General features: G+C 37.9%; 41 protein-coding genes and 1 riboswitch (1 of these 42 only partly in view). Of the genes, 27 read left to right on the forward strand and 14 right to left on the reverse strand.

Annotated features, from left to right (window positions below; all coding sequences use genetic code 11):
• The 3 genes from M3600_RS14420 to M3600_RS14430 form a co-directional block, all read left to right on the forward strand.
• Window positions 1–168 carry the 3' end of a sugar phosphate isomerase/epimerase family protein gene (locus M3600_RS14420; protein ID WP_233318200.1) on the forward strand. It extends 774 nt beyond the left edge of the window, so only the last 168 of its 942 coding nucleotides appear in the window; its start codon lies beyond the left edge, outside the window; its stop codon occupies window positions 166–168.
• Between the two features lie 50 nt (window positions 169–218).
• Window positions 219–1424 carry a Gfo/Idh/MocA family protein gene (locus tag M3600_RS14425; protein ID WP_237943311.1) on the forward strand — a complete coding sequence of 402 codons (1206 nt, stop codon included), beginning with the start codon at window positions 219–221 and terminating at the stop codon, window positions 1422–1424.
• Window positions 1425–1573: 149 nt separating this feature from the next.
• Window positions 1574–3001, forward strand: a complete 1428-nt coding sequence (locus M3600_RS14430; RefSeq protein ID WP_285854795.1) for a sugar porter family MFS transporter — start codon at window positions 1574–1576, stop codon at window positions 2999–3001.
• Window positions 3002–3057: 56 nt separating this feature from the next.
• Here M3600_RS14430 and M3600_RS14435 read toward each other — a convergent pair whose 3' ends face one another.
• Complete coding sequence (locus M3600_RS14435) at window positions 3058–3249, reverse strand: hypothetical protein (RefSeq protein ID WP_233318195.1); 192 nt, start codon at window positions 3247–3249, stop codon at window positions 3058–3060.
• Window positions 3250–3581: 332 nt separating this feature from the next.
• Window positions 3582–3692, forward strand: a riboswitch (SAM riboswitch).
• A 93-nt stretch (window positions 3693–3785) separates the two neighbouring features.
• Between M3600_RS14435 and M3600_RS14440 the strand changes: the two genes are divergently transcribed.
• From M3600_RS14440 to M3600_RS14455, 4 genes are read left to right on the forward strand one after another with little or no spacing between them, the layout of a single operon-like run.
• Window positions 3786–4805: a methionine ABC transporter ATP-binding protein gene (locus M3600_RS14440; protein WP_233318194.1), complete on the forward strand. Its 1020-nt coding sequence runs from the start codon at window positions 3786–3788 to the stop codon at window positions 4803–4805.
• Entirely contained in the window at window positions 4802–5464 is a 663-nt protein-coding gene (locus tag M3600_RS14445) for a methionine ABC transporter permease (RefSeq protein WP_237943309.1), read from the forward strand. The genes M3600_RS14440 and M3600_RS14445 overlap by 4 nt, the downstream gene beginning before the upstream one ends.
• Before the next feature lie 25 nt (window positions 5465–5489).
• Window positions 5490–6347, forward strand: coding sequence for a MetQ/NlpA family ABC transporter substrate-binding protein (locus M3600_RS14450; RefSeq protein WP_233318190.1), 858 nt, complete (start codon window positions 5490–5492; stop codon window positions 6345–6347).
• An 11-nt stretch (window positions 6348–6358) separates the two neighbouring features.
• Window positions 6359–7558, forward strand: a complete 1200-nt coding sequence (locus tag M3600_RS14455) for a M20 family metallopeptidase (RefSeq protein WP_237943307.1) — start codon at window positions 6359–6361, stop codon at window positions 7556–7558.
• A gap of 206 nt (window positions 7559–7764) precedes the next feature.
• Here the strand turns inward: M3600_RS14455 and M3600_RS14460 are convergent, their stop codons facing one another.
• Window positions 7765–8643 carry a LysR family transcriptional regulator gene (locus M3600_RS14460; RefSeq protein WP_233318187.1) on the reverse strand — a complete coding sequence of 293 codons (879 nt, stop codon included), beginning with the start codon at window positions 8641–8643 and terminating at the stop codon, window positions 7765–7767.
• A gap of 122 nt (window positions 8644–8765) precedes the next feature.
• On the opposite strand from M3600_RS14460, the gene M3600_RS14465 reads away from it, so the two are divergent.
• Complete coding sequence (locus M3600_RS14465) at window positions 8766–9995, forward strand: MFS transporter (RefSeq protein WP_233318185.1); 1230 nt, start codon at window positions 8766–8768, stop codon at window positions 9993–9995.
• Between the two features lie 36 nt (window positions 9996–10031).
• Here M3600_RS14465 and M3600_RS14470 read toward each other — a convergent pair whose 3' ends face one another.
• Window positions 10032–11420 carry a catalase gene (locus M3600_RS14470; RefSeq protein ID WP_396953813.1) on the reverse strand — a complete coding sequence of 463 codons (1389 nt, stop codon included), beginning with the start codon at window positions 11418–11420 and terminating at the stop codon, window positions 10032–10034.
• Window positions 11421–11703: 283 nt separating this feature from the next.
• On the opposite strand from M3600_RS14470, the gene M3600_RS14475 reads away from it, so the two are divergent.
• Both M3600_RS14475 and M3600_RS14480 read left to right on the forward strand, forming a co-directional pair.
• Window positions 11704–13113, forward strand: a complete 1410-nt coding sequence (locus M3600_RS14475) for a GH1 family beta-glucosidase (protein WP_251646512.1) — start codon at window positions 11704–11706, stop codon at window positions 13111–13113.
• A gap of 151 nt (window positions 13114–13264) precedes the next feature.
• Window positions 13265–13972 (forward strand): GntR family transcriptional regulator, encoded by a 708-nt coding sequence (locus M3600_RS14480; RefSeq protein ID WP_233318181.1) that lies wholly within the window; start codon window positions 13265–13267, stop codon window positions 13970–13972.
• A 56-nt stretch (window positions 13973–14028) separates the two neighbouring features.
• Here M3600_RS14480 and M3600_RS14485 read toward each other — a convergent pair whose 3' ends face one another.
• The 5 genes from M3600_RS14485 to M3600_RS14505 form a co-directional block, all read right to left on the reverse strand.
• Window positions 14029–14724 carry an ABC transporter ATP-binding protein gene (locus M3600_RS14485; protein ID WP_233318179.1) on the reverse strand — a complete coding sequence of 232 codons (696 nt, stop codon included), beginning with the start codon at window positions 14722–14724 and terminating at the stop codon, window positions 14029–14031.
• Between the two features lie 24 nt (window positions 14725–14748).
• Window positions 14749–16203 carry an ABC transporter permease gene (locus tag M3600_RS14490; protein WP_251646514.1) on the reverse strand — a complete coding sequence of 485 codons (1455 nt, stop codon included), beginning with the start codon at window positions 16201–16203 and terminating at the stop codon, window positions 14749–14751.
• Between the two features lie 114 nt (window positions 16204–16317).
• Window positions 16318–17544 carry a sugar efflux transporter gene (locus M3600_RS14495; protein ID WP_251646516.1) on the reverse strand — a complete coding sequence of 409 codons (1227 nt, stop codon included), beginning with the start codon at window positions 17542–17544 and terminating at the stop codon, window positions 16318–16320.
• A gap of 44 nt (window positions 17545–17588) precedes the next feature.
• On the reverse strand, window positions 17589–18443 hold the full coding sequence (locus M3600_RS14500; protein WP_251646518.1) for a Cof-type HAD-IIB family hydrolase: 855 nt from the start codon (window positions 18441–18443) through the stop codon (window positions 17589–17591).
• Window positions 18444–18731: 288 nt separating this feature from the next.
• Window positions 18732–19277 carry a TetR/AcrR family transcriptional regulator gene (locus M3600_RS14505; RefSeq protein ID WP_233318172.1) on the reverse strand — a complete coding sequence of 182 codons (546 nt, stop codon included), beginning with the start codon at window positions 19275–19277 and terminating at the stop codon, window positions 18732–18734.
• Between the two features lie 589 nt (window positions 19278–19866).
• On the opposite strand from M3600_RS14505, the gene M3600_RS14510 reads away from it, so the two are divergent.
• The 9 genes from M3600_RS14510 (at window position 19867) to M3600_RS14550 (ending at window position 31229) form a co-directional block, all read left to right on the forward strand.
• Window positions 19867–21324 carry a spore germination protein gene (locus M3600_RS14510; protein ID WP_251646520.1) on the forward strand — a complete coding sequence of 486 codons (1458 nt, stop codon included), beginning with the start codon at window positions 19867–19869 and terminating at the stop codon, window positions 21322–21324.
• Window positions 21325–21339: 15 nt separating this feature from the next.
• A complete protein-coding gene (locus tag M3600_RS14515; protein WP_251646522.1) occupies window positions 21340–22524 on the forward strand; it encodes a Ger(x)C family spore germination protein in 1185 nt (394 codons plus the stop codon).
• A gap of 25 nt (window positions 22525–22549) precedes the next feature.
• Window positions 22550–23674, forward strand: coding sequence for a GerAB/ArcD/ProY family transporter (locus tag M3600_RS14520; protein ID WP_233318166.1), 1125 nt, complete (start codon window positions 22550–22552; stop codon window positions 23672–23674).
• Between the two features lie 99 nt (window positions 23675–23773).
• Window positions 23774–24157, forward strand: coding sequence for a VOC family protein (locus M3600_RS14525; protein WP_251646541.1), 384 nt, complete (start codon window positions 23774–23776; stop codon window positions 24155–24157).
• Between the two features lie 232 nt (window positions 24158–24389).
• The gene (locus M3600_RS14530) at window positions 24390–26819 is read left to right on the forward strand and encodes an EAL domain-containing protein (RefSeq protein WP_251646524.1); all 2430 of its coding nucleotides are present in this window, start codon (window positions 24390–24392) and stop codon (window positions 26817–26819) included.
• A gap of 277 nt (window positions 26820–27096) precedes the next feature.
• Window positions 27097–27720 carry a class I SAM-dependent methyltransferase gene (locus tag M3600_RS14535; RefSeq protein ID WP_251646525.1) on the forward strand — a complete coding sequence of 208 codons (624 nt, stop codon included), beginning with the start codon at window positions 27097–27099 and terminating at the stop codon, window positions 27718–27720.
• 248 nt (window positions 27721–27968) lie between these two features.
• The gene (locus M3600_RS14540; RefSeq protein ID WP_233318161.1) at window positions 27969–28529 is read left to right on the forward strand and encodes a TetR/AcrR family transcriptional regulator; all 561 of its coding nucleotides are present in this window, start codon (window positions 27969–27971) and stop codon (window positions 28527–28529) included.
• A 2-nt stretch (window positions 28530–28531) separates the two neighbouring features.
• Window positions 28532–29962, forward strand: coding sequence for a DHA2 family efflux MFS transporter permease subunit (locus M3600_RS14545; RefSeq protein WP_233318158.1), 1431 nt, complete (start codon window positions 28532–28534; stop codon window positions 29960–29962).
• An 853-nt stretch (window positions 29963–30815) separates the two neighbouring features.
• Window positions 30816–31229: a hypothetical protein gene (locus M3600_RS14550; RefSeq protein WP_251646526.1), complete on the forward strand. Its 414-nt coding sequence runs from the start codon at window positions 30816–30818 to the stop codon at window positions 31227–31229.
• A gap of 53 nt (window positions 31230–31282) precedes the next feature.
• On the opposite strand, the gene M3600_RS14555 is transcribed toward M3600_RS14550, so the two are convergent.
• Entirely contained in the window at window positions 31283–31900 is a 618-nt protein-coding gene (locus M3600_RS14555) for a GntR family transcriptional regulator (RefSeq protein ID WP_233318154.1), read from the reverse strand.
• Between the two features lie 231 nt (window positions 31901–32131).
• Between M3600_RS14555 and garR the strand changes: the two genes are divergently transcribed.
• The 5 genes from garR (at window position 32132) to M3600_RS14580 (ending at window position 37496) form a co-directional block, all read left to right on the forward strand.
• Window positions 32132–33031: a 2-hydroxy-3-oxopropionate reductase gene (gene garR / locus M3600_RS14560; RefSeq protein ID WP_233318152.1), complete on the forward strand. Its 900-nt coding sequence runs from the start codon at window positions 32132–32134 to the stop codon at window positions 33029–33031.
• 8 nt (window positions 33032–33039) lie between these two features.
• On the forward strand, window positions 33040–34467 hold the full coding sequence (locus M3600_RS14565) for a four-carbon acid sugar kinase family protein (RefSeq protein WP_396953815.1): 1428 nt from the start codon (window positions 33040–33042) through the stop codon (window positions 34465–34467).
• A gap of 66 nt (window positions 34468–34533) precedes the next feature.
• Window positions 34534–35856 (forward strand): gluconate:H+ symporter, encoded by a 1323-nt coding sequence (locus M3600_RS14570; RefSeq protein ID WP_251646528.1) that lies wholly within the window; start codon window positions 34534–34536, stop codon window positions 35854–35856.
• Between the two features lie 210 nt (window positions 35857–36066).
• Complete coding sequence (locus tag M3600_RS14575) at window positions 36067–36717, forward strand: HD-GYP domain-containing protein (RefSeq protein ID WP_251646529.1); 651 nt, start codon at window positions 36067–36069, stop codon at window positions 36715–36717.
• 239 nt (window positions 36718–36956) lie between these two features.
• Window positions 36957–37496, forward strand: a complete 540-nt coding sequence (locus tag M3600_RS14580) for a cysteine hydrolase family protein (protein ID WP_233318255.1) — start codon at window positions 36957–36959, stop codon at window positions 37494–37496.
• Window positions 37497–37514: 18 nt separating this feature from the next.
• On the opposite strand, the gene M3600_RS14585 is transcribed toward M3600_RS14580, so the two are convergent.
• Entirely contained in the window at window positions 37515–38276 is a 762-nt protein-coding gene (locus M3600_RS14585) for a CPBP family intramembrane glutamic endopeptidase (RefSeq protein ID WP_251646531.1), read from the reverse strand.
• Between the two features lie 269 nt (window positions 38277–38545).
• Here M3600_RS14585 and M3600_RS14590 point away from each other — a divergent pair, with 269 nt between their 5' ends.
• Window positions 38546–39568 carry an ROK family transcriptional regulator gene (locus M3600_RS14590; protein ID WP_233318142.1) on the forward strand — a complete coding sequence of 341 codons (1023 nt, stop codon included), beginning with the start codon at window positions 38546–38548 and terminating at the stop codon, window positions 39566–39568.
• A gap of 84 nt (window positions 39569–39652) precedes the next feature.
• Here M3600_RS14590 and M3600_RS14595 read toward each other — a convergent pair whose 3' ends face one another.
• Together M3600_RS14595 and nhaC are read right to left on the reverse strand one after the other, a co-directional pair.
• A complete protein-coding gene (locus tag M3600_RS14595; RefSeq protein ID WP_233318140.1) occupies window positions 39653–40129 on the reverse strand; it encodes a hypothetical protein in 477 nt (158 codons plus the stop codon).
• 111 nt (window positions 40130–40240) lie between these two features.
• Window positions 40241–41629: a Na+/H+ antiporter NhaC gene (gene nhaC, locus M3600_RS14600; protein WP_233318138.1), complete on the reverse strand. Its 1389-nt coding sequence runs from the start codon at window positions 41627–41629 to the stop codon at window positions 40241–40243.
• Window positions 41630–41937: 308 nt separating this feature from the next.
• Between nhaC and M3600_RS14605 the strand changes: the two genes are divergently transcribed.
• Window positions 41938–42624 (forward strand): DUF421 domain-containing protein, encoded by a 687-nt coding sequence (locus M3600_RS14605; RefSeq protein WP_237943276.1) that lies wholly within the window; start codon window positions 41938–41940, stop codon window positions 42622–42624.
• 38 nt (window positions 42625–42662) lie between these two features.
• On the opposite strand, the gene M3600_RS14610 is transcribed toward M3600_RS14605, so the two are convergent.
• Window positions 42663–43481, reverse strand: coding sequence for a mechanosensitive ion channel family protein (locus M3600_RS14610; protein ID WP_233318134.1), 819 nt, complete (start codon window positions 43479–43481; stop codon window positions 42663–42665).
• A gap of 170 nt (window positions 43482–43651) precedes the next feature.
• Here M3600_RS14610 and M3600_RS14615 point away from each other — a divergent pair, with 170 nt between their 5' ends.
• Complete coding sequence (locus M3600_RS14615; RefSeq protein WP_233318132.1) at window positions 43652–44626, forward strand: alpha/beta hydrolase; 975 nt, start codon at window positions 43652–43654, stop codon at window positions 44624–44626.
• A gap of 71 nt (window positions 44627–44697) precedes the next feature.
• Here the strand turns inward: M3600_RS14615 and M3600_RS14620 are convergent.
• Window positions 44698–44794: IS3 family transposase (locus M3600_RS14620; RefSeq protein ID WP_251646543.1), on the reverse strand; the 97-nt coding region annotated here is incomplete at its 5' end.

The raw sequence follows: 44794 nt of genomic DNA on the forward strand, positions 1-44794 counted from the left end.
GCTGTCGGCTGCGGGCAAGACTTGCAGTGGTGGAAAGAGTTTTTCTCTGTTGTGAAGATGATGGGATATGACGATGAAGTTTCTTTAGAAATGGAAGATTTGACGATGTCCGTAGAGGCTGGAATAAAAACATCAATTGATGCTCTGCAGCAAACGCTGAGTTTTTAATAATCATACCAATTTATATCTGAATATTCAAAATAAAGGAGTGGTTAAAAATGTTAAATGGGGAGAAAAAAATAGCAAGACCGATACGTTGGGCAATGGTAGGAGGAGGCCGACTTGGACAGGTTGGTTATAAGCATAGAATAGGTGCATTGAGGGACAATACGGCATTTGAATTGGTTGCTGGCGCCTTTGATATTGAGCCAGCAAGAGGGAAGGAGTTCGGCATAAATTTAGGGGTGGCGGGAAATCGCTGCTATCCTGATTATAAAACTATGTTTGAAGAGGAAGCCATGCGAGAGGATGGAATTGAGGCTGTTTCCATTGCCACCCCAAATGGAACACATTATGAAATATGCCGTGCTGCACTCGAAGCAGGGTTGCATGTTATTTGTGAAAAGCCGTTGTTTTTTTCATCAGCAGAGGGTGAAGAGATTAAGAGACTTGCAGAGAAAACAGGCAAAATTATCGGGGTGACATATGGCTTCTCTGGAAATCAAATGCTGCTGCAGATGCGAGCAATGATTGAACAAGGAAAAATCGGTGATATTCGAGTTGTTGATTTGCAGTATACACATGGTTTTAATTCAAATGATAAATCAGATAAAACGAGTGCTGCTCAAAAATGGCGTATTGATCCTAAGGTAGCAGGACCAAGCTTCGTTTTAGGAGATTTATCCACACATACGTATTATATGTCCCAGTTGATTATGCCCGACATGAAAATAAAAAGGCTGCTTTGTGATCGTCAAAGCTTTATTGAAAGCCGTGCTCCACTTGAGGATAATGCTTTTGTACTCATGCAGTACGAAAACGGAGCAGTTGGCAGGCTGTGGACATCCTCCATTAATGCCGGCTGTATGGATGGTCACAGAATCCGGATAGTAGGGACGAAGGCAAGCTTAGAATGGTGGGACAGCAAACCAAATGAATTGAGATATGAAGTTCAAGGAGAACCTATTCAGACTTTAATTCGAGCAATGCCTTACTTGGATGACGCTTGCAATGCTGATGAGAGATTAGGTGCACTCCATCAGGAAGGCTTATCAGAATCCTGGGCAAATATTTACTTGAAGTTCGCAATTGCCATAGATGCGAAAAACCGCAATGATGAAGAAACATTAAATAGTCTAGTGTATCCGGATATTGATGCTGGAATTGCAGGCATTCGCTGGATTGAAAATTGTGTTCGTTCTGCAGATAACGGTGCCGTTTGGGTAGAATATGAAAATCAACAAAAGCTTTCGTCCACACATTAATTGGGTTCTTAGGCAGGGGGGAGCAGTTAATCAGACTGCTTCCCAACAATCCCTATCAACAGCAGCAGGTTATAAATGTAAGCGCTTTATATAGTTTGGAGATAAACCTCTCAATCGTAATTCCAATATTGTATAAAGGAGTAATCAGTATGACAAATATAGAGATGTCTGAACAAATCGTTCAAGCAAAGCCTCCCAAGCAAAAAGATCCGAAAAAATTTCTGAAGCGCATAACAATTGTGTCTACATTTGGAGGACTTTTATTTGGATATGATACAGGGGTCATAAACGGGGCACTCCCCTTTATGGCAGACAAGGATCAATTAAATTTATCACCTTTTACAGAAGGGCTTGTAGCAAGCTCATTAGTATTAGGAGCAGCCTTTGGGTCCATTTTTGGCGGCCGCCTGGCAGATAAGAAGGGCCGTCGCAGGGTTATCTTATATCTTGCTGTGCTGTTTTTCTTTTCTGCAGCTGGCTGTGTTATCGCACCAAACACAGCTGTTATGGTTGGTTTCCGTTTTCTGCTCGGGCTAGCAGTCGGCGGGTCTTCTGTTGTAATTCCCTCTTACTTGGCTGAGATGGCTCCCTCTGACAGACGCGGAATGCTCGTTACCCAAAATGAATTAATGATCGTTACAGGTCAATTTTTAGCATATATATTTAATGCTCTAATTGGAAATATATTTGGAGATACAGGGCATGTATGGCGATATATGCTAGTTATTGCGACATTACCCGCAGTTGCCTTGTGGATTGGTGTGCTCATCCTGCCTGAAAGTCCTAGGTGGCTGGCTTCAAGGGGCAGATGGGCAGAAGCGCTAAAAATCCTTAACAAAATTCGGACAGAAAGCATTGCCGAGCAGGAAATGAAGGAGATAAAAGCAAATCTTTCTGCTGAACAGAAGCACAAAAAGCTGGGTTTTCGTGATTTAGGAACTCCATGGATTCGAAGAATTGTATGGATAGGAATTGTGCTTGGATCAGTTTCCCAGCTAGTCGGCATCAACTCTATCATGTATTACGGAACCCAAATTCTTGAAAATGCTGGGTTTGGCACTAAAACAGCTTTAATCGCCAATGTCGCAAATGGCTTGATCGCTGTGATTGCGGTTATCGTTGGCATGTCGCTGTTGAACAAAGTGAATAGAAGACCCATGCTGCTTACGGGCTTGATAGGCGTTACTGTTGCTCTCATTTCCATTGGAACTTCTGCACACTTCCTGGAGGGTTCAGCAATGCTCCCATACATCGTTTTATCAATGACAGTCTTATATTTAGCGTTTTTCCAAGGTGCAATTGCCCCATTAGTATGGCTTATCCTTGCGGAAATTTTCCCAATGCGGCTCCGTGGAATAGGGATGGGGCTGGCAGTGCTGTTCTTATGGCTTTGTAATTTTCTAGTAGGATTGTTCTTTCCTGTACTGCTTGCAGGTATTGGACTTTCTGCGACCTTCTTCTTATTTGCCTTGTTTGCCATTATAGGTGTGATTTTTGTAGCTAAAGCTGTGCCTGAGACAAGGGGACTTTCCTTGGAGGAAATTGAAGATAATTTTAAAAGCAAGGAATTTAGTTAATATAAAGAATCCCTGCTAAAGCAGGGATTCTTCACAATTACATATAGAAAAATAGTTTAATTGTCTGCTTCTTGTTGTTTGATCCAAGCATCAATATGGTCCAGATTAAATAGCATCGTATCCCCTATAAGCCGTTGATGGGGAATGGTTCTGGCCTTGATTAATCCGTTGACATCTTCCTCAGAAAGGGGATAGCTCACCGATTGCAGGTAAGCAATTAGATTTTGTATTCCAACTGCCTTTCTCAAAAAATCACCTCCCACAAATGCCTCCTTACTAATTCAAATAAAGAGACTTCAGTATGAGGTATTTTTTAAGACTCGGCTGCTAATTATATACCCAAAAAAATATTGTTGAAAACTTTTTTACCTTGGTAACAAGGGAGTTCTGACAACTGTCTAATAGACGAAGATACCTGCTAAATATAGATAATTTACAAATTTATTGAATGATATTTAGGAGAGAACTCAACATATGTTTTGCCTGTTCACTCTAACTTTTTATAAAAATCCGGTTGACATTATTTAAAATTAGCAATATAGTAAAACACATCTTAACTAACAAAAACCGAATATACCACTTCTTATCCAGAGAAACCGAGGGATCAGGCCCTATGACGTTTCGGCAACGGGTTTAATAAACACCGTGCTAACTCCTGCAAATGTGTGACAACACATTTGAAAGATGAGAATGAGGATTTATAATTAAAGCCCTCTTTTTTCTTCTGGATATAGGAAAAAAGAGGGCTTTTTGTTGTTGATTAATGCAAAGGAGAGTGAATAGATTGATTGAATTCAGTCAAGTGGCGAAAACATTTGTATTAGGCAAAAGGAAAGTGGAAGCAGTTAAAGATGTTTCCTTAACTATTCAGAAAGGAGAAATTTTCGGAATCATTGGTTTTAGCGGTGCGGGCAAAAGCACATTGCTGAGACTTGTAAATCAGTTGGAAAGCCCGTCTAATGGATCAATTAAAATTCAAGGGGAAGATTTATCAAGCTTCAGTGCAAAAGAAATACGCAAACTAAGAAGACGAATCGGCATGATTTTTCAAAACTTTAACTTGTTTACCTCTAGAACAGTAGCTGGTAACATTGCTTATCCTTTAAAGTTGGCAGGCAAGCCAAAGGCGGAAATAAAGGAAAGAGTCGATGAGCTGTTAAGATTCGTTGGGCTGACAGATAAAGCGAATGACTATCCGGAACAGCTTTCAGGTGGACAGAAGCAGCGGGTCGGCATTGCGAGGGCACTTGCTAATTCGCCGGATATCTTAATCTGTGATGAAGCTACTTCGGCATTGGATCCTGACACGACGGCAGACATTCTACGGCTTTTAAAAAAGGTAAATAAAGAGTTTGGAATCACCATTTTACTTATAACACATGAGATGAATGTCATCCAAACTATATGTGACAAGGTTGCTGTTATGGAAAACGGTGAGGTCATCGAAACTGGCAATGTGTTTGATACGTTTACAAATCCACAGCATCCGACAACAAAACGGTTTATCCAATCCGTTCAACAAGATCGTCCGTCTGATTCGCTGCTTCAGCAATGGAAACAGAGTGGCGGAAATAATCTTTATCGAGTTATTTTCAAAGGAGAACTAGCGAATACACCATTGCTTTCACAAATATCACGTAAGAACAATGTGGATGTCAATATTGTTTATGGCTCTGTTCAAGAACTGCAAGAGAAGTTTTTCGGCAATTTACTAGTTTCCTTCGAAGGGGAAGCAACAGCTATACATACAGTCGTTTCCGAATTAGAGAAGACTGTCACAATTGAGGAGGTGATTATAGAATGAAGGTCGATTGGACGACGTTTTGGCCACGAATTGTAGATTCGACAGGCGAAACCATTCTAATGGTCATTATGACTTTGATTTTTGGTTCAATTCTGGGTATTTTGATAGGTTTACTTTTATTTGTAACAAGAAAAGGAAATATTCTTGAAAATAAGCTTGTATTTCAGTTGCTGAATATACTCATTAACATTATCAGACCGATACCTTTCATTATTTTCCTAGTAGCAATAAGCCCGCTCACTCGGACAATAGTAGGAACAACAATCGGTACATGGGCAGCAATTTTCCCGATGACGATTGCCGCTGCATTCGGTATAGCTAGGGTAGTTGAAAACAATCTTATCAGCATTGATCCTGGTGTCATTGAGGCAGCGAAGGCAATGGGTGCAAGCCCGCTGCAAATCATCTTCACTGTGTTAATACCAGAAGCGTTAGGACCGCTGATTCTCGGTTTAACCTTTGTGACCATCAGTTTAATAGATTTTTCCGCTATGGCAGGAACTGTTGGCGGCGGGGGATTAGGATATGTTGCCATGACGTACGGCTATCAGAGATTTGATGGCAGTGTCATGCTGGTAACAGTTATCATCCTGATTCTGCTCGTTCAGGTTGCACAATGGATTGGAAATACATTATCTAGAAAAATTATGCGCAGATAAATAAAAAAGAAGAGGGGAAAAGAACATGAAAAAATTAGTGAAACTTTTTGTTGTATTACTTGCTGTGTGGGCACTTGCAGCATGCGGAAATGAGTCAGCTTCAGGAGATTCGAAAACAGTTAAAGTAAAAATCGGGGTAACAGGCACAGATGGTGAGGTATGGCCGTTAGTTAAAGAAAAGGCGGAAAAAGAAGGGATAGAAATAGAACTAGTTGAGTTCTCAGATTATACGCTTCCGAACCAGGCGCTTGCTAACAAGGAAATTGATATCAACTCATTTCAGCATATTGCTTTCCTAAGCCAGTTCGCAAAAGAAAATAATGCTGATTTAGTACCGATTGGTGCTACAGTCATCGCTCCAATGGGAATTTACTCTGAAAAAATTAAAGATGTTAGTGAACTAAAAAAAGGTGATAAGATTGCGATCCCTGATGATCCATCAAATCAGGCTCGTGCATTAAAGCTGCTTGAATCTGCAGGATTAATCAAACTTTCAGATGACTTCGGACTGTTTGGTGACCCAACTAAAATTGTGGAAAATCCGAAAGACCTTGATATTTACCCAGTTGTGGCACAACAGACTCCACGTGTCTTACCAGATGTGGCAGCATCTGTAATTAATAACGGTGTAGCTGGCCAGGCTGGATTCGATCCGGTCAAGGATCCAATTTATTTAGAAAATGCGGATGACGAAAGTGTTCTTCCATATGTAAATGTGTTTGCAGCACGTGCAGAAGATGCTGATAATGAAACATTCCAGCGCATAGTCGAGATTTATCATGAAGAAGACGTGATAAAAGCGGTCGAAGCAGATACAAACGGCGGCTCCATTGTAGTCGACACACCGAAAGAAGACTTAGTGAAACAATTTAAAGGATTGTAGGAGGAGATAAAATGGGCAAAGTGTACAATGGCTTAGACGTGATTAATCATTCTGTTGACAGCAATAAGGATCTTTATGTAGAAACCAGTCAAGCGATTCATTCAAGACCGGAAATCGGCAATCAAGAGTTTTTTGCAAGTAAAACCTTAGTAAATTTATTGGAAGAGGCGGGTTTTGCAGTAGACACAGGAGTGGCTGGCCATGAAACTTCCTTTTACGCAGTAAAGGACAGTGGGGTGTCTGGTCCGACAGTTGCTTTCCTTGCAGAATATGATGCACTACCAGGTCTTGGCCATGCTTGCGGTCATAACATTATTGGAACAACTAGTGTTGCCGCAGGAATTGCACTTGCCGAAACACTGTCAGAAACAGGCGGCCGTGTCCTTGTTCTCGGAACACCGGCAGAAGAAGGCGGACCAAATGGAAGTGCTAAAGGCAGCTTTGTGAAACATGGCTATTTAAAGGATGTCGATGTTGCCTTAATGCTCCATCCTGCTGGGAAAACTTCCTTGACGAGTGAAACACTTGCTGTTGATCCTCTAGATTTTCATTTTTACGGAAAAGCCGCACATGCTGCAGGCTCACCTGAAAAAGGCATTAATGCGCTTGATGCTGTCATCCAGTTATTCACAGGCATTAACGCATTAAGGCAGCAGCTAACTTCTGATGTGCGGATACATGGAATTATTACACATGGCGGCGATGCTCCTAATATTATTCCTGAGTATGCATCTGCACGCTTCTTTATCCGCGCTGAATCGTGGAAAAAAACGGAAGAGGTTGCCGTGAAAGTTCGTGCCATTGCAGATGGCGCTGCATTAGCAACAGGTGCGACTGTAAAAGTGGAAAGATTCCAAAATGAGGTAAAGGATTTTGTCATTAATTCTGTATTAGATGATATTCTTAAAACGGAGCTAGAAGCGGTTGGCGAAGTTGTTTCTGTGGAAAAATCAACAGGCAAAGGTTCAACCGATGCTGGAAACATCAGTTATGAAGTTCCGACTGCTCACGGACATATTAAAATAGGGCCAGATGATTTGATTGCACACACAAATGAATTCAGAGAAGCGGCTCGTTCTAGTATTGGCAATGAAGCCATTACTAAAGGAGCAAAGGCACTTGCTGCAACAGGTTATCGTTTGCTGAAGGACTCTGTGCTGCTTCATCAAGTCAATAAAGCTTTTAACACAGCAAAACAAGCGAAAAATTAATAACATCAATATGTAATCTTGTTAGGAAAGACAAAAGCTCTGGGCATTTGCCGTTTCTTAAAAATCTATTATTCATATAATCATATTGAGGATATCGTCCATTCTCGTTTCAAGAAGCTTTCAATAGCGCTTGGATCCATCATCATATTATTATTTCTTTAGGTGCTCCCTATTTTGGAGCACCCTTTTTGTATATTTTATAAATATTATGTTGAAAAGAAATCGAAAATAAAATTTTTAAATTGGATGGAAGCAGGGGAAAGATATCGCCCATCTACCCAGGCTAAAGCAATAATTCGTTCGTAATCAGGAGGATCAATCGGTATTTTCACCAAGTGATTCAGGCTGGTGTCTTTCATATCAGGAAGGATGGATATCCCCAGTCCTGCTGCGACTAAGCCGGCAATCGTGTCTGGTTCATCTCCCTCAAAAGCTATTAATGGTTGAATTCCCGCTTCCTTAAACATTGCCTCTGTCAAGATTCGCATAGCGTACCCCTTTTTTAGCAGGATGAATGGTTCATTTATTAGCTGAACTAATCTTATACTGTTAGACTGTGCAAGATTATGTGCCTTTGGTACGTAAACGAATAGCTGCTCACTAAAAAGCTTGGACCATGCAATAGGAGTGTGTATTTCAACAGGACTTATTAGACAAAAATCTAGTTCTCCTTTTTGCATATCTTCTAATAAGGAGTGCGAAGGGTTTTGCTTTAAAGCTATATTAATAGCAGGAAACTCACTGCGAAAAGCAGCGATTAAATCAGGAATTAAATTAGTGCTTAATGTGTGCAGAAAGCCAAAGGAAACAGTTCCTCTGCCAGGTTCAAGTAATTCGTGTATCTCTCTTTTTCCGAGTTCAAACTCCAGCATCATGGAGTCAACGTGCTTTAAGAACAGCCTGCCGTATTTGTTAAGCTTGATGGAACGGCCTTGCCGTTCAAATAGCGGTGCCCCTATTTCTTCTTCAAATCGTGCGATGGAGCGACTTAATGCCGGCTGTGTAATAGAGAGTGCTTCAGCAGCTTTTGTGACATGCTCCATTTGGGCGAGGGTTCGGAAGTATTCAAATTGTTGCCATTCCATTATTACAACTCCTTCTCTTATTACATATATGCATCGAAAATATGATTATTATGAATTATACATCATTATTAGCAGGTGTTAACATGAAGAGGAAAAAGTATAGAGGGAGTTGTACAAAAGAGATGGCTTACATAAATTATGGAACACCTTTATTTCGTAAAACTAGCATTGCGTTTTTTGCTGCAGGATTCAACACATTTGCCATTCTGTATTGTGTACAGCCATTAATGCAGGAATTTTCATCAGAATTTAAGTTGTCTGCTACTATGGCAAGTTTGGCTCTGTCTGTAGCAACTATTTGCTTAGCCGTAAGCATGCTCCTATTTGGATCATTATCAGAAGTATGGGGGCGAAAACCGGTTATGGTTGCCTCCATGCTGGTTGCCTCCATTTTATGTTTGCTGACTGCGTTCAGCGCCAATTATTACTATTTGCTTTTCTTACGGGCATTAACGGGAATTGTTTTGGCTGGAGTGCCTTCAGTGGCGATGGCATATCTTGGTGAGGAAATGGAATCCAAAAGTCTAGGAAAAGCGATGGGATTGTATATTAGCGGTAACGCCGTTGGTGCAATGGGAGGAAGAATTATTTCAGGTATTCTAAGTGAATTTTTCAGCTGGCATGCTGCAATCGGCGGCATAGGGGTAATAAGCATTGCTGCTACTCTTTCTTTTGCCTTAACTCTGCAGCCTTCTCGAAATTTTCAAGCGCGTAAGCTTAACATGAACGTTTTAGGCAGGTCTCTAATAAACCACTTAAAGGATCCAGGACTGCTTTGTTTATATGGTCTTGGTTTTTTATTGCTTGGAAGCAATGTAGCGCTGTTTAACTATATTGCCTATGTGCTCACAAGTAAGCCATATTCTTTGCAGCAAGGTGTAGTCAGCTGGATTTTTCTATTATTTATTATTGGCATGTTCAGTTCGATATGGATTGGCAGGCTTGTGGACCGCTACGGACGACATTATATCTTAATTGCGAATCTCTTTCTAATTATAATAGGAGCTTTGTTGACACTGCATGTGGGCTTTTGGGTCTGGAAGATAATGGGCTTAGCACTGACTACTTTTGGTTTTTTCGGTGGCCATTCGATAGCGAGCGGCTGGGTCAGCCAGAGAGCAGCTGCTAACAAAGCCCAAGCTTCTTCTTTGTATTTGTTTCTGTACTATACAGGTTCAAGCATGGGTGGAACACTTGGCGGAGTTTTATGGTCTCACCTTGGCTGGAGCGGTATCGTTATCATGGTTATTGCGTTTACTTTTATCGGCATTGTGCTCGCAGCAGCCCTTCTCAAAATCACTGGATTCACGAAACCTGCAGCCAAGTCGAAACAGCTGCATATTTTCAAATAAAGGGTGCTAGACTGGCTGCACCCTAGTCGTGTCAGTTTATTGATTGCTTTCAATTTGCTTTAGCACCCTTCCACCTAATGTTGATGAGGCATTATATAAATATTGCAGAACAGTGCTTCTAGTTTCATCCGAAACTCCTGCAAGATCATTTGCAAGATTTTGGACTAGATGGTCTTGCTGGATAGGTGGAAGGGTATGAAAATAGTGTCCAGCCTGTGTGAAATCATCTTGCTTTTTGATATCGCTCCGTTGAAGCCTGCCGCTTACCTGTCTTCCTTTGCCGCTTGTAATAAGAGAGGAAGTATCCCATTCACTTTGTTGATTTATCGGTAAATCGCGGAATCCTGGACCGAGCCGGCGCCGCTGTGAGTCCCAGTATATATTGGAACGGCCCTGCAGCATTTTATCATCAGACAATTCGGCTCCTTCTAATAAATTCGAAGGAGAAAAAGCCACTTTCTCCACTTGTTCCATATAGTTGTCTGGATTGCGGTTTAATATCATGCGGCCGACGGGGATAAGGGGATACTGCTGTTCATCCCAAACCTTCGTATCATCAAGCGGGTCATATGGAAGACTTTGCTCATCGTTTGTATTCATCAGCTGTACATAAAGGATATATTCTACCTTCTTACCTTTTGATATAGCAGAAAACAAATCCTTACCGGCAATATCAGGATCTGCACCGTTCCAATGTGCTGCCTCTTTGTTATCGATAAACTTTATCCCGGAAGACGGAAGCCAATGATATTTCACATAGCGGCGCACACCTTGGGCATTTTTCCACACATATGTACTTACACTGTGGCCGGGAATATGGCGCAAACTTTTAACTGTCCCTGCATCTGAATATAACCTTACTACGAAATGGATGGATTCAGGGGCCCGTGCAACAAAGCTCCAAAACCGTTCCGGATCAATCAAATTATTTACAGGAGAGGGAAGAAAGGCTTTTATTGATTCAGGGAAGCGGATGGCATCTCGGACAGAGAAGACAGGAATATGGTTGCAAATTAGATCAAAAACCCCTTCATCTGTATAAAATTTGGTCGAAAATCCTCGCACATTCCGAGATGTGTCTGGTGTGCCTTTTGTGCTGACTGCAAGGGAAAACCGAACAGTAACAGGGACCTGCTGCCCCGGCTCCTGTAAAAAGCAAAGCTTTGTATATTCACTCATAGAATAGATGGTTTGAAAATAGCCGAAAGCCCCGTAACCTTTCACATGTACAGGTCTCTCCAATATTTTTTCATGGATAAAGTTTTCCAAAGTTTCGTGAAGAATATTATCCTGCTCAAGAACAGGGCCTCTGTCTCCGACTGTTTCTGAATGCAGCGCCCCAGGTAAATCGCCTTGCCAATCTGCAGGGCTGCGGCCGTTTTTGTTTGAGGTACTTCTTTTGTTCAAATGATTATTATCTTTCAATATAATCCCCCCTGTTGTTCGTGAAGATAATTACCCGTTTATCGATGATATCGATACAAGTTATTCCATTTAAAGCGTCTATATGACTGATATAAATTGTCTTCTTACCTGAAAAAACGGATATTCGTACATGTCTTGAACCAAATTAATAGGTAAGTAGCTGACTTCTTTTCCCTGATTGCTAAACGAAGAAAGCATGGTATAATAGATATATTAAATTTGTATGTACAAATTTAATATATAGCTTACAATTTAATAGGTATGCATAAAATGGAGGTCGACAATGAAGTTTCCACATGATTTTTTATTTGGTGCAGCATCTGCTTCTTACCAGGTGGAAGGAGCATGGAATGAAGATGGCAAAGGAAAGACAAACTGGGATGTATTCTCGAAGATACCAGGCAAGACTTTCGAGGGAACAAATGGAGACGTCGCTATTGACCATTATCACCGCTACAAAGAAGATATTAAATTAATGGCCGAAATGGGGCTGGAATCATACCGTTTCTCTGTATCATGGGCAAGAATATTGCCTACCGGGGACGGAGAGGTAAATCCTAAAGGCTTGGAATTCTATAATAATCTGATTGATGAATGTTTAAAACACGGAATTGTACCATTTGTGACACTGTATCATTGGGATTTGCCAATTACTTTAGAAGAGGATGGCGGCTGGACGAACAGACGCACTGCGGATGCATTCGTTAAATATGCTGAAATCTGCTTCCGTGAATTTGGTGATCGTGTAAAGCACTGGATTACCTTCAACGAAACAGTTATGTTTACCGGATTAGGCTACTTAAAAGGTGCACATCCGCCAGGCATTACAAATGATGAAAAGAAATACTTCCAAGCAACACACTATGTGTTTTATGCCCATGCAAAAGCAGTAGAAGTGTATAAAAGCTTAAAGCAATATGGCGAAATTGGTATTACTCACGTATTTTTACCTGCCTACAGTGTAGATGAAAAGCCAGAAAATATTGCAGCTGCTCAGCATGCGAATGAATATGAAACTTTTTGGTATTATGATCCGATTTTAAAAGGAGAATATCCTGCGTATGTCGTTAAGCAACTAGAGGAAAAAGGCTGGACTCCAACCTGGACAGAAGAAGAGCTGAACACATTGAAAAGTAATGCTGAAAACAATGACTTTATCGGCTTAAATTATTACCAGCCAATTCGTGTTGAAAAAATTGCCGAAGGTTCTCTAACAGTAGAACATTCACGGGAATCATCTACTCTTGCACCAGGAAATCCTTCCTTTGACGGATATTACCGCACAGTGAAAATGGACGATAAAACATATACAAAATGGGGCTGGGAAATCTCGCCGCAAGGCTTTCTTGATGGGCTGCATATGTTAAAAGGGCGTTATGGCGATATAAAAATGTATGTCACAGAAAATGGCCTTGGTGATGAGGATCCAATTATTGATGGGGAAATAGTGGATGTTCCAAGAATAAAATATATCGAAGAGCATTTAAAGGTTGTCAAACTTGCAATAAGCGAAGGCATTAACTTAAAAGGCTATTATGCATGGTCAGTCATTGATTTATTAAGCTGGCTAAACGGATTCAAGAAGCAGTATGGCTTTATTTATGTGGACCATTCTGACAATCTGAACAGAAAGAAAAAGCTCTCGTTTCATTGGTACAAGCATATTATTGAAACGAGGGGAGAAGAGCTGTAAGAAATAGGACGAACGAAACCTCCTAATTATGTTAGGAGGTTTTTTTCTACATGCTTAAACTTCAATTTATTACATTTTCATTTTAATCAAGGAGGTTATTGTTTACAATAGAACCATAACCAATTATTACATATTTTTTAAAGGAGATAATATGGCAGTCAAATATAGAGAGATAGCAGATTCTTTAGAAAAGGATATTAGAGAAGGCATATTTGATGCATCTAATAAGCTGCCGACTGAGGAAGAGTTGGCAAAACAATTTGAGGTAAGCAGAAGCACGGTCAGGAAAGCTGTTACCCAGCTAGTCAATCGGGGATATATTTATCAGGTGCAGGGGAGCGGCATGTTTTTAAGGAAAAAGTCGGAAACAGATTATATTAATCTAGGCAGTCTGCGGGGACTGACAAAGGATTTGTCAGCGAAAACAATCGAAACGAAAATACTGGAGCTTCGTGTTATAGAAGCAGAAGAAGAGGTTGCAAATAGGATGCAATGCGAACCTGGCACAAAATTGTATTATACAAAACGCATCCGAATAGTAAATGAAGAACCTTTCTCGATTGAACTCAGCTACTTTAAAAAAGACATCGTTCCTTATTTAAATAAGGATATTGCCATCCAATCTATCTATACCTATTTAATTGATGACTTAAGACTGAACATCGGGTTTGCCGACAAAGTTATCAATTGTGAATTAATGGATGAGGAAACCGCCTTTTTGCTTAACCTGAACGCGGGAGACCCTGGGTTAATTATAGAAAATACCGTATCGCTTACGAACGGCAATATATTTGAGTTGTCTAAATCTATCTTTCATTATCAAAAAGCAAAAATCCTGGATAGGGTTAGTTTTAAGTGAATACCTTTAAATAGCAAAAAAGTACATCCTGTTGTAATGGATGTACTTTTTTACGGTTAAATGTGGACTGCTTCCTTGTTAGAAGTTACAGTGAAGCTTCCTTTAGACAGCTTTACAACAACATCTGATTTTTGGGCAATATTCTGATCATGTGTGACGACAACCACACATTTTCCTTCATTATGGGCAAGATCCTTCAGGATTCCAACAATTTCTTGAGCGGTTGTTTCATCCAGATTCCCTGTAGGCTCGTCTGCCACAATAAGGTCTGCATCGCAGCAAAGCGCTCTGGCAATAGAGACACGCTGCTGCTGACCGCCGCTTAATGTTAGAACCTTTTGACCGGCTTGTTCAGCAGTAATACCCATTTTTGTAAGCATTTCTAGGGCATATTCTTTTTTGTTTTTATGACTTGATCCTGTAATTTCCATAGCTGTTGTCACATTTTGCAAGGCTGTCATATAAGGCAAAAGATTATACGATTGGAAAACAATTGAGACATACTTATTGCGAAACTTGGTGAGTCCGATTTTTTTTATGTCTTTTCCTTCATACAGAACTGCACCTTCCTTAGGCACATCAAGGGCGCTTGCAAGGGCAAGGAAAGTAGTCTTTCCTGAGCCTGAAGGGCCAATAATCGTATAGAAAATCCCTCTGTCAAATGCTACATTTATATTCTTTAAAATATCGACTTTCTTGTTTTCATGTTTATACCAGTAACTGATATTCTGTAATTCTAATAATGAACTCATTACTCCATCTCCCATCAATCAATGTTAATCCTGTTTGCTTAAGATAGTTTTAGGCTGCAGCCTCAGTACGGACAAGGATGGCAGCAAGGCTGAAATAACGGCAATTAATGCACCAATCATCGCTAATAATCCTAGGTCCTGACCTGTTGCGCTGACATCCAGCTCATCAATCGTTTCAACGCCAGCTGTTGAAGCTGCAGTCGATGTGATGACTTTGCCGAAACCGCCGCCGCCTCTGAAGGATTCTGGTGTGGTACTTGTCTCACTTGAAGCAATTTCTTGGCTCAGCAGTTGATCACTAACTTTGCCAGCAACGGCATTCCCGCTTACTGTTGCAATGCCAAGTGACAGAACGGCCACTAAAAGAATTTCGACGATAAATTGACCTGCTAGCTTCCAGCGCTGTTCACCTAGTGCAAGCAGCACACCCATTTCGTATTTTCTCTCCCTAATGGACATCATTACAATCAACCCTAAGATGATGGCGCCGGCAATGGAAACTAGATAAACAATATTTTTCGAGAAACTTGCAACATTTTCAATTGGACCTACCATTTGTTGATAAAGGTCATCGTTTGCATCCAGTTTGAATGAATCAAAATCAATGCTGCTTTCCGATTTAGCTTGAGCAACGAATGCTTCCATGTCAGCTGGATCATCAATATAATAAACAGCATTATCAATCGTACCTTCATAATCCGCGCCTTTCAGGTCAGATGCAGCTGTATATGGAACATAAATTTTGTTATAAGGAATCATGGCAGTAAAGTCCATTGCTTGGTCAGAGCCAGTGGAAGTGGTAGCGTAAATACCTTTGATTTCTAGCTCAATAGAAATGGAATCATCTTGCGGGTTTGTGACAGTTAGCGTATCACCGACCTGCAGATCATTTTCTTCCGCAAGAGTCTGCTCGATTACGGCTACATTTTTGCCGACATCTTCATCTGTAAGATGGTCTCCATCTATAATTTCAGACGTGCTGTCCATAAAATCAGTATAGGAATCAGTAAAGGTTACACCTTGCAGACTGACATCTCCCTGCATACCGCCGCCCATTCTGACCAAACCTTCTCCTGTTTCTGTTTCTTCCTCCGTTTCAGTACTTGTACTATTTTCAATCGGATCAAAGCTAGAAGCTAAACCAGTAGTTGATGAATAGAAATTATAGCCTTTAATTTGGTTATATGTTGTTAGTTCTTCTGCTGCTTTGACTTCAATTGGCGTAGACTGGAATCTAACTCGTTCACCATCCTCAGAAGATTGTGACTGCATCTGCTCACGCAATTTCTCCATGTCCACCTGTAAAGTTACATCGGCACCGAGCTGCTTTCTCGCGAGATCACTTGATTTTTTTGCCGCCGTTTGAATAGATAAACCTGCCAGTACGAGTACACAAATAACCGAAAATACAAAAATCTGCAGCAGGCTTTTCCCCTTTCTAGCTTTAACACTTAAAAATGCTCGTTTTAAAAAATTCATGTTTTCTCTCCTTTATCTGTTTTTCACAAACACCACTATATATAGAAATGGTGAAAACTTGGTGAAAAGGAAAAAGACAGGCGATAACCTGTCTTAGAAGGGAAGTTTGCTAGATTAAGATACAGAATTACTTTCCTCTAATGTAACTTCCGATTGCTTATGGAATCGAGCTTTCCATAAGATGAAGAAGGATAGCAAAACTAACAGCAGACAAACTAGATTAACAAAGCGAAACCCTATAAAAGTAGCAATAAATCCTCCACCTAAATTTCCGACTAATCTCCCAATGGTAGAGCCATTAGAATAAATAGTTGCTGATATTCCAGGAGAAGAGGGCAGCAATTCTGTGAAATAACTTAGCCCATTTCCCATAACAATTGCTACAAAAACAGCTTGGAGGAGCTGTGCGGCTATTAAAATCCACGAATGAGACGCAGTTGCTAAAATAATGTAGTAAGCACCGGCTATGAAACAGCTAATAATCATTAACGAATGATTGGATATTTTTTTTCCTAAAGCACCGAGGCCAATCATAATGGGAATTTCTAAACCTGCACAAACACTGACTACAATTCCGACAACTGCGTGACTTCCGTGCAGCTCGTTCACAATGAACAGTGGTGTGTTAATTACGTTTATAGCATTTACTGCAAAAAGAAGGATGAAGGCGATAAAGGGGTATCTTATTTGTTTGTTTTTTAGGGAAGATGCGGGAACCGGCAATTTATTATTTCTTTTCGTATGAACAGTGTTGCTTTGATTGCTCAGAAAAAAGAATACTAGAGATGCAATAATTAGAAAGATAACAGAGGTTCCAAGAAATAACCCTTCATAACCAGCCAATCCTAAAATAATCGTCCCGCCTAGGGGCCCAATAAGAAAACCTAATGAAACAAGGGAACGCAAAGTAGACAGTGCAAATGTTTTATCATCACTCTTGCTTGCATTTGCCGACTCCTGTGCGAAAGCAAAGATTTGCGGCATCGCAGCAGCACCTAATCCGTTAAATACAGTAACCACTAATAACAGCAGAAAATAGTTATGAAATAGAAGGTAAGACACATAACCTAAAGCGGATGAAAGCATAGCTATGATTATCACCAATTTTCGGTTGAGCCCGCTATCTGACCGTTTTGCAATGAAAGAGTTTATTAATACACCACTCAGCGAGCTTACAGCCATAAAGACCCCAAATGCCCCTGCGCTCATTCCTAGTTCCTCAGTAGAATACAGAGATAAGTACGGCATCGTAATGGAAATTCCTGTACCGACAAGCAGCATACAAACCATGAAAAGACAATACCCTTTGATTGTGAATAGTTTTTTTATACGTATCAGCATTTCTTTTCCCCACCTTTACATAACTACAGAAAAATTAGCAGCACTTAATCATTTAAAATATACTTTTCAAAAGCATAAGCCACCCCATTTTCATCATTTGATAGTGTGGTAATATCACTATGCTTTTTTACTTCTTCTTCGGCATTTCCCATGGCAATCGCCAGCCCAGCTGCCTGAAACATAGGTATATCATTTATTTCATCTCCGATAGCTACTGTATTTTCGATTGGAATATTAAAAAAGCGTGCCATTGCTTTTAAGCCATTTCCTTTATTTCCGTTAATATGTGTAACTTCAGGATTGAATGGCGAAGAAGAGGCTACATAAATTTCTTCAATTAACTCTAATTGGGATCTCAACCGATCTTTTTGAATCGGATCAAGTCCTAGGATAAGAAACTTTATAACCGTAGATTCATTATTTAGTATTTCTTCAGGGTTATGAAAGAATGACTGACCGTAAACATGTGGAGGTGTTGTGAACATTTTGTAATCCTTGTGATCAAGATACTCATTTGGGACAAGACCAGATGCCAAAACTTTTTCATATCGATCAAGCCAGTCTTTATGGGCAAATGTACGAATATTTGTACAGACTTTATATGGCATTGATTCTTTTTCTAGTTCTAACATAATTTTTTGACATTGAGGAAGGGGAAGAGAGGTTAGTTCTATTAATTGGCCATTAGCATATATTTCCGTGCCGTTATTTCCACCAACATGTAAATCTAAATCATATTTAGCAAGTTCAGATATAACCGGTGTAGCTGATCGGCCTGTTAAAGCCATAACGATATGGCCTTGTTCCTGTGCTTTTCTGATTGCTTGTATCGTTTCGTTACTCATTTCTTTTTTTGAATTCAACGTAGTACCGTCCAAATCAAGTGCAATAAGCTTCATATAATTCTCTCCCTGCGTTGTGAAATTGTAATAGCAATAAAGTAAGCGTTATCATTAAAATATTGATTTATATAGACCAATATGACTTGGTAATTCATTATCATTTTTTTACCGTGAATCGTCAATACGAGTTACTGAACAATTTCTGTCAAAATGTTTAATAATAAACAAATTCAGTGAAATTAACAATTGATACAATTTTACACATGTTTTATTAAGTTACATGCAGCTTCCATGTCATGCTAGTAATGCAAAAATGGGTAACCACCAGGTTACCCATTTTTGCTCTTAAAGATTTCTATCTAATAAGATCCCCACTTGCAATGCCATTTCCTCTGGTGATATTGGCATGTCATTTATAACCCACCACTCCACTAAACCCGCGTACGATGTCACAATAAATTGAAGCAGAACATCTTCATTTAATTCCTTATTTTTAGCAATAGCTGTATCAACTTCATCCTTAAATTCTTCTATAAGAAATTCATGAAATTGACTGCGAAAATAAGGAGCACCTTTGCTTTTAAGCATAGTAGAAATAAACAAATAATGGCTCTCGAGGTATTTAAACCAAGGTAGATTAGCTTCACTGTATTCCGAATCTGCCGTGGCTTCACATAATTCCCGAAGATTATTAATATGTTCTTCAATAAGCTTTTCCAGCAAATCATATTTATCTAAGTAATGAAGATAAATAGTCCCCCTGCTTACATTTGCTCTGTCAGAAATATCTTGGATGGTAACATCATCAAACTTCTTTTCAGACATTAACTCTATAAGAGCTTTTTTTATTGCTTCTTGTGATTTCAGTATTCTTCTATCTATTTTAGCCAAAATTACCTCACCACTCTAAAATATTCTCTCTATGATTATATGATAAATTAAATGGTTGGATAAGTACTATTTAGGTTTAAAAATGTCAATAACCTTAAATACACTTGTTTCAGTCTTACTTTTATGGAGCAAAGTCAGCCGCTGTTCTCAAGATGAAAATACTATAATCATTAGAACAGGAATAATGGAACAAACGGAAAAGTCATTTGTCTTTCCTGCAGTAAAATGGAATAGCTAGAAGTATAGAATTACTGCAGCGCATGTTGATTCTGTTGAAGATATAATAGGAGAAATACAAAACTTTTCTTCAGAAGAACAATTCCCAACACCTATAATTATTCCAACTATTTTAACAAAGGTATAACCTAGTGGGAAATAAAGGATATAAATACCTCTGAGGCGATTTCCATTAAATCTGGGATACGTACATAAAAGCTATACCTGAATAAATACTGAAAAAGCGAATTTGACATTCATGAGTCAAGTTCGCTTTTTCTATGAAGTCTGTGTTTTCAAATAAACACTCTACATAATAAGCGCAAATTTAGTAAAAATTACTTTATATATCACTATTTGGAGGAATATTTGGATGGCGGAAACCTTAAAGAAAATAAGTGTTAATAATATAAAGAAATCTTTAGGAGATCCAGCTGACTTAATAATACGCTCCATTACATTAAATCTAAACGATAAAAAGCTGAATTGTTCTCTTGTATTTATTGCAGGTATTGTAAATGAAAGTGATATAGAAAATTTCATTATCAGACCTTTACAGCGGGTTTCTCCAACTACACAAGTAATTAACTTAATGGCAGTTATGGAAAAAGAAATGATTCAGGTAAAGTCGGTAGCGGTTATCCAGTTATATAAAGACGCGCTAAAAGACTTACTGAATGGAAAGACTTTGATTTTATTGGAAGACATAGAGGATGTGCTTGTTGTTGACACTTCTAGCTGGAAGGAACGTTCTTTAACGGAAGCAGAGGGACAACGTGTTGCGAAAGGGCCTTTAATTGGCTTTAATGAAAACTTAGCAACAAATATAGCAATCATGAGAAAAGCTCTTAAAAACGAACAGCTGCGATTAGAAAATTATACATTTGGCAGCGAAACGAATACTGATATCTGTGTTATCTATTTAGACAATATCGTCGATAAAGAGATATTGGCCGAATTAAATAATAGATTGGCAAAAATAGAAACGAGTAAGATATTGGATGCGAATTATATAGAAGAATATATACTGGATCAGTTTCTCACGCCGTTTCCGCTAGTGTTGACAACGGACCGGCCTGATGTAGTAACAGGTGAAATTACCGATGGGAAAATTGGCATTCTGATTGAGGGGTCACCGTATGCGTTAGTAGTACCGGCATTATTTCTGCAATTTCTGCAGTCGCCTGATGATTATTATTTTGTTAATGGCGGTGTCACAAGACTGCTTCGAATACTCGCCTTGGCAATGGCTATATATCTGCCAGCATACTACTTGGCATTTGTTACATATCATCCTGGCCTGCTGCCATTTGATTTAGTATTGAGTCTAGCTTCTCAAAGGGAAGGTAAGCCATTGCCCTTAGTGGTGGAATTACTGCTGTTCATGTTTCTGTTTCAAATTATTATTGAAGGAGCATTGCGTTTACCGAAAGGCTTAGTTTCGGTTGTATCAATTGTTGGAACCATAATAATTGGTCAATCTGCTGTTGAAGCTGGCTTAGTACAGCCAGCTACATTACTGGTTGTCAGCATGTCCTATATATTTAGTTTTGTAGCTCCAATAATTACATTGGCTACTGCAGTGCGGACATTAAGGTACGGATTTATCATCATAGCTGCTTTTTTAGGTTTATATGGAATCATTCTTGCTACTTTAGCATTAACTTTTCATTTAAATCATTTGCGTTCATTTGGTGTACCTTATTTTGCTCCACTGTTTCCTTTTAACTTAAAGGATCAGAAGGATGCGATTTATCGTTTTCCATTAGATAAACTTTCTAACAAGCATCAATTTCAGCATGAGGAATTTGTTAGAAAAAAAAGAGACTAATAAAGGACAGGAAGCATGATGAAAACATTAGGTATTATTATATTCCTTTCGTTGTTTGCGGTACTTTCTCTTGGCAACATAAATCGTAATGAGTTAAATGAAATAGCGCTCGTCTATGCAGTAGGAATAGACATGGAATCAGATAATTATGCTGTTTCCTTGCAAGTAATCAATCCGCAGCCTCCTATTAGTCAAACAGATAAAATGCCGGTCATTGTATACGAGGCTAAAGCGAAAAGCATAGGAAAAGCAATTGAAATGGTTTCAAAAAAAATTTCCAGACAGTTAAGTCCTGCACAAGTCCAGTTAATTGTAATCGGGGAAGAATTAGCTGAAACGAAAGGTATAAATAATGTGCTCAATTATATATTACGTGAGCCTGGATTATCTTCCATATTAGATATTCTAATTACAAAAGACATAAGTGCCTATGATGTATTGAAAGTGGTTTCATTTATGGAAGATATCCCTGGAAATGAAATTGTAAAAGCTCTTAGAAATACGGAGGAAAACTGGGGCTCACATCAAAGAGTATATCCAACCCAAGTAAAGGCAGACATTCTTTCAAGAGGAAAGGAGGCCATTATTCCTACCATTTCTTTATATGGGAAGGAACATTTAGCCGAAGAAAAAGCCCTCTTAGAATCAACGGCACCAAAATCATATCTAGAATTTTCAGGATTAACGCTTTTAAATGAAGACAAAAAGGTTGGCTGGTTAAATGATAACCAAAGTAGAGCGTATTACTTAATAAAAGATAGGTTAAAACATAGTTATTTCAGCTCTTATTGTCCTAATGATGACAATAAGGAGGAGTTTGGGTTAACCATTATTCACTCCAAAACAGCTATCCATGGAAAGATAACGAAGGGAAAACCGAAATTTACGATTAAAGTAGAGGTAACAGGGGATTTAGACGAATTAAATTGCGATCTGGACATTTCAAAACCAGCAGGAATAAAAAAAGTGGAAGATCTGATGGAAAAACAAATAGAAGAAGGTTTAAAGGACTTACTTGTTCAATCACAAGCCATGAATGCCGACTTTATCGGTTTTGGGGATGTACTTCGTATTGACGAAAAGGATAGTTGGAAGGAAATTGAAGATAGTTGGCAAAGTGAAATATATGCCACTTCAACATTTGCTATTGAGACAAAGGTAATCGTCCGGAACTTAGGAGATCTTAATATAGCTAATTAACTAAAGGGCAAAAGAGGTGGATGATATGGAGATCAAAAGAATAGGATCATTAGAATTAGCATCCATGATTATTTTGTTTCAGTTGGGCAGTTCTATAGTATTAGGCATGGGAATGGAAGCGGGGAAAGATGCCTGGATTGCAATCGGGATAAGCACGCTGATTGGGATAGCCATCCATTTCTGTTATATAGCTTTATATAGAGCAGGCGGTGCAAGCAAAACCTTCACAAGTATTTTACAGGAAGCTTTTAGTCGTCCGTTGGGCATTTTTTTAGCTGGATTATACTATCTGTATTTTTTATATTTAGCTGCTAGGGTGACAGCTGATTTTGCTTTTTTTATTAATGAAGTGCTTTTGTGGAGTGTTAGAGCTTGGGTTATTAAATTATCCATCCTTTTGTTAGTGGCATATGTTTGCTATTTAGGAATAGAGACATTGGGGAGATCTTCGGAAGCTTTAACTTTAATGATGATTTCTTTTCTACTGTTGGTTATCGTCTCCATGTTTTTCCTTGAAGAATTCGACTTAAACAATTTAAGGCCCATCTTAGAAAATGGTTATAGCCCAATCATAAAAGCTGTATTTCCGACCTTAATCACTTTTCCATTTGGTGAAGTAATCGTTTTCCTTTGTTATTATCAGTATGTAAAGTCCTTTCCTTCCTTCCAAAAGCACGGCTGGCTGGCGGTCCTTATTTCTGGATTCATTCTTATGGTCATATCTATTTTAAATATCGGCTTCTTAACGGCAGAATTAGCTAAATTCTTTATCTTTCCTTTTATGAAAACAATAGAGCATATTAATTTTTTGAATTTTATTAGGCATTTGGAATTATTAGCTGTGTTAATTTTTACAATCGGCGGCCTTATAAAAATCAGTATTTTTTCATTTGCGGGAATACAGGGGCTTGCAGGGATATTTAAAATAAAAAAAGACCAGAAGATGATTATTCCATTCTTACTGACTGTTTATATCATTAGTGTTGTATTTATGAAAAACTTCAGTATTCATCTTTTTATTGGCTTAAAGATTGTTCCGTTATATATTCATCTTTTTTTTCAGCTGTTTATGCCAATTTTATGTTTATTCCTTTTAGTAATAAAATTACTTTGGAGAAAGAGAAAAAGACTGAGGCAGACTCACAGTTAGGATGAAGTTTTTCAAAAACATTACCGTCAGTGTGAAGGAAATATACTGGCTTTGCAGAATCTAAACAAATCAGAAACTTTAATCAGGGAGGAATACATGATGAGAATTATTGTAAATAGTATCTTTGTCCAGGATCAAGACAAGGCATTAACGTTTTATACAGAAAAGCTTGGTTTTGTAAAAAAGGAGGATGTGCCGGTCGGAGAGTTCAGGTGGATCACCCTTGTGTCACCTGAAGACCAAGATGGTACAGAGTTGTTACTCGAACCCAATAACCATCCAGCGGCAAAAGAGTATCAACAGAAAATATACGCAGAAGGCATTCCTGCCACAATGTTCGGCGTTCCGGATATACATAAAGAGTATCAGCGATTACTTGGCGGTGGCATAGAATTTACTATGGAACCAACAGTAATGGGAGAATTCACAATAGCTGTTTTTAATGATACATGCGGTAACCTTATTCAGATAATAGAGAAGTAACTGCCATTTACTTAGCCCTGTTCTAAACAGTAGTTGGTGAAATAAACAGCATCGATAAATAGAAATATTTAATCGGGAGTCTTCCTTAAATGGGAGACTCCCGATTATGTTTCAGTGACTTTGAGATTTAATTGGCAAACATTAACAGATGCAAATATCTTTCTATCTGCCTTTGTTACCATTTATAATGAGTCTAAAGTAATGTTTTTAGGACTATAGTAGGAGTGTGGTGATGGTTAATTTAATATTGTATTTAATCGTATGCTGTATTATTTGTGTTACTTTGTTGACTTTAAATATGTATGTAACAACAACAGTTACCGGGAAGAAAATGCATGAAGCAATATATACTTTGTTTTTAGCCATTTTATGCGGCTTTATTATTTCTATTATTCCATACATATGTCTGTTAAGTATAAGTGTGATTGAATTATCACCTGAAAGTTTAAAGCTAACATTGAAAAATACTTTATATACCTTTTTATTCTGTTTTGTGAGTTTTTGGCTCATGAGTTTAATCGGAAAAATTGCCATTAAACCATCTAGATTTAACACAAATAAAAAGAAAGGAGTCATTCCTTATCTAGTATTAAGTGTTGTAGTTGCTGCTTTTATCGTAATTTACATAGTTTATTTATTAGAAAGAGTTTATTCCATTCCTTTGTACTTAAATAATGTAAATGTTCTTTATACAGCTGCACTATTAACTACATCTATTTATAATATTGCGAGAATTATTGAGCATCTTCATATTGACCAATTAATGATTAACAGAAGTATAACTTATACGAAGAGTACTACCTTTTATACGGTATTTAGTATTTCCTTTGGTTCAATCATTTATATGTTTATCCAAAGTCTCTTCCAAGTTGCAGATTTTTCTATCGTTATGATTTCTATTCTCAGCGTGCTTATCTTATTTATCATCACGATTAATTATATTGAAAATCAATTGATCTACCAGAATGGAATGGTAGAGAATCAGAATATGAAACTTAAAATAAATGAACAGCAATATAGATCTTTATTTCAATATAATCCAAATGCAATTTTTATATTAGATTTAAAAGGGAATTTTAAAGAAGTTAATCCGTCCGTTTTACCATTAACGGGGTACACATTAAGTGAAATTCTTCAGTCGAAAATAACCGACCTAGTGTTGAAAGAAGAAACTGAGAGATTAAAAGCATTTTTTTATGAGGTAATTAAAGGGAACAGTATTAGCGTTGAAACCTTTATTCTTACTAAAAATAAGCAAGTAGTAAATCTGAATATAACAGCATCTCAAATCAAAATAGATAATTCTTTAACAGGTATTTATGTTATTGCCCAGGATATAACAGAGCAAAATCAAGTCCAAGAAAAGGTAAACTTCTTAGCTTATCATGATGAGCTTACTGGACTGCTAAATCGGCGCGGTATTTATAAACAAGTAGATGAGCAAATTAATCAGGGCACTAGTTTTGCGACTATTTTAATTGATGTGGATATGTTCAAGGATATTAATGATCATCTCGGTCATGCAGCTGGAGACTCATTACTTAAGCTTATTACATTGAGATTGCAGAAAACCATCAAAGGGAAAGGGGTAATTGGCAGACTTGGTGGAGATGAATTTCTTATCTGCTTAACTGAAATTAAGAACTCAGCAGAAGTTAAAAGATTAATAAAAGACATTCAAACAGAAATGAAGCAGCCTTTTCAAATAGAAGGTGGACAAAAAGACATTACGTTGAGTATCGGTATCTCCTACTATCCAAATGATGGGAATAATTGTGATGCATTAATCAAACATGCGGATATGGCAATGTATGCTGCCAAAAAAGCTGGACGTAATAATTATTCCGAATATGAAGCAAGCTTGGAAAAAGACATGCTTTCTAAAATTACGATGTATGAAGAATTAAAAAATGCTATTGAGGAACAACAATTTGAACTCTATTACCAACCTAAACATAGTATTAAAGATGAAAAAATAGTAGGTGTCGAAGCGCTTATACGCTGGCATCACCCTCAGCAAGGCTTTGTCAGCCCTGGAGACTTTATTCCGATAGCAGAGGAAACAAATTTAATTATTCCGCTAGGGAATTGGATTATTAGAAGAGCATTATCGCAATTTAGAGATTGGGGGATAAGGTTTCCGATGGACTTTCAATTATCAATAAATATTTCACCAAAGCAGTTCATTGCTGAGAATTTTATCCCAGTCTTATTGGATAGTATAGAAGAGTTTTCCGTGCCTCCAGAACAAATAGATTTAGAAATTACGGAGAGCTTAGCGATAGAAAATACAGAATTAACGAGAGAAAAAATTAATCTACTAAAAGGCATTGGCTTTAAAATTACCATGGATGATTTTGGTACTGGATATACGTCATTAACTTATCTATCTAAATTTCCTTTAGATAGAATTAAGATAGATCAATCCTTTATTAAGGATATTCCCAGCAATAAGAACCATGCTGCCATTGTTCAATCTTTAGTGTCGGTTGCTAAAAATCTTGATATCAAAGTAACAGCAGAAGGTGTAGAAACAGAGCAACAATTACAAGTCTTGCAAGATTGGGATTGTGATGAGATTCAAGGGTATTTTTACAGTAAACCATTACATTCGCGAGTATTTAGCGATTATTGGGATAAATATGAAAACAAAATAAAATAGAAGCAAATTAAACCACACCAACATTCATCATAATAATAGGGTGTGGTTTTTACATTATATTGAAATTGTTAGCTCTTTTTTAGCAAGTTTATTCTATGGTGTGAGATTTTCTAGAGGTGTTAGAAAATGTAAAGTAACAACCTCATGCTTTACTCCCTAGACAGTAGAGATTTTTTATTTTACAAAAATGCTAATAACTATTATAGTTATTAAAGAGTCTTTATGTCTTTAATTAATAATTATGAGCATAGTATATGAAAAAGGAGCGCGAAATATAATGGAATTCTGGGAATCCAGCTTTATTGAAAAACAAATGATGTGGGGATACGAACCGACAGATTCAGCGATTTTAACAAAGGATTTTTTCCTTGAAAAGAATGTAAAGGATGTACTTATACCAGGGATTGGCTATGGTAGGAATGCGAAGGTTTTCCTTGAAAATGAAATCAATGTTACAGGTATTGAGATTTCCCAAACAGCCATTGACTTGGCGAAGCAAAATGGAGTTAATTGCAAAATTTTTCATGGATCTGTTAGTGACATGCCTTATGATAATAAGCAATACGACGGTATATTTTCTCATGCTCTGCTTCACTTGTTAAATAGGGAAGAGAGAAAGAAGTTTATTAGTGATTGCTACAACCAGTTAAAACCGAATGGGTACATGGTCTTTACCACTGTTTCCAAAAAAGCCCCAATGTTTGGTAAGGGTAAACAGTTAGCGGAAGACTATTTCGAAATTATCGAAGGTGTGAAAATGTTTTTTTATGATTCTGCTTCAATAGATGAAGACTTTAAAAACTTTGGATTGGTAGAGGCGATAGAAGTGGATGAACCAAATAAACATAGTGAAAATAAATCATCTATAAATTTTCTCATGGTAAAATGTCAGAAAAAATGATGTGTTGTAGGTATTTCTTGCAGCTCGCTAGTCAAAAAAGTGAGGGAGGCACCAATTTGGTGCTTCTCTTTTTTTTCTACTTCTAACTATAACCCATTTCTATTTTAAACTATGAAGAATATCAACTAAAAATCTATATAATAGTTTATTCTCATCAAAAAAATTATAAAAAAAATGCTTGAAATTCTGAAAAAATTTTTGATATAGTTAAAAACAGACCGGTTGGTATGTGGAGGTGTGCTACGGAAATGGATACTAAATCGCTGATAATCGAGATCGCGACTAATCTTTTTCAACAGAAAGGCTATAAGGGGGTAGGAGTTAACGAAATACTGAAGGAATGCAATCTTACAAAGGGTGGTCTTTATCACCATTTCCCTGGCGGAAAGGAAGAGCTGCTTATTGCTTGTCTGCAATCGATGAACAAGGCGATAACAGAGGATATTGAAGTAATATTTAATCAATATCCAACAACAATTGAAGCAACACAAGCGATGATTAGTAAATTGATTGCTGTATTTGATCAAGAGGGCACGATTGCCGGCTATACGTTTAACAGTATTGTCAGTGAAATGGCATCATTAAGTGAGCCTGTCCGCAATGCTTGTTCTTCTTTATATACAAAGATTCAAGGCATTTACGCAGCCAAGCTGATAGATGATGGCTTTTCAGACGTAAAGGCTAAGTCGATTGCACTAATGATGACGGCATCAATTGAAGGTGGGATGATGCTTTGCCTAACAGAAAAGGCAAGCGAACCACTAAAAACAATCTCAAGTGTGTTGCCGAATATATTAAAGGAGACTTAGTAATGGATCAACAAATAAATGCAGGGCCTAATGTAGGCTCTGCAGCAGAGCAACAGATCAAAACCGGACCGATAATGGCTGCGCTTTTAGTCGCAGGCTTTGTCGGGCTTTTTAGTGAAACAGCGTTAAATATTGCTTTAGGAGAATTAAGCAGCCTTTTCCAAACAAATGCGACAACGATTCAATGGCTGGCAACAGGTTATTTTCTAACATTAGGAATATTAGTTCCTGTTACAGGGATAATGATGCAAAAGTTTACAACAAGGCAAATGTTTCTAACATCTATCTTTTTGACATTGGCTGGAACGATTTTAGCAGCCTCCGCTCCTGTATTTGGAGTCTTGCTGGCAGGGCGTGTTATTCAAGCCGCAGGGCTTGCGATTAATTTGCCTTTAACACAAAATGTCATCTTTACGATTTTTCCTCCTAATAAACGAGGTGGTGCCATGGGGATTATGGGGCTTGTGATGCTTGCAGGACCAGCGCTTGGTCCGACGATAGCTGGTCTGATTTTGGACACGTTATCATGGAATTGGATATTTTGGGTTACAATACCGTTCTTATTGTTCTCCCTGATTTTTGGATTTATTTATTTGCCTAATGTCAATGAGCTGCGTAAAGTTTCAATAGACGCACTGTCTGTCACCCTGTCGACAATTGGCTTCGGTGGGATTGTTTACGGAGTAAGTGTGGGCGGTGAGCATGATGGCTGGACGAGTCCGACTGTCATTATATCAATCATCATCGGTTTAATCGCACTTGTGCTGTTTGCAGTCCGGCAAACGAAGATGGAACATCCTATGCTGAATTTAAAAGCATTTTCGTATCCGCTGTTTGTTCTTGGCGTATTCATGAGCTTTATTACTTTCTTTAACATGCTTTCTATGCTTATCATCTTGCCGATGTATATGCAGATGGCACTTATGCTTGCTGCCTTTACATCAGGACTTATTTTGCTGCCAGGAAGCTTGCTAAACTGTGTGTTAGCACCGATTATTGGCAAGCTGTTTGATAAATATGGACCTAGAGCGGTCATAACACCAGGTACTTTACTTGTAGCTATCGGGTATATTATTTATTCACAATTTGGCACTGATACAGCACTATGGATGATTGCCTTAACGCATATTATTATGATGCTTGGAATTGGAGCGGTGCTTGCATCTGTCCAAACAAATACACTGAATTCCTTGCCAAAACAGTACTATCCAGACGGTATTGCTTTGACGCAAACGATTCAGCAAGTATCTGGCGCCATAGGAATTGCAGTGATGGTATCCTTATTATCAGCGAATCAGACAAGCTATCTTGAAGGCGTTGCTAATGCTCCTGCAGAGGCAGCAGCATCTGGTTCATCCTTTGTCTTTACGATTAGTTTAGTGTTGGCAGTCGTTAATTTTGTACTGTCACTATTTATGAAAAAGCCAAACTAACCATTTTTAAAAACCAAGTCCATTTTATAACTTCGTAAAAGTTCACTTTTGCGAAGTTTATTACATGTAATTATCACCCTTTAACGCTTCGCTATGTTATTTTCTTATTTTCTTAAAAATAGGTATGACCATTGGGGAGAAGCGGTTTCTGACAACAGCTCGCATTAATATATTATATGGTATTAAGAAATTTCTTAAGGAAGTGAGGGACAAGCATTTTTTTTGGAAGTAATATTACTTGGGAGGAAAAAGCACTATACACTAAGTATTCGGGAACATAGATGGTGGAATTAGTCTTTGGCAGAGCATTATGAATGTTCAATAGAAATAAAAATATGATGATGTAGCTAAGTAAAGAATTTTGTTGTTCATTAAGTATGTTATAAGCAGGACGATGAAAAAAATAAAGAAATAAACCTTTTGTTTCCTTAGGTATTGCACAGTTTTACTAAGTTAAGTATCAGGCTGTATAGAAATAAGCTGCCCAAATAAATGATGTAAACTCTCATAATGTGCAGTGTCTTCAAAGACTAATGCTCGTTTCTTATTAAGTAATTATTCTTCTGACAAAACATTTGTACTCAAAAATCTTTAAGAGATTCTTAGTATAATTCCCCTAGCATACCATTAAAACCTCCCTTTTCACTTACTTTGAAAGGTGCACTATTTTATAAGTGCACCTCTTTTTCTTGTTTTAAATATTCTTGCAAACAGCTGTATTAATGTCCTTCATGCATTTTCATCATTTTCTTGTCAGGTCTTATAAATAGGTAAATGAGCGGTAACAGAAGGGGACAAGCGGCAATATATTATTAGGGAAGTAAATAATATTTTGATGGAAGGGGATAACATTATGCATCTTCATTTAGATTTTGTTTTATTTGAAAAGCATAAGAAAAAAAAGGACGGAGAGAAAAAACATCATCATCATGATGATTGTAAATGCAAGCATAAGCATGATCACAAATGTGACAACAAATGTGCAGAAGGTATTAAAGAAGAATTGAAAAGACTTCGAGGCCGCCTTGTTAAAGTAATAGTAGATGGTGGATATTTCATAGGTTTAGTTGGCAATGTAGACTGTGATAAATTGATTTTAGGTCCTGCTCCTTTCTATTATCCTGTAACTATTTCACTTTGTGAAATTAATGGAGTAGTAGAATTGCCATACTATCCTTATTTCAATGGAACAGAAGAATTATCTGTTGCTGATCAACTAGCAATGAACTTTGCTGGTGCTCCAGAAGTAGAAGAAGAAGAAGAATAATATATGCAAAAAGCAAGGATGTACTCTTATGAGTGCACCCTTGCTTTTTTTTGTTACCCTATCAAGTGAAGGCAAAACTCCAAGTCAGCCTGCAAATGATCTTTCATCAGTTGTTCTGCTTTTTGCCCATCTCTAAGCTTTATTGCTTCAAATATCTGTTCATGCTCATCGATGAGATGAGGCCGGTTATAAAACACAACCGTTTTTCTAAAAAGATAGATGGTAGACTGCATACGATCGATAATATCAATCATGACAGGATTATTGCTTGATTGAACGATGATTTCATGAAAACGCTCATTTGCTTTCATGATTTCGTCCACTGTTCCGTTTCTTCCAATCTCGACACATTCTAATAATTCTTCCAGCTCTTTTTCTTTTATGTACGATGCAGCACACTGGGCAGAATAGCCTTCAAGCAAAATGCGGACTTGAAACATGTTGCGCAGGTCCTTTTCAGTCGGCTTCACGACACGTTTATTGACGATTAATCCTTCATGCTCTAATTTACGGATAGACTCCCTGATTGGTGTTCTGCTAACTCCTAATTCGGCGGCAATCTTTTCTTCCACAATTTTTGTGCCACCAGATAATTCACCGTTTAATATCTTGTCCCGCAGTATCTCATATGATTGATGATAAGCAGGCCGTGAACGGTTATTTCCAAACATAGCTTCACCCTCCAAGAACAACTACTATTTACAAGTATCTTACCAAACAATAGAAAAAATTAATACTTAGATAATATTTTTGTATACAAAAATATAAAAATTGTATACATTTTTTATGTAATCGTGTACAATAGGGTTGTAAATAACTGAAAACGATTGCAGTAGTTGTAAAATTCACACTGCATTCATAATAAAAAATGCAAATGCTTACAGTATAGAGGAGGAATAAATATGGAACGAAAAGTTGGTTTTATTGGATTAGGAATAATGGGGAAACCAATGTCGTTGAATCTTATAGAGAAAGGTCATACGCTTACGGTTTTTGATCTTAATCAGGATGCTGTTGCACAATTGCAAGCAGCCGGTGCATATGCCGCAACTACCGCTAAAGAGGTTGCTGAAAAGTCAGATGTTATTATTACAATGCTTCCTGCGTCTAAACATGTAAAAGAAGTAATACTTGGAGAAAATGGTATTTTGGAAGGTGCAAAACCCGGTTCTGTCATCGTTGATATGAGCTCTATCACACCAAATGTCTCACGTGAACTTGCAGCAGAAGCTGCCAAACTTGGGGTGGAAATGCTGGATGCGCCTGTTAGCGGCGGTGAGCCAAAGGCGATTGATGGAACATTGTCCATTATGGTTGGCGGTAAGTCAGATGTATTTGAAAGCGTTAAACCTATCTTGAATGGTATGGGAAAGGATATTGTCTTAGTGGGAGACAATGGCTGTGGTGTAACAGCCAAGCTTGCTAATCAAATAATTGTAAACCTTAACATTGCAGCAATGTCCGAGGCTTTAGTACTGGCTGCAAAAGCAGGTATTGATATTGAGAAGATGTATGAAGCAATTCGCGGAGGACTTGCAGGAAGTACGGTTCTTGATGCTAAGGTGCCTATGATTCTTGAAAGGAATTTTGCACCAGGCGGCAGCATTGCAATCAATATGAAAGATATTACAAATGTTATGGATACAGCCCATGAAATTGGTGTGCCACTGCCTCTTTCTAGTCAATTGCTGGAAATATTCCATGCATTAAAAACAGACGGAAAAGTGAATGATGACCATGCCAGCATTGTCCGCTATTATGAAAAGCTAGCTAATACTGAAGTAAAGAAGGTTGAGAAATAATGGAGAGCTTGCGCTTGAATGCAGAATACCTTAACCAACTTCCAGCAGTAGACAAAAAGGCGGCAGACCAATTAGCAGCAGCGGCATTAAAGGAACTAAACAAAAAAATCATTGTTCTCGATGATGATCCGACAGGTGTCCAAACAGTAAATAATATTTCTGTTTTTACTGATTGGTCTAAAGAAGCGATAGAGGCAGGGTTTCAAGAAGATTCATCCATGTTTTTTATTCTAACAAACTCACGCGGATTGACAGTAAAAGAAACAGAAGAAGTTCATCGTGAAATTGCTGGATATATCCTTTCGGTTGCATCCAAACTGAATAAGGAATTTATAATTATCAGCAGAGGGGATTCGACATTACGCGGTCATTATCCCCTTGAAACAGCTGTTATCCGCAAGACACTTGAAGCGGGCTCCAGCTTAAAGATAGACGGAGAAGTAATCCTTCCCTATTTTAAAGAAGGCGGACGCTTTACGATAAATAATATTCATTATGTGCAAACAGGAACAGAGCTGATTCCTGCTGGTGAAACGGAATTCGCTAAAGACCGTACATTTGGCTATTCCAGTTCTCATCTTGGAGAATGGGTAGAGGAAAAGTCAAATGGGGAGTTTCCAGCAAAGAACACATTATATATTTCCATTGAGCAGCTTCGCGCACAGGAAGTTGATAATATTGCGGAACAGTTAACTGCTGTGACTGATTTCAACAAGATAGTTGTCAATGCAGCTGACGAAGCAGATGTAAAGATATTTACTGCAGCACTCGTTAAAGCAATTCAGGCAGGAAAGAATTTTCTGTTTAGAAGTGCAGCTGCTCTGCCTAAAGTAATCGGCGGTGTGCAAGACAGGGGCCTTTTGACAAGAGGCGAACTAGTCAAGGAAGAAACAACTAATGGCGGTTTAATAATAGTCGGCTCTCATGTAAAGAAAACGACAGAGCAATTGGATAAATTAAAAGAGCTAACATCGATTGAATTTATTGAATTTCAAACAAACTTAGTGCTTGAGCCAGATAAGTTTCAAGCAGAGTGTGAGCGTGTGATTGAAACAGTCGAAAGCTTGATTACTGCAGGTAAAACGGTAGCAGTTTATACGAGCAGGAAAAGGCTGGACCTTGGGGAAAACAAAAAAGAAGAAGAATTGAAGCTTTCTGTGTCTATTTCAGATGCAGTGACGTCCATTGTCACAAAGCTGAAGGTAAGACCTAATTTCCTTGTTGCCAAAGGCGGCATTACCTCCAGTGATGTAGGAACAAAGGGTCTCGGGGTGAAAAGAGCAACAGTTGCCGGACAAATCAGACCGGGAATTCCAGTATGGATTACTGGAGAAGAAAGTAAATATCCGGGGATGTCTTATGTAATATTCCCAGGGAATGTCGGTACAGTCGATGATCTAAAGACTGTTGTCCAAATATTAGGCACACAAGCATAAATCACATATAATCATGGAATGCCGATTACGGCATTCCAAAATTACAGAGGGAATCGAGGGAGAAATATGCCGATCGTATATATATGTATAGGGGTAGCGCTTTTGCTCTTATTAATGGTTGTCTTTAAGTTAAACGCTTTCATATCGCTGGTGATTGTTTCGCTGCTTGTAGGGGTTATGGAAGGCATGGCGCCAATCGAAGCAATGGAATCTATTACAAATGGTCTTGGAAGCACCTTAGGGCATCTTGTTTTAGTTATCTGTTTCGGAGGTATGCTAGGTAAACTGATGGCTGATTCAGGCGGTGCTCAGCGAATTGCCACAACCTTGATAAATTCGTTTGGGAAAAAGCGGGTTCAGCTCGCAGCAGTTTTAACTGCAGGTATAGTCGGTATCGCACTGTTCTTTGAAACAGGTGTAGTGGTGTTAATTCCGCTAGTGTTTACGATTGCTGCACAAGCAGGTGTCCCAATTCTTTATATCGGAATGCCGGTCATATCTGCACTGATTACGATGCACGGCTTTGTACCGCCACACCCTGGGCCAACAGCTGTTGCAGCAGTATATGATGCAAATATCGGAAAGACATTATTATATGGTGTGCTAATTGCAATACCAGCGATTTATTTAAGTGGTCCACTTTATGTGAAGACATTTAAGAAAGCAGATTTAGAAGTAGAAATCCCAAAAGGATTATTTACTCCGAAGCATTATAAAGAAAGTGAACTGCCGAGCTTCGGTATCAGTGTGTTTACAGCATTAATTCCAGTAATACTTATTGCTTTCCAAGCAGTGGTGGAAATTGCTATGCCGAATTCCTCCTTACTGCCAGTCGCCCAGTTTTTAGGAGATCCTGGTTTTGCCTTATTAATTGCAGTTATTGTGGCTATCTTTACTTTTGGCTTAAACCGTGGAAAAAAGATGCCGGAAATCATGAAACTGATTTCTGAATCAGTAAGCAGCATTGCTATGATTCTATTGGTAATCGCAGGGGGCGGAGCATTTAAACAAGTGCTGATTGACACACATGTCGATCAGTATGTGGCAAACCTGATGGAAGGCTCAACGATGTCTCCGTTAATTTTAGCTTGGCTGATTGCTGCGATTCTTCGTGTTGTCCTTGGTTCAGCAACAGTTGCAGGACTAACAGCTGCAGGTATTGCCGCACCTTTAGTTGGTGCTGCCCATGTTAGTCCAGAGCTAATGGTACTGGCGACTGGAGCTGGTAGTATGACATTCTCCCATGTGAACGATGCAGGCTTTTGGATTTATAAGGAGTATTTCAACCTTTCAATCGGAAAAACCATCCGTACATGGTCTGTTATGGTTACCATTGCATCCTTAGTTGGGCTTGCAGGTGTGTTAATTATCAACATGTTTATTAGTTAACGTGTTTCTACTATTTAAAAGTTGATAAGCTTATAAATTGATAGAGCTGCAATTTAGGAATTTCTAAATTGCAGTTTTTTTTGTTGCAAAATACAGGTCCTATTAGCAAAAGCTGTCTAATTAGGATTCTATTCCTATATAAATCCTCCATAATCCTTATTATAATTTTTGGTAGATAGGCTAATATACCTAAGAGGAGGGATGATTAAATTGGGAAATAGAAATACTGCTATAACGTACCATGATGAAGAGACCTTCCATTACAGGCGGAAATCTTCCAGAGAATTAATTAGCCATGTGGCATCAGCATGTGATATTCGTGATCAAAAAATTATGGGCCATCTAAGCAGAGTGCAGGAATTGACTAAGATGCTCATAAAGGCTTATAACAGAAACAGAGAAGTACTTAATAAGGATTATTACAATAGCATTGCTGACTCAAGCATCCTACATGACATAGGAAAGGCGCGAATTCCGGTGGAAATACTGTATAAAACAGGTGAATTAGATCATTCGGAAAGAAATATGATGAATATGCATCCGATAATTGGCGCAGCCATGTTTAAAGAAAAGACCTTTAGAGTGCTGTATTGTGACAATCTAGTATTAAAGGTAGCGGAGAACATCATACTATATCATCATGAAAGATGGGATGGCACAGGGTACCCATATAATTTGAAGGGTTATGAAATACCGTTGGAGGCTAGGATAGTAGCTATTGCAGATAGCTATGATGCATTAACGAATGAAAGATCCTATAAGCAAGCTTGGTCAAAGGAAAAGACACTACAATATATATATGAACAAAAAGGGAAGCAATTTGATCCAGACATTACAGAAGTATTTTTGGAAGTCATTTAATAGTAGCTATAAGTTCCCCGCTGTAAACTCCAGTTTAACGCGCAGCTTACATCATTATTATTCTGCAGAAAAAAACTCTGATATATATTAATCCATGAATGAGAGGCTGGTAAAGAACCAGCCTTATTTTTGCAGCCAATTTTACATAAATAGAGGGTTCATTGGAATAATAACTTCTAATGATTTTAAATATTAGGAGGATACTATTGGCGAACTTAAGAGAAGAATTGCCAGCACTTATGATTTTGGATGTACAGAAAGGCTTTGACGACCCGTACTGGGGAAAGCGGAACAATCAGCAAGCTGAAAAAAATATAGCACGCCTTCTAACTGAATGGAGAAACAGAAAAGGGCATATTATTTATTCGCAGCATATGTCTGTGCAGCCGGATTCTCCCCTTCATTATAAAAATAAGGTGGGAACACAGTTTAAAGACAGTATACAGCCACTGCAACTGGAAACTATCTTTCAAAAAAATGTAAACAGTGCCTTTATCGGTACAGGTTTAGAAACATATCTTAAAGATCAGCAAATAAAATCTGTAGTTATCACTGGACTGTCCACACAGCATTGTATTTCTACGACAACACGAATGAGTGGAAATTTAGGATATCAAACTTTCCTAGTGTCTGATGCCACAGCAGCATTCGAAACGACCGATCAAAAAGGTAATTATTATGATGCAGACTCTATCCATAATTATGAGCTTGCCATGCTCCAGAACGAATTTGCGACAATTCTTACGACAGAGGAGATTTTGAGTGAATGGAATAGTTAACAAAAATCCCTTAAATAGTTATGGGATTTTTGTTATGCGCGAATCCTGTATGGTTTGCTTATCTTCGCCCAGCTTAGCCATGTAATCTATTAAGAAATGGAGGATAATAAGGGGAATAATCGAGCCAAGGCCAGCATATAAGATCGAAAAAACTAAGCCAACAATTGCTGTCCGCAATACACCTGACAATAGCCCCTGATACGTATGAGCAAGTCCGAATAAAAGAGATGCAAAGATGGCAACAAACCAAATGGACAGGTTTGGAAATAAGTAAGAAAAAGCAAAGAGTAAAAAGCCGCGGTATATTATCTCTTCGGTAACACCTGCCGTAATAGAAACGTAATTCCAAAGCTTTTTCTCCTTCTTACTTACAGGCATTATTGCAAGAAACTCGGACTTCTCCTTTTGTTTGTTTTTTGCTTCGGTTAGATTTGTCCGAATATTACTACTGACATGGTATCCAATCATATAATAGAGAATAGCCATAATATAGACGCCAGTTAAGGCAAAGACGATATAGGTAATAAAAGGACCAAATACATCTGTGTTAATAGTAGGTAAGGTAAATCCGATTTGATTAAAGGTAACTTCGGTGAAAAGGACTAAGAGGATAATATAAAGAGTAGGGACCCACAAGCCAACAATAGTATGAATATAATACTTCTCTCTGGCATGTGCAATGGTTGTGACATTTACCTTGAATTTCTGAAAATCAAAATATCCAAAAATAGGCTCATACACAAACAAAAAAACAATCATTATCCAAAGGAATATTTCCATGTAAACCTCCTAATTTTTGTTTTCCACTTTATTTTTATTCAAGAAGGAATGTGATATTCCTGCTTTTCATACAGCTGTATTATTTTAAAGTATTGAAATTCAGCAAACTGTGCTGATTAAGACCAGTTTTTTAGATAAGCATTGAATTAAGATTAAAGACCTTTAAGTAAGATGTAGAGTGATGCTTGTATTGTGATAGATATTTATTTATGCTATAGTATCACCATGCTTTTTTAACTGCTTTAAAAAGGTTTATGGTGGTGAATGGAATGAATGAATTATCAGCAACTCCAAAATCGATGAAAAAAATGATCCTAACTGGAATTCGCAAAGCCCTTCTTGAAGCAGGAAGTGCAACGAAAGTGGAACTTAGTAATACATTAGGTATCAGTTTTCCGACTATCAGTAAATTCCTAGCGCAAATGGAAAAGGACGGGGAAATAAACTTAGTCGGATTAGATGATTCAAGTGGGGGAAGAAGAGCTAAACGCTATTCGTATAACCCAGAATATATGTTAGGCTTGGCGATCTTTCTAGAAGGATCAGAAACCAATTACACGATTTTTAATTGTATTGGAGAAATAAAGGAAAATGGAACTACTCCAAGTGTGCTAAAAGAGGATGGACTCACCTCTCTAAATATATATATTGAAAGCATGATGGAGAAGCATCCGAAAATAAGATCGCTTGCTGTCGGGGTGCCAGGTTCTGTTGATAATGGACGGATTTTTTATATACCAGGCTATGAATCCTTTCAAAACTTTGATTTAAAAGGTTATTATGAAGAACGGTTTGACATTCCTGTTGTAGTGGAAAATGATATGAATGCTGCTGTTCTTGGTTATCACGCAAATATGGGGATGACAGACAAGCATTCCTTAGTATATTTGTATTTTGGTCAAAACGGACCAGGAGCAGGTATTATGATAAATGGCGATGTAGTTAGAGGAAACACCTTTTTTTCAGGTGAAATTTCGTTTGTTCCCCAATATAATGATAAGAATTTTCAGCAGGCGATAGAAAGTGAAGCTAGAAGCAAGGTAATGATAGTGGAGGACCATCAAATCGATGCAACAAGCAGACTAATTGCCTCGTTTGTATCAATTCTTAATCCGCATACAATTATATTTTATAATGATGAAGTGGATAAAGAGAGCTTAGAACACATAGCAACATGCAGCGCAAAATATGTTCCTTCCGAACATCTGCCGGAACTTACAGTTAGTGATTGGAAAAAAGATTATTTATATGGGCTCCAAAGTCTTGCATTGGATCAACTTATGAAAGACTAACAATAAACGGTGTTGTCAATTAAACTCACTCTTTAATAGGAGCAGGTTTTATAGACAGCACCTTCTTTCAGTTGGGGCAAAAACTTATTCGTTTGTAATAAATTTCAAGTGCCAAGGCAATAGAAAACCGAATGCAAATACATAGACAATAATGGAGATATATCCGTTCCAGCCTTTAAATGTCATATAGCCAAGCTGAACCATTCCAAATTGAATTAAAAAGGCTGCCAGAGTAAACCAGGAAGTTAACATCCATTTGTTTTTCGAATGGAGGAAATTCAAAAAAAGAATCGAAAGGGAGGTTGGAATTAACGTATAGCTCAAAATATCACCGAGACCTGCTTTTTTAGGATTGCCTATATCAAATAAGTCGAATGCCCTTGCGAGAATCCCGTCACTGAGCCAAGTAGCAAATCCAACTACCCCGAATGTAATATAAATATCTCTCCATGAAATCTTCTTAGGTATAATAAGTACAGAAAGAACCAATACGATGCTTACAGTAACTGGGAACCATAAGCCCTTTGAACTTAAATCTAGATTATCAATAATTTCATGCATGCTGTAACCACCCTTAAGATTTGCCTTTATTTTCTGCAGATGGTTTTAGGAATATACAATTTTTATGGAAAAGGAAAAGCACAGTTATCAATTGATAACTGTGCTGCTTTTTTATTGTTTTTTAGAATTTGATAATGAAATCCCTGTGAATCCATAAAAAATCGTAATGAGCGGACATAATAGACAAAACAGTGCAAATAGAGCATAGTCTGCAACAGAAACGCCAAGTACAGAAGACAAAAATACGCCACAGACACCCCATGGAACGAGGGGATTAACGACTGTTCCCGCATCCTCAAGCACCCTTGAAAGATGCTTAGGCTGCAAGCCGGCTTTTTTGAAGTTTTCTTTAAAGGCATTACCAGGCAGCAGGATAGATAAGTATTGCTCTCCAAGAATAAAGTTAACGGCAATTGCTGTTCCTGCTGCAGAGCATACTAGTAAGGAAACACGGTGCAGCATATTTTGGACTACAGATAATAAGGCAGGTACAATTCCAAGTCTGAATAACAATCCGCCCATACTTAAAGCAAGCAAAATGATGGATATGCTGAACATCATACTTTCAATTCCGCCTCTTGACAGCATAGAATCTACTTCTGCAATGCCGCTTGTTGACTTGTAGCCAGAGTATAGTAAATCAAGTATTGCATGAAAACCTAAGCCATTATTGACCCAAAAAGAAATAATTAACGCAGAAATTGTTCCAGCGAACAATGTGGCAATTACAGATACTTTTTTGAGTGCCAGAATAGCTAGTAAAATTAGCGGAATTAGTGAGTACCAATGCACAAGGTTTAGATTCAATAAAGTATCTTTAATTTCATCTATCTTTTGAATGCTGTCTCCAGTTTTACCTGGTGAAATCAATAAATATACAAGGAACGAAATGATAAATGCAGGAACTGTTGTCCATGCCATATCTTTAATATGTTCAAATAAGTCTGTATCTGCAACGCTTGCTGCAAGTGTTGTTGTATCAGATAAAGGTGACATCTTATCACCGAAAAACGCTCCGGAAATTACAGCGCCAGCAGTGATGGCAGGCGATATATCTAAAGCCGTGCTTGCTCCGATAAAGCCTACTCCAATTGTAGCCGCTGTAGTAAGGGAACTGCCGATACAAATACCGATAATAGCTGTAACAACGAAAACAATCGCAAAATAGAATTTACCTGAAACTAATTCAACTGCTAGAAAAATAAATGTCGGAATTGTTCCGCTTGCCATCCAGCTGCTGATTAGCATTCCTATAAAGAAGAAAATCATAATAGCACCGAGACCAGGTTTAACACCTTCTACCATTGCCTGTTCCAAATCGCGAAAGCTAACTTTTTTAATCGCTCCATAAACTAACAATAAAGCGATACCTGTCATGATAGCAATATGTGGGACAACCTCTACCCCAATTATCAGGTAACCAAGGGCCCCCATTAGTAATATCGTAATAAACACTGCCTCCAACGGACGGATCAACAGTGTATTTTTCTCAAAATCCATACCTATTCCTCCAAAACTCTTTAAAACTTGCTGCTTATGATTTATTAAAGTCAGCTATCTAGTAAAATAGTAACTTTCTTATTTAAACGCTTTTAAGCGTTAAAGCGAACATGCATTACGATACACCATATTTGTCGCTATGTCAAAATAATTTTTTCGTTGTTTGAGGATGATAGTGTGAGAAGTGCGAACGCTAAGTCTCTACGCAATATGCATAAAATGCAGTCTCAAATCAGAATAATTAGTAGAATGATTTCATGAAAAAGGGAAAAACTAACTGGAAATAGAGCAGAATGGTGGAAGAATACATGTCTGAGTATTTGGAGGTAACAGCTAGAACAATAGGCTGTTTTTTTCTATTGTATATAGGCACAAGGATCTTAGGGAAACAGCTGATTTCACAAATGACAAATATCCATTTTATTGCTTCTATCTCCATGGGTACGATTGCAGCAAATTTAACGTTCAATACTCCTATTAAAGTCGCTAATTTTATTCTGGCATTTGTTATTATCGTTATGATTGCTTTAGCAGGGGTTACAATGTCTGCAAGAAGCAAAGAGGCACGGAAGTTTTTTGGCGGGTGTCCCACACCTGTTATAAAGGATGGGCAAGTTTTAGAAGAGAACATGATAAACCTCCATTTTACAATAGACTATGTAAATCAGCTGCTGCGAGAGAAAGACATTTTCAATATCGAGGAAGTTCAGGATGCAATAGTAGAGGCAAGTGGAAAATTGTCTGTCTTAAAAAAGCCTCTATATAGGGAAGTTACAAAACAGGATATAAAGATTGCTGAAGCAGAGCAGACAAATCGCCCAGTTGAGTTAATTGTCGGAGGAGCAGTGTTGGAAGCAAATCTTATGCAACACAATCTTTCCTTGCTGCAACTCGAGCTGGACAAACAGAAACTACTCTTGAATGAAGTTGATTATGCAGTAATAGGTTCTAATGGGAAGGTGTATATATTAAGCAATAAGGATTCTAAACAGTAAAAAGCAAGAGTTCCATTCGAACTCTTGCTTTTTACTGTTTAATGGCTTGTATTAGGGCTCTCTGCCATCGCTAAATCGTTTTGATAGGCAGTTAGAGCCAATTCATATCTGATTTTTTTGCTGGCTTCCACGAAATCTGTTTCATTTACAAGGCCAGATATAGAATATTTATGCCCCATGAAACCAACATTCAGCTCCGTAATTTCATTGAATTGAAATGGTTCGACAGGAATGCCGAATTCATCCTTCAATAAATAGTGACGATATTTATCATTGCAGGTTTTTGCTAAATCCTCCATCACTTTAAAGGCAGCATCTGGGTTTTGTCTATAGTTGAGGATGAGGCTTTCGTTAACCCTCCGCCTTCCCCTCGTTCCATTCTGCAGCTCGGTAATGTTGCTGTAGGAAACGGTATAGAGGTAACCGTCATACTGGCGGATTTTCAGGTGGCGAATGCTAATTTCTTCAATTTTCCCTTGTTTATCTCCATTGATAATAACATAGTCCCCGTGATGCAGCTGACGTTCAAATAAATATGTCAGTCCCATAATATAATCGCGAATAATATGCTGTAGAATCAATGCCAAGGCACTCGCTAATACAACTGACCCGGTTATCAGTCTATCCAGTTCAAAGAAATGGCTGAGCAAGTAAATAAGGAAGAATACCAGTCCTATAACCTTTGTCACCTGATTGGTGAAATGCATCAAAGTTTCTTCCCGCTTTTCATCTAAAAAGCTTGTTTTGTCAAAAAATATTTTTATGAACTTTCTAATTAAAAAAACTGTAAGTATAATGAGCAGTGCTACTGCTGTCAGTCTAACTGGAAATTTCTCGAATAGTTCTAAGATAAACATAAACTCACCCTTTTGCTTAAACTAATAAAGGAGAGAAAAATTCTTTCCTAACAAAAATTAACGATAGCATGTTTTCATAAAAAATAGAAGCGATATTCATTAATGGTGTTAAGTTAATTATAATGAAAGGGATAGGAAGATAAAAGCTGCTAATAGAAGGGGATTGTTCCGTGTTTTCAAAGTTTATTGATCATTATGCATTATCTGCATTACATAAAAAGAAAAGCTCAACCACACAATTTGCCATACCAGTCTTACCAACTGAAATAAACAGACAGGATTTCTACCAACCAGACAATCCTAGTTTTCAGACAGAAGTAACTGCAGATTATCAATCTAATACATATAGCTTTACCTCCTTCATTGCCACAGAATACCCTAATAATGATTTTATTAAAGGGGAAATGTTTTTGCAAAATAATAAGGGGGTAACACCAAATATAATCTTGATTCATGGCTGGAGAATGAACTCATACAGTAAATTAAAAAGTATTTACCATGATAAGATGTCAAGCTTAGGTTGGAACCTGTACTATTTTCCATTAGCCTATCACATGGAAAGAACTCCTCCTCCATCTCTGTATAGCGGGGAATTTATGATAAGTGCAAACTTGGACAGAACGGTGCATGCAACTAAACAATCGATTGTTGATTTAAGAACATTGATTCACTGGATTAAACAAACACAAGAGGGGCCGATTGTGTTAGTTGGTGTTAGCTTAGGAGGATGGATAGCGAATCTTGCAGCAACACAGGAGGCTGAAATTGATGGAGTTATTTCCGTCTTTTATGCCAATAGACTATCTCATTCTATCTGGAATACAATTCCTGGGAAATACATTAAGGCTGATTTCCTGAACAATGGAATAGGCTTTAAAGAACTGATTGAGCACTGGGGAATTACCGATCCAAGCGGGTCGCTTCCTAAAATAAAGAAAGAGAACATCTTATTAATTTCAGGAAAACACGATCAATATATCTCACTAGAAGACGCTGATCACTTGTGGCAAAGCTGGGGCAAACCAGCAAGACATGTATATAATTGCGGCCACTCAGGAATTGTCTTAAATAAAAAGAGAATAGCAAAAGATACTATTTCCTTTATTCAAGAGCAAGTTTTAAAGACCTTTAATAAGGAAGATTAATATATTAAGAAAATAATAGTAAATATAAAAGACTGCATTTTGGTAGTGACCCCTTAAAGTTAGAGTTTTTATTACACAGCTAATTGGCTGGCATGAGTTCGGAATTTTACCGGACTCATGCCGGCCAGTTTTTGTTTAATTCGATCGTTGTTATAGTAATGGATGTAC

Origin of the sequence: Niallia sp. MER 6, assembly GCF_023714395.1 — a bacterium.
Taxonomy (GTDB): Bacteria; Bacillota; Bacilli; order Bacillales; family Cytobacillaceae; genus Niallia.

Coding starts and splice junctions, on each gene's coding strand:
- M3600_RS14425 (WP_237943311.1), top strand. CDS start 219: ATGTTAAATGGGGAGAAAAAAATAGCAAGACCGATACGTTGGGCAATG.
- M3600_RS14430 (WP_285854795.1), top strand. CDS start 1,574: ATGACAAATATAGAGATGTCTGAACAAATCGTTCAAGCAAAGCCTCCC.
- M3600_RS14445 (WP_237943309.1), top strand. CDS start 4,802: ATGAAGGTCGATTGGACGACGTTTTGGCCACGAATTGTAGATTCGACA.
- M3600_RS14450 (WP_233318190.1), top strand. CDS start 5,490: ATGAAAAAATTAGTGAAACTTTTTGTTGTATTACTTGCTGTGTGGGCA.
- M3600_RS14455 (WP_237943307.1), top strand. CDS start 6,359: ATGGGCAAAGTGTACAATGGCTTAGACGTGATTAATCATTCTGTTGAC.
- M3600_RS14460 (WP_233318187.1), bottom strand. CDS start 8,643: ATGGAATGGCAACAATTTGAATACTTCCGAACCCTCGCCCAAATGGAG.
- M3600_RS14465 (WP_233318185.1), top strand. CDS start 8,766: ATGGCTTACATAAATTATGGAACACCTTTATTTCGTAAAACTAGCATT.
- M3600_RS14475 (WP_251646512.1), top strand. CDS start 11,704: ATGAAGTTTCCACATGATTTTTTATTTGGTGCAGCATCTGCTTCTTAC.
- M3600_RS14480 (WP_233318181.1), top strand. CDS start 13,265: ATGGCAGTCAAATATAGAGAGATAGCAGATTCTTTAGAAAAGGATATT.
- M3600_RS14485 (WP_233318179.1), bottom strand. CDS start 14,724: ATGAGTTCATTATTAGAATTACAGAATATCAGTTACTGGTATAAACAT.
- M3600_RS14490 (WP_251646514.1), bottom strand. CDS start 16,203: ATGAATTTTTTAAAACGAGCATTTTTAAGTGTTAAAGCTAGAAAGGGG.
- M3600_RS14495 (WP_251646516.1), bottom strand. CDS start 17,544: ATGCTGATACGTATAAAAAAACTATTCACAATCAAAGGGTATTGTCTT.
- M3600_RS14500 (WP_251646518.1), bottom strand. CDS start 18,443: ATGAAGCTTATTGCACTTGATTTGGACGGTACTACGTTGAATTCAAAA.
- M3600_RS14510 (WP_251646520.1), top strand. CDS start 19,867: ATGGCGGAAACCTTAAAGAAAATAAGTGTTAATAATATAAAGAAATCT.
- M3600_RS14515 (WP_251646522.1), top strand. CDS start 21,340: ATGATGAAAACATTAGGTATTATTATATTCCTTTCGTTGTTTGCGGTA.
- M3600_RS14520 (WP_233318166.1), top strand. CDS start 22,550: ATGGAGATCAAAAGAATAGGATCATTAGAATTAGCATCCATGATTATT.
- M3600_RS14525 (WP_251646541.1), top strand. CDS start 23,774: ATGAGAATTATTGTAAATAGTATCTTTGTCCAGGATCAAGACAAGGCA.
- M3600_RS14530 (WP_251646524.1), top strand. CDS start 24,390: ATGGTTAATTTAATATTGTATTTAATCGTATGCTGTATTATTTGTGTT.
- M3600_RS14535 (WP_251646525.1), top strand. CDS start 27,097: ATGGAATTCTGGGAATCCAGCTTTATTGAAAAACAAATGATGTGGGGA.
- M3600_RS14540 (WP_233318161.1), top strand. CDS start 27,969: ATGGATACTAAATCGCTGATAATCGAGATCGCGACTAATCTTTTTCAA.
- M3600_RS14545 (WP_233318158.1), top strand. CDS start 28,532: ATGGATCAACAAATAAATGCAGGGCCTAATGTAGGCTCTGCAGCAGAG.
- M3600_RS14550 (WP_251646526.1), top strand. CDS start 30,816: ATGCATCTTCATTTAGATTTTGTTTTATTTGAAAAGCATAAGAAAAAA.
- M3600_RS14555 (WP_233318154.1), bottom strand. CDS start 31,900: ATGTTTGGAAATAACCGTTCACGGCCTGCTTATCATCAATCATATGAG.
- garR (WP_233318152.1), top strand. CDS start 32,132: ATGGAACGAAAAGTTGGTTTTATTGGATTAGGAATAATGGGGAAACCA.
- M3600_RS14570 (WP_251646528.1), top strand. CDS start 34,534: ATGCCGATCGTATATATATGTATAGGGGTAGCGCTTTTGCTCTTATTA.
- M3600_RS14580 (WP_233318255.1), top strand. CDS start 36,957: ATGATTTTGGATGTACAGAAAGGCTTTGACGACCCGTACTGGGGAAAG.
- M3600_RS14585 (WP_251646531.1), bottom strand. CDS start 38,276: ATGGAAATATTCCTTTGGATAATGATTGTTTTTTTGTTTGTGTATGAG.
- M3600_RS14590 (WP_233318142.1), top strand. CDS start 38,546: ATGAATGAATTATCAGCAACTCCAAAATCGATGAAAAAAATGATCCTA.
- M3600_RS14595 (WP_233318140.1), bottom strand. CDS start 40,129: ATGCATGAAATTATTGATAATCTAGATTTAAGTTCAAAGGGCTTATGG.
- nhaC (WP_233318138.1), bottom strand. CDS start 41,629: ATGGATTTTGAGAAAAATACACTGTTGATCCGTCCGTTGGAGGCAGTG.
- M3600_RS14605 (WP_237943276.1), top strand. CDS start 41,938: ATGTCTGAGTATTTGGAGGTAACAGCTAGAACAATAGGCTGTTTTTTT.
- M3600_RS14610 (WP_233318134.1), bottom strand. CDS start 43,481: ATGTTTATCTTAGAACTATTCGAGAAATTTCCAGTTAGACTGACAGCA.